We start from the raw sequence: 57071 nt of genomic DNA, 5'->3' as shown, positions 1-57071 counted from the left end.
GTCGCCGAGGAGGTCGATCGACTGCATGATCATGCCCGGCGTGCAGTAGCCGCACTGCAGCGCGTGGTTGTCGTGGAACGCCTGCTGGACCGGGTGGAGCTGGCCGTCGCGCTCGAGGCCCTCGACGGTGAGCACCTCGCTGCCGTTGGCCTGCACGGCCAGCACCGAGCAGGACTTCACCGACAGGCCGTCGAGGTGCACGGTGCAGGCGCCGCAGTTGCTGGTGTCGCAGCCGATCACCGTGCCGGTCTTGCCGAGGCGTTCCCTCAGGTACTGCACGAGCAGCATGCGGGGCTCGACGTCGTCCTCGTAGACGAGGCCGTCGACGGTGGTCCGGATGCGTGCCATGGGTTCACTCCTCACACGCCCGGTCCCGCGTTTCCGCGGACCTGAAGAGGCGAGCACGTCGTCGTGGTGGTGGGGCCGTCGCGACGGTCGGGAGGGACCCGTCCGAGCCACGGCGTCGCCACGCCCGTCAGGGTGGCGGCGGCCACATCACACCCCCGAGATCGTTCGCGCGCAACGCCCGGCCAGGGGGCGTCCGGAACGGCGTCCGCCCTGGTCAGAGGTGGTGCTGATCAACACTTCCGAAGATGCGGAGGCATTCTGCGGATGCTTCCGCAGCTGCGTCGTCCAGCGGGGCCGAGACCGGTGGTGACGGGCCGTGGTCGACCCGATTCGGGCGAGCCGGACAGCGGAACACCCTCTCCGTTCGGAGGGGTCGACCTCAACCCGTCCTCACACGGCGCTCGCGGAGGTGCTCAGCCGTCGGGTCCTTTCCCGGACAGGTCCGGCCGCAGCGGCTCGACGGTGCGGTGGCGCCAGGCTCCCCACCACAGCCCGGCGCCGTAGGCGAGGTCGTCCGCGCGGTGGGCCGCCACGTGCAGGACGGCGTCGACCGGGCCGGCGCCACGGTCCCGGAACCGCAGCCAGTCGGCCAGACCCTCGACGACGGCGGCGGCCAGCAGCGCGCGCCGCACCCGCCTGCTCACCACCGCACCGAGCACGGCCGCGGGCCACCAGTGCCGGGTCAGCGCGCCCGCCGCCTGCCACGCCGCGCCGCCGAGTCCCCACGGGGCGAGCACGAGGGCGAGGGGGATCGGGCCGGTCGTGACGTCAGCGATGCGGCACCGCTGACGCTGGACGTCAGCAGCTCCACATCCTCGATCCGCCCGACCGATCCACGGCTCGCCCGGCTTGCGCAGCCCCCGCGCCAGCCTCGCCGTCGCCACCACCGTCACCGCGCCCGCGGCCGCCACCGACCAGCGCCGTTGCACCCCGAGCAGCGTCATCGCCGCCGCCGTCCACGGCGCCAGCGCCACCGGCGGCACCCGCCGGGGATGGTGCCGGGCCAACGGCGCCGCCCCGGTCCCGTAGAACGCCTTGCGCCCCAGCCACGCCCGCACGCTCGCGCGATGCTCGTGCGCCACCCGCGCGGCCGGCTCGTAGCGCAGCCGCCAGCCCGACGCGGCGATCCGCCACACCAGGTCGACGTCCTCGGCCACCGGCATGTCCTCGCGGAAGCCCTCGCCGAACGCGGAGCGCCGCACCAGCAGCGCCGCGCTCGGCACGTACGCCACCCGCGACCGCGCCGTCACCGGGGCCGGCCGCTCCCCCAGGTCCAGCGAGGAACGGCGGCGCTCGTAGCGGGTCACCGGATTCTCCTGATCGCCCGGGGAAGCCCAGGCCACGATCCGCGGCGCCACCGCGCCCACCGCCGCGTCGCCCAGGTGCCCGAGCAGCGTCGTCAACCAGCCCGGCTCGGGGACGACGTCCGAGTCCAGGAACGCCACGATGCCCGTCGTCGAGGCCCGCGCCCCGGTGTTGCGCGCCGCCGACGGACCCCGCGACGACGGGTGCCGCACGACCCGCCCGCCGTGCGCCGCGACGACCCGCTCGGTCGCATCGGGGTCTGCCGACCCGTCGTCGACGACGACGATCCCGCCCAGCCCCGGAGCGGTGGCCCGCACGGCGGCGAGGAGGCGCTCGAGCTCGACGGTCCGGTCGCGCACCGGCACGACGACGGTGACCTCGTCCGGCCCGGGGACCGACGGCGCGCGGGCCGGGTCGGGATGGGCGACGCCCGCATCGGAGAGCAGGCGCGCCAGCGCGGCGGTGGTGGCGTCGGCGACGACGAGCTCGGGACCGGCGAGCCGTGACCGCGCGGCCGCCGACAGCCGCAGCACGCGCGGTGGCGAGCCGCCGATCCACGTCGCGCCGCCGTCGACCCGCCAGGTGCGGGGGTCGGACCGGACGGTCCAGCCGTCGGGGAGTCGGGGCGGACGCGGCTCAGACACCCAGCCGGCCCTGCTCGTCGACGCGCCAGTCGGCGATCGCGTCGAGCAGCGCCGCGACCATCACCGACGTCGTCTCCGCGCCCTCCGCCGCGCCCGCCCCCGCGGGGTCACCGAGCACCCCGTTCGGGCTCACGTCGGCCACCGAACCCGACCGGATCGCCGGCATCAGCTCGGCCAGCGGCGCGGTGTTGCCGGCCTCCGCCAGCTCCGGCCGGACGTCATCGGGAGCCAGCGCGAGCATCAGCGACGTCTCGTGCCGCCCCGCGTGCGCGTCGGCGCCCGGCACCCCGCAGGAGTGCCAGGCCACGTCGCGGGACTCCGCGCGCAGCAACGTCGTCGCCGCCACCAGGGCCGGGAGGTTCCCGCCGTGCCCGTTGACGAAGAGCAGCCGCGGCGCCCACCGGCACGCCGACCGGCCGGTCTCCACCAGCACCGCGGCCAGCGCCTCGGTGCCGATCGACACCGTGCCGGGGAAGCCCTCGTGCTCGCCCGAGGCACCGAACGCGATCGGCGGGGTGACCGGCAGCCCGGTCCGCCCGGCCACCGTCGTCGCCACCGCGCTGTCGGTCCCGAGCGGCAGGTGCGGGCCGTGCTGTTCGAGCGCGCCGACGGGCACCAGCAGCAACGGGGTGTCGGCGCAGTCGGCGGCACGGGCGCGGGAGACCTCCACGGGCGCCCACCCTGTCAGGTCATCGACCCGCGACGACCTCGCCGGTCTCGAGCAGCGACTTGAGGTTGGACAGGATCCCGGGCCAGCCACCCGACACCCCGGCCAGCATCTCGCTGCCGGGCACGAAGCCGTCGTGCGTGACCGTCAGCTTGACGGCGCCATCGGCGACGGGCTCGATCTCGAACGCGACCCGCGAGATCGGCTCCTGCTGCAGCTGCGCCAGCTTCTCGTCCGACCAGCCGAACATCTCCTGCATCTCCGGCCGGTAGTTGTGCCAGGTGTAGGCGAGCCGGCGCGGCGGGTCGGACTCGAGGACGTGCTGGCCCCAGTCCTGGGCGGGCTCCCCGCCCATGCTCCACCGCACCGACGCCCCCTCCGCCCAGTCCGAGTCCGGCCCGCCGCCGTCGAAGTAGCGCCGGACGAACGCCGGCGTCGTCAGCGCCTCCCACAGCTTCTCGGGGGTCGTGCGGATGTAGCTGACATAGACGAAGGCGGTCGCCCCCGGGTGCGTCACAGCGGTCGTCGTCTCGCTCACGGGGCCCTCCAGGGCTCGTCGCAGGTCGGTGAGGGCGTCCACACGCCCCCGGTGGTACTTGCGGATCCAGCGGTCGGCGATGTCCCCGAGCGCCGCCGGGTTGAGGTGGTGGTGGCGCTCCCGCCCCCGGCGGACCGCCGTCACCAGCCCCGCCTCCCCCAGCACCGCGAGGTGCTTGGTCACCGCCTGCCGCGACATCGCGAGCCCGTCGGCCAGCTCCGAGAGGGTTCGGCCGTCGTGCTCATACAGCGCATCCAGCAGATGACGCCGGGTCGGGTCGGCGAGCGCCCGGAACACCCCGTCGTCGTCCATGACGAGCAACCTATCGGTTGCCTGTCGGAACAGGCAACCCCGAAGTTGCCTATCCCAGTTCGACCGCCGCGTCGTGCCCCTCCCGGACGGCGGCGTCGAGCAGCCGCGGGGCGAGGGCGTCCCCGATCCGGACCACGGCGGGTCCAGCCGGCACGACGAGGCCGCGCGCGCGCCGTGGCACGGCGGCGACGACGGCGTCGACCTCCCGCTGCTCCTCGACGCCGGACACGTGGTCGAGCAGCCGGACCATGCGGCCCTCGATCCCCAGCACCACCCGCCCGGTCTCCTGGACGATGCCCAGCGCGGCCGCCCGGCGCGCCCACCGCGGGCCCTCGAGGGTCGGCCCGAGATCGCCGGCCGCGACGAGCGCGGAGGTCACCGTGGTCACCGCGGCGCCGCGGCGCGCGAGCAGTTCGGCGGTCGACGGTGCCGCGTGTCCGCCGGCCTCGTCGACGACGAGGACGCGTCCGGTCGGGGTGGCGCGGCCGCGCAGGACGTGCTCGACGTCGAGCACACCGTCGGCCCCCCACGACGGGGCCGCGGCCTCCGACCCCGTGGCGTCGACGACGACGTCGGGCGCCCGGTCGGCGATCAGCGCCACGTCCACCCTCGTCCCCACCGAGACCCACACCGCGCCGAGGTCGGTGATCAGGTCCTCGACGGCGTGCCCGAGCTCCGACCGCCCGGGCGCGCTCGCGGCCCAGACGACCTGCCCGCCGAGGACGTCGCCCGCCTCGACGAGCTCCACCTCGTGACCCCGCCCGGCCGCGGTGACGGCGGCGGCCAGACCCGCCGGGCCGCCGCCCGCGACCAGCACCCGCCGCCGGGCCCGCGGCGGCGGGAGCGGCTGCGCCTCCCGCCCCGCCCGCGGATTCACGACGCACCCCAACCGCCGCCCCAGCCCCACGGCGCCGATGCACTCCTGGTTGCAGCCGACACAGCGCCGCACCCGCGCGCCCGTGACCGCCCGGCGCGCGAACGACGGGTCCGCGATCTGCCCGCGCGTCACCCCCACCAGGTCGCACGACCCGCCGGCCAGCGTCGCGGCCACGTGCTCCGGCGTCGTGAACCGTCCGACCCCGATCACCGGCACCGACACCGCCGCCCGCACCGCGGTGGGCACGGCCGCCGCGTACCCGGCGGGCACACCCATCGGGGGCTCGATCAGCGGGAGCGTCGCGGTGGCCACCCCGACCGCGGTGTTCACGTAGTCCACGGCGCCCTCGACCCGGAGCGCGACCCGGGCCGCGTCGGCCGCCCCCAGCCCGCCGGCGAGGCCCTCGTCGCCCTGCAGCCGCACGCCGAGCACCTGATCGGGGCCGAGGACTGCACGGACCGCCGCGAGGATCTCGACGAGCAGCCGCGCGGGGTCCTCGCCGTAGTCGTCGTCGCGGTGGTTGGTGACCGGGGAGAGGAACTGGCGCACCACCGACGCCTGCGAGCACTGGATCTCGACCCCGTCGTAGCCACCCGCGACGCAGTGCTCGGCGGTCCGAGCGAACCCGGCGACGAGGTCGTCGAGATCGCGCGGGGTCAGGGCGCGGGGGACCTCGCGGAACATCGGGTCGGGCAGCGGGGACGGCGCCGTGACGGCCACTCCCGAGTACCGCGACGAGGACTGCCCGCCGTTGTGCCCGACCTGCGCGAGCACCGCCGCGTCGTGGGCGTGGACGGCGTCGGTGATCCGGCGCAGGCCGGGGACGATCGCCGGGTCGGTGCCGCGGACGAGCTTCTCGTAGGGCCGGTCGTGCTCGCCCGCGGAGTGCTCCTCGGTGATCACCAGCGCGGCGCCCCCCTCGGCGCGCGCGGCGTAGTAGGCGGCGTGCTGGGCGGTCGGCATCTCTCCTACGGCGGCGTTGGTCAGGTGGGCCGGGAAGACGATCCGGTTGCGCAGCCGCAGCGGGCCGACGGTGATCGGGTCGCCGGGGCGGGGCGGGGTCATGGCGTGCCCAGCAGCGCCGCGGCCCGGCGGGCGTCGAGCACCGCGTCGTGCACGGTGCGGGGCGCGAGGAGGTCGCCGGCGAGCACGGTCCGGCCCGCGACGAGCAGGCCGTCCCTCGGCTCCGCACCCTCCGGCACCGGACGGGGGCGACGGCGAGCGGCGTCGACGACCGCCGCGCAGGGCAGCGTCGAGGGCGCCCCGGTGTCCGCGTCGCGCAGGTGCAGCTCGGCACGCTCCCAGCGGACCGGCACCGTCCGGACCACCCGGGTCACCCCGGCAGCCGCGAGCCGGGTGTGCGCGGGCACGAGGTCCCCGGGGGGTCCGAGCTCGTGCCCGACGACGGGGTCCGGGGTCACCAGCGCGACCTCCCGGCCGTCCGCCGCGAGCAGCTCGGCCACCCCCACCCCGGTGGCCTCACCGACCGGGTCGAGCACGACGACGGGTCCGGGCGGCGGCTCGGTTCCGGGAGGCACTGTCCCGCCGAGCACGGCGGCGGCGCTCCAGGTCGGGGCGCCGGGCACCGGGGGCTCGCGGTCGAGGCCGCCGGTCGCCCACAGGGTCGGGACGCGGTCGTCGTCGAACCCGGCCTCGTCGCCCAGGCACACGCCGACGCCGAGTCGCTCCAGCTCGGCCCGCCACCAGTCGACCAGCGCGGCGTACCGGCCCCGCCCGGGCAGCCGAGCCACGACGCGCAGCGCGCCGCCGAGTGAGTCGTCGCGCTCGTGCAGCGTCACGCGGTACCCGGCGGCCGCGAGCACCCGCGCCCCCTCCAGCCCGGCCGGGCCGCCGCCGACCACCCGCACCGCGGAACCGTCACCCGGAGGCACCGTCGGGACCCCGTACGCCTCCTCGACCGGCGAGACGCTGCACGACACGATGGCGTTGCGGCCGTCGCGCACGCGGCAGCGCTCGTTGGTCAGCACGCACGGCCGGGGAGCGCTCCCGACCCGGATCCGACCGACGAGGTCCGGGTCCGCGATCAGCGCGCGGGTCATCTCGACGAGATCCGCCGTGCCGTCGACCAGCGCTGCCTCGGCCTCGCCCGGATCGACGACGCTGCCGGCGAGGACCACCGCCGTCCCGTCCGGCGCGGCCCGGCGCAGCGCCGCCGCGAGCGGCAGCCCGTGCCCGGGCGGGGTGTGGGCGTCCGGGCGGGTGGCCCCGACCGCGAGGCCGCTCCCCCGCACCCCGACGACGTAGTCCAGGCCGGCGGGCACCCGGACGTCGTCCGGGGTCAGGCCCGCCCACGGCGCGAGCTCGTCGACCGCGAGCCGCAGGCCGATGACGGCGTCGTCACCGACGGCCGCGCGCACCGCGGCGACCGTCTCGCGCAGCAGGAGATCCCGCTCGGCGCCCCAGCGGTCGGTCCGGTGGTTGGTCAGCGGCGAGAGGAACTGCCGCAGCAGGGCGTACTGCCCGGCCTGGATCTCGACGCCGTCGAGCCCGGCGTCGCGGGCCAGTGCGGCCGCCGTCACGAACCCGTCGATCACCGCCGCGATCGCGGCCTCGTCCATCGCGGCCGGCACCTGTCGCGACACCGGATCGGCCGCCGCCGACGGCCCCCACAGCGGACGACGGTGGTACGCCGAGCTCCCCTGGGTGCCCGCGTGCCCGAGGCCCGCGAGCACGACGGTCCCGGACGCCACACAGGCCTCGGCGATCGCCGCCCACCCCGGCCCGGCCTCGGCCGCGAGAGGGGCACGCTCGTAGGGACGGTCGGAGTCGTGCACCGAGGCGACCTCGGTGACGATCACGCCGACACCGCCCGCGGCCCGCCGCGCGTAGTACGAGACGTGGTCCGCGGAGAGGGCGCCGGGCCGCCGCGGGTCCGCGAGGTTCGTCGCGTGCGGACCGAACAGCACCGGGGACGGGACCGTCCGCGCGGCGAGGCGTCCGGGCGCGGTGAGAACCGGACGGCGGGGCACCGCGGGACGCTAACCCCCGCCAGGTCGCTACGCCGCCTGCGCCGCCGTCAGCACCTCGCCGAGCGCGACCGCGGTGAGCGGCCGCGGGTCGTCGAACTCCTCGCGCACCAGCGCGGCCCCTCGCACGTCGTGCCAGCGGGTGTAGTGGTTGGTGACGACGACGGTGGCCAGCCCGGCCGCCCGTGCGGCCGCCAGCCCCGGCGCGGCGTCCTCGACGGCCACCGCGTCCTCCGCCGCCACGCCGAGCCGCTCCAGCGCGAGCAGGTAGGCCTCCGGATCCGGCTTGAGCGCCCGGACGTCGTCGCCGAACACCGTCACCCGCGCCGTCCCCGGCCCGAGCAGCCGCTCGACCAGCGGCTCCGCCCACGCCCGCGTCCCGGTCGTCGCCACCGCCACCGGCACGCGGTGCGCGACCAGGTCGGCGACGAGCGAGCGGACACCCGGGCGGGCCGTGATGGCGCCGCGGCGGACCTCCTCGGCGAAGATCCGTGTCTTGGTCCGGTGCACGGTCTCGGCGAGCTCCTCGAGCGCGGTCTCGTCCGCGGCGAGGTCGTCGGTCTCGTCGCGCCGGGCGAGGTCGGCGACGATGCGGCGCCGCCCGCCGGTGACCGCGAGGAGACAGCCGTAGTGCTCGATGTCCCAGAAGAGATCGATCCCGTGCGCGGCGAAGGCCCGGTTGAACGCGACCCGGTGCCCGTCGCGCTCGGTGTCGGCGAGCGTGCCGTCGAGGTCGAACACGACGGCCGCCGGCAGCGGGCTCACGGCCGGCCCCGATCGAGATCCATCAGGTGGTAGAGCAGCAGCAACTGGGCGATCGCGAGTGGTTCGCTGCGCCCGTCGCCGACCCGGCCGAGGCAGTCCGGGGTGTCGGTGTCCGGGGCGTCGAGGGAGGCCCAGATCGCCTTCTCGACCGCGATGCTCTCCTCGCGCGGGACGTAGCCGTGCACGTGCAGCGACTCGACCGGGCGCCCGTCGGGATCACGCTCGAGTTTGAGGTGCATCGCGCGGGTCAGGCCGGGCTGCAGAACCCCGGTGAGGTCCGGGTGGTCGATCGTCGGGCGCAGCATCACGGTGGCCGACAGCGGCGTGTCGGCCGGGTCGTCCCGGGTCTCGATCGGGGCGAAGCGCACGACGAGGTCCGCGGTGGCGCGCTGCGGGCGGATGAAGGCCGCCGACTCCGCCTCGCGACGGTCGAGCTCGGCCAGCACCGCCTCCGTCGAGTACCCCCGCTTGCCGGTGTCCCGGGCGATCTTCCACCCGCGCCGGATCTCCTCGGGCGGGTCGAGGAAGACGGTCACGTCGAAGCAGGCCCGCGACAGGCGGCTGTGGAGCGGGAACAGCCCCTCGACGATGACGATCGGGGCGGGCTCGACCAGTTCCGGGCGCACCAGTTCGCCGGTCGCGTGGTCGTAGACCGGCTTGAGGATCGGCGAGCCCGTGGCCAGCAGCTGCAGGTGCTGCTCCATGATCTCGAGGTAGTTGCAGTCCGGGTGGAGCGCCGTGAACGGCAGGTCCCGGCGCTCCGCCCGGTCGTAGCGGTGGTAGTCGTCGGTGCACAGCGACACGCACCGCTGGGGCCCGAGAGCGTCCACGAGCCCCCGGGTGAGCGTGGTCTTCCCCGCGGCGCTGTCGCCCGCGATCGCGATCATCACCGGCCGGCGCCGGGGTTCGTCGGGTCCGGCTCGGCGGATGCGCAGGTTCTTGTCGGGCACGGCGACACCTCCTCGATGCCGACGACGCTAGGCAGCGGTGAGCCACGCCACTCCCCCCGCAGCGGGGGGACGAGGGGGGAGATCGAGGTGGTGCGAGTGGTCCACCGGAGGCCGTCCGAGCACCTATCGTGAGGGGATGGCCTCCGTCACACCCTCGACGGCAGGTCCGCTGCGGGTCGTCGTGGTCGACGACCACGAGATGGTCGTGGCCGGCCTGAAGGCGATGCTCGCGCCGTTCACCGGGCGGATCCGGGTGGTCGGTTCCGCACACGGCGTGGCGGACGCCCTCGACCTCGTCGGGTCGCTGCGCCCGGACCTCGTGCTCGCCGACGTCCGGATGCAGGGCGAGAGCGGGCTCGACCTGTGCCGCCGCCTGGCCGAACGGATGCCCGAGGCCCGCGTCGTGCTGCTCTCGGTCTACGACGACGAGCAGTACCTCTTCCAGGCGCTGCGCGCGGGCGCCGCGGGCTACCTGCTCAAGCGCATCCGCGGCGAGGAGCTGGTCGGCCAGCTCGAGCTCGCCGCGACCGGCACCACGGTGATCGACGCGACGATGGCCGGCCGGGTCGTCGAGTCCGCCGCCCGCCTGGAGCGCGACGAGTTCTGGCCGGGCGCGCACCTCGGGCTCACCCACCGCGAGAGCGAGGTACTGGCGCTGCTCGTCTCGGGGTGCAGCAACCGCGCGATCGCGTCCCGCCTGGTGATCGGCGACGAGACGGTGAAGAGCCACGTGCGCTCGGTGCTGCGCAAGCTGCAGGTCCCGGACCGCACGGCTGCCGTGGCGGCGGCGCTGCGGGAAGGGGTGTTCCGGTGACGGGCCCGCGCGGGCTGGGGCTCGACGACCCGGAACGCGAGAACGCCGTCCTGCTGGACATCATCGAGGCGACGGCGAGCGGCCCGGACGTGGAGACGCGGGCCGCGGCGGTGGCCCGCGTGATCACCGAGGCGACCGCCACCGACGTCTGCTTCGTCCACGTCCTCGACGACTCCGAGCGCGCCCTCACGCTGCTCGGGGCCACCCCGCCGTTCGACACCCAGGTCGGCGCGGTCCACCTGCCGCTCGGTGAGGGGGTCAGCGGCTGGGTCGCGAGCCACCGCGAGCCGGTGGTGATCGTCGAGGACAAGGAGTCCGACCCGCGCTACCTCCCCATCCCGGCGCTGCGCGGGCAGGACTACACCTCGATGGTGTCGGTGCCGATGATCAGCGAGCCGAGCGGCCTGGCCGGCGTCCTCAACGTGCACACCCTCGCCCGGCGCCCGTTCGACGACCGCGACGTGCGCCTGCTGCTGGCGATCGGCCGGCTGCTCGCCGGCACGCTGCACCAGGCCCGCATGCACCGGCGGCTCGCGGCCCGGGAGCGCGCGCACGAGCGGTTCGCCGAGCAGACGGTGGCCGCGCAGGAGGCGGAGCGCCGCCGGCTCGCCCGCGACATCCACGACGGGATCTCCCAGCGGCTGGTGTCGCTCTGGTTCCACCTCGACGCCGCGCTGACCCACCTCGACCGCGGCGACCCGGGCCCGGCCCGCGCCGACCTCGAGGTCGCGGGCGGCCTCGTCGACACCACGCTGGAGGAGGCCCGCGCGGCCATCGGGGCGCTGCGGCCCCCGGTGCTCGACGACCTCGGGCTCGCCGGCGCGCTCGCCGCGCTCGCCCGCGGGGTCCCCGGCGTCGACACCTCGCTCGACCTCGCCGAGCGCCGGCTCCCCGACCACCTGGAGATCGCGCTCTACCGCATCGCCCAGGAGGCGCTGCAGAACGTGCTCAAGCACGCCGGCGCCCGGCGGGTGACGCTGCGCCTGGCGATCGGCACCGCGGACGTGCGGCTCGCGATCGGCGACGACGGGGTGGGTTTCTCCCCCGCCGACCTGCGACCTCCCGACGGCACCGCGCCGCCCGACGACACCGGCGGATTCGGGCTGGCCTCGGTGCGCGAACGGGCCGAACTGATCGGCGGCACCGTCCGCCTCACCTCCCGCCCCGGGGAGGGGACCACGCTCGCCGTCACCGCCCCGCTGCCGCGCCACCAGGACGACAATCAACCGAACGGCGAAGTGTCGGCCCGGAACACTTGATTGTCCTTCGCGGTCCCGGCCCCGCACGCTCGTCGCCATGGCCGATCGATGGAGTGCGGGCGTCATCCCCTACGCGGAGATGGGGTACTGGCAGCCCGACTACGTACCGAAGGACACCGACCTGCTCTGCGCGTTCCGCGTGACGCCGCAGGAGGGGGTGCCGCCGGAGGAGGCGGGCGCCGCCGTGGCCGGGGAGTCGAGCACCGCGACCTGGACCGTGGTGTGGACCGACCGCCTCACCACCCACGAGCACTACCAGGCGAAGTGCTACCGCGTGGACGCCGTCCCGGGGGCAGAGGGCCAGTGGATCGCCTACATCGCCTACGACCTCGACCTGTTCGAGGAGGGGTCGATCGCGAACCTCACCAGCTCGATCATCGGCAACGTCTTCGGCTTCAAGCCGCTCAAGGCGCTGCGCCTCGAGGACATGCGGATCCCGGCGCACTACGTGAAGACCTTCCCCGGCCCGCCGCACGGCATCGTCACCGAGCGGGAGTACCTCAACAAGTTCGGGCGCCCGCTGCTCGGGGCGACGACCAAGCCCAAGCTCGGCCTGTCGTCGCGCAACTACGGCCGCGTGGTCTACGAGGCGCTGCGGGGCGGCCTGGACTTCACCAAGGACGACGAGAACATCAACTCGCAGCCGTTCATGCGCTGGCGCGACCGCTACCTGTCCTGCATGGAGGCGGTGAACAAGGCGCAGGCCGAGACCGGCGAGGTCAAGGGCCACTACCTCAACATCACCGCCGCGGACATGGAGGACATGTACGAGCGGGCCGAGTTCGCCAAGGACCTCGGCAGCGTGATCGTCATGCTCGACCTGACCGTGGGCTACACGGCCATCCAGTCGATGTCGAAGTGGGCGCGGCGCAACGGCGTGATCCTGCACCTGCACCGCGCCGGGCACGCCACCTACACCCGGCAGAAGACCCACGGCGTGAGCTTCCGGGTCATCTCCAAGTGGATGCGTCTGGCCGGCGTCGACCACATCCACGCGGGCACCGTCGTCGGCAAGCTCGAGGGCGACCCGGCCTCGGTGCACGGCTTCTACGACGTGCTGCGCAAGAACAGCTACACGGCCGACCCGGGCAAGGGCCTCTACTTCGACCAGGAATGGGCCTCGATGCCCGCGACGATGCCGGTCGCGTCCGGCGGCATCCACGCCGGTCAGATGCACCAGTTGCTGCACCACCTCGGCGAGGACACCATCCTGCAGTTCGGCGGCGGGACCATCGGCCACCCGATGGGGATCGCGCAGGGCGCCGAGGCCAACCGCGTCGCCGTCGAAGCGATGATCAAGGCGCGGAACGAGGGCGCGGACTACCTCGCGCAGGGCCCGGAGATCCTCCGCAAGGCGGCCAGGCACTCGAAGCCGCTAGAGATGGCCCTCTCGACCTGGGGCGACGTCACCTTCGACTACGCCTCCACCGACACCGTCGACGCCGTTCCCACCCCGGCCTGAGGAGGACACCGTGAGGATCACCCAGGGCACCTTCTCGTTCCTGCCCGACCTGACCGACGACGAGATCCGGAGCCAGATCTCGTACGCGCTCGAGCACGGCTGGCCGTGCTCGGTCGAGTTCACCGACGACCCGCACCCCCGGAACACCTACTGGGAGATGTGGGGGCTGCCGATGTTCGACCTCGTCGACCCCGCCGCCGTGATGGACGAGGTCCGCGCGTGCCGGGAGGAGCACCCGCAGCACTACGTGCGGGTCACCGCCTACGACGCGAGCCTGGGCCGCCAGACCGTGGCGCTGTCGTTCCTGGTGAACCGCCCCGACGTCGAGCCCGGGTTCCGGCTGGACCGCGCCGAGGGGGCCGACCGCCGGATCGGCTACACCGTCCATCCGTACGCGACGGAGGCCCCGGCGGGCTCGCGCTACCCGGCGCCGGACCCGCGGGGGAACGGCCATGCCCGGCGCTGAGCAGCGGGGCCGCGTCGGGTTCGCGACGGCGGGCCGCTCGACCGGCGTGCCCGCCGTCGCCGCCGTCGATCCGGTCCCGGAGGACGGCGACGGTCCGGTGCCGGAGCTGGCCCCCGACGCCGTCGTCGACCTCGACGAGGTCCGCCGGGAGGCGCGCGTCGACGACGTGCTCGACGCGCTCGACCGCGAGCTGGTCGGGCTCGCCCCGGTCAAGGAGCGGCTGCGCGAGCTCGCCGCGCTGCTCGTCGTCGACCGGGTCCGGGAGCGGTTCGGGGTGGCGGGCGACCCGCCGACGCTGCACATGTGCTTCACCGGCAACCCGGGCACCGGCAAGACGACCGTGGCGCTGCGCATCGGCGACCTGCTCCACGGCCTCGGCTACCTGCGGCGCGGGCACCTCGTGACGGCCACCCGGGACGACCTGGTCGGCCAGTACGTCGGGCACACCGCCCCGAAGACCAAGGAGATCGTCGGGAAGGCCATCGGCGGCGTGCTCTTCGTCGACGAGGCCTACTACCTGCACCGCCCGGGCAACGAGCGCGACTACGGCGGTGAGGCCATCGAGATCCTGCTGCAGGCGATGGAGTCCCACCGGGACGACCTCGTCGTCGTCCTCGCCGGCTACGCGGACCGGATGGAGTCGTTCTTCACCGCGAACCCGGGGATGCAGAGCCGCGTCGCCCACCACGTCGACTTCCCGGACTTCACCGTCGACGAGCTCACGACGATCGCGGCGTCGATGGCGGGCGAGCGGGGGCTGCGGCTCGACGACGGCGCGGCGGCGGCGCTGCGGGAGTACCTCGCGCTGCGGGTCTCCCAGCCGTGGTTCGCCGGCGCGCGGAGCGTGCGCAACGGGCTGGACCGCGCGAGGATGCGCCAGGCGCGGCGACTCTCGGAGGGCGGCTCCCGGCTGGTCGGCCTGGACGACCTGGTCACCCTGCGCGCGGCGGACCTGCGCGCCAGCCGGGTGTTCACCGGAGGTCTGGCCGCCTCGGGGACCTGAGCCGGGGAGGTGGCCGGTGACGACGACCTCGCGGATGCGCGCGTTCGTCGCGCTCGCCGAGGCCGGGTCGGTGCGCGGCGCGGCCGCCCACCTCGTCGTCACCGAGTCCACCGTCTCGGCGGCCGTCCGGGCGCTCGGCGAGGAGATCGGCGTCCCGCTGCTCGAGCGGGACGGACGAGGGGTACGCCTCACCCCGGCGGGGCGCCGGTACGCCGACTACGCCCGACGGGTGCTCGGCCTGCTCGACGAGGCCACCGCCGCCGCCCGCGGCGAGGCCGACCCGGAGCACGGCCACGTGCGGCTCGGCGCCGTGACCACCGCGGGCGAGCACCTGCTGCCCGACCTGCTCGCCGCCTTCCGCGCCCGCCACCCGGCCGTCGAGCTCGGGGTGGACGTCGCCCCCAGCACGCGGGTGTGGTCGTTGCTGCGCGACCACGAGGTGGACGTCGTCGTCGCCGGGCGTCCGCCCGCCGGCAGCGTCGCCCGGATCCGGGCCACCCGGGCCAACACCCTCGCCGTCGTGGGCGCCCCGGCGACGGCGGACGGGTTCGACCCGGCGGCGGCGACGTGGCTGCTCCGCGAACCGGGGTCCGGGGTACGCAGCACCCTCGCGGGGCTGCTCGACGACCTCGGGGTCGAGCCGCGCAGCCTCACCATGGGCTCGCACGGGGCCACGATCGCGGCCGCGCGCGCCGGGCTCGGCGCGACGCTGGTGTCCCGCGAGGCGGTGCGCGACCTCATCGCGGACGGGACGCTGGTCGAACTGCCGCTGCCGGGGACCCCGCTCGCGCGGCCCTGGCACCTGGTCACCCACCCCGACGCGACGGCGAGCACCGAGCTGCTGGTGCGCGACGTCCACGCCGGCCACGTCCCGGGGTGGGACCGGGCCGAGCAGCCCTGACTCAGGCCGCGACGTTGCGGCCGACCTCGCGGATCAGCGCCGCCTGCGCGGCGCCGACCGCCTCCGGGTCCCCGGCCCACGCGGCCAGCGCGGGCGTGACGAGGGCCCGGCCGAACGAGAACGTCACCGGCCACGGCGTCGGGAGGGCCCGGATCGCCGCGAGGTTGGCCGCGGCGTCGACGGAGGACTGGCCGCCGGAGAGGAAGGCGACGCCGGCGAGATCATCGGGCATCGTCGCGGTCAGCGCGTCGACCGTCGCGCGGGCCACCGCGTCGGGTCCCACCGGAGCGGCTCCCGACCCGGGCGTGACCATGTTCGGCTTGAGGACCATGCCCGCCGGGTCGACCTCGGCCTCGTCGAGGGCCCGGCGCAGCGTGGCGAGCACCCGCCGGGTGACCGCGGCGCAGACCTCGAGCGGGTGCGACCCGGCCGTCAGCACCTCCGGCTCGACCACCGGGACCACCCCGACGTCCTGGCACACGCGGGCGTAGCGGGCGAGGGCGTGCGCGTTGGCCTCGATCGCCCAGGCGCCGGGCGTCCCGTGGCCGATGGTCAGCACGGCGCGCCACTTCGCGAACACGGCCGCGCGGGCGGCGCAGTCCGCGACCCGTTCGGCCAGACCGTCGAGTCCCTCGGTGATCGTCTCGCCCGGAGCGCCCGCCAGCGGGACGGTCCCGGTGTCGACCTTGACGCCCGTGGCCAGACCGAGCGCCGCGAGCGCCGTCGGGAAGTCCCGGCCGTCGGTGACGTGCTGGTGCAGCGTCTCCTCGCAGAGGATGACCCCGCTGATCCCGCGGGCGAGGTCGGCCGTGGTGACGAGCAGCTCGCGGTAGGCGCGGCGGTGCTCCTCGGTGGGCGACACGCCGGCGTCGGAGAGGCGCCGCGACATCGTGGCGATGCTCTCGTCCGCGGCGAGGATCCCCGTGCCGTCACCGACGAGGCCGGCGGCCGTCGTGTGCAGGGCGCTCGCCCGGGTGCCGGGCGCCGTCGTCGTCATCGCAGAACCTCCGTGGCCGGCCCGGCGGAGCCGCCGGGCACGACCACGGACGCTAGGTACCCCGGCCCGTCCCCACCTCCCTCGCGCGGAGGACCGGCCGGGGGACGTAGCCCTGGGGCTCACCCCGGTGCCGCGAGGATCGCCCGCGGCACCGGGGGAGGTCTTCGGTCGACCCGGCTCAGTTCACCCGGACCCCGGCGGGCAGACGACGTCCCTCTCCGGCGAGCGGGTCGGAGTCGCACGCCTTGTCCGGCCGGCGCACCGAGAGCGTCAGCGGCACCGGGCCGTCCTTGCGCTGCGGGGTCGTGCGGTGCGAGTGGTCCAGCGACGGCTTGGGGACGATCGTGTCCATCTCCAGCTTCGCCAGCTCGGTCTCGCCGTTCCCCAGCACGCACTCCGGGTCCGGGCCGTCGAGCGGCAGGCCGGTGAAGAACTTGGCCGCCATGCAGCCGCCCTGGCAGGCGTCGTAGTGCGAGCACTTGGTGCACGCCCCGCCGGACTGCGGGCCGCGCAGCTCGGCGAACAGCTCGCTGTCCTGCCAGACCGTCCGGAACCCACCCTCGGAGCGGACGTTGCCGGCGAGGAACTGGTCGTGGATGGCGAACGGGCAGGCGTACACGTCGCCGACCGGGTCGATCAGGCACACCACGCGCCCGGCCCCGCAGAGGTTGAGGCCCGGGAGCTCCTGGCCGTACGCGGAGAGGTGGAAGAACGAGTCGCCGGTGAGGACGTCCTCGCCGCGCGCGACGAGCCAGTCGTAGAGCTGCTTCTGCTGCGGCTGGGTCGGGTGGAGCTCGTCCCAGGTGTCGGCGCCGCGACCGCTCGGGCGCAGCCGGGTGATCCGCAGCTGGGCGCCGTAGCGGTCGGCGATCGCCTTGAAGTCGTCGAGCTGGTCGACGTTCTGGCGGGTCACCACCACGCTGATCTTGAACTGGCCGAAGCCGGCCTCGTAGAGGTTCTCCATCGCCCGGATCGCGGTGTCGTACGAGCCGGGGCCGCGGACGTGGTCGTTGACCTCCGCCGTCGCGCCGTCGAGGGAGATCTGCACGTCGACGTAGTCGGTCTTCGCGAGCTGTTCGGCGCGGGCCTTGTCGAGCTTGACGCCGTTGGTGGAGAACTTGACGCCGACGTCGTGGGCGATCGCGTAGTCCAGCAGCTCCCAGAAGTCGCTGCGCACCGTCGGCTCGCCGCCGCCGATGTTCACGTAGAAGACCTGCATGCGCTGGAGCTCGTCGATGACGGCCTTGGCCTCGTCCGTCGACAGTTCGTTCGGGTCGCGGCGCCCGGAGCTCGAGAGGCAGTGGACGCAGCTCAGGTTGCAGGCGTAGGTGAGCTCCCAGGTCAGGCAGATCGGGGAGGTCAGGCCGTGGGTGAAGTGCTCGACGAGCTTCATGTGGTGGTGGCTCCCTTTACCGCGGCTGGATCGTGCCCGCCTGCGCGAGGCCGGCGAGGGCGCGCAGGTACTGGTCGCGCTGGTCGTCCGGGACCTCGGCAGCGGTGAGCGCGCCGTGGACGTCGTCGTGGTGTGCGAGGGCCTCGACCACCCGGACCAGCGGCTTCGTCTTGAGGAAGGACAGCCGGCGGGTGTGGAAGTCGTAGACGAGGGCGCCGAACGACTCCGGGCGCAGCGACACCGACTCGGCGAGGCGGTACGGGGCGGCCGGGTCGAAGGCGCCGGTGGGGGCGGCCTCGGCCGTCCCCACCGGAGCCGCGGTCATCAGTAGACGCCGCACATGCCGTCGATCGAGACCTCCTCGACGAGGGTCTCCTCGACGAGCGGGGCCTCCTGGCTCACGTCGGTGGTGGGCTCGGCCATGGCTACCTCCTGCGGGTCAGATCACCTCGGGCGAGCGAGACACTAAGCGGCACTCGGTGCCATTCGCCAGGGTCGGCGTGGGCAGTACGTCCCGCCCGAACGGGCGGGGCGTGATCGCGATCTCGTTTGGTACGCGCGAGGAAGGTGGTCGCTTCGGACGTCCCGGACGGGGGACACTGGTCGGCGTGACATCCGCCACCACGCGCACCGTGCGGGCCCGCCGGCTCGAGGCGGCCGCCCTGGAGCTGTTCACGGTGCGCGGGTTCGACGCGGTCACCGTCGACGACCTCGCGGCCGCCGGCGGCGTCGGACGGCGGACCTTCTTCCGGTACTTCCCGACCAAGCTCGACGTCGTCCTCGGGGAGCTCGACGACGCCCTGGCCGCGCTGGTCACGGCGCTGCGCACGGGGCCGTCCGAGCTCGACCCGGTCACGGCCGCCCGGCAGGCGTTCCTGCAGGTCAACGCGTACGCCGACGATGACGTCCCCGTGCTGCGGCGCCGTCTGGGGCTGATCGAGACGGTGCCCGAGGTGGCCGCGCGGGCCGCCGTCCGGTACGCGGCGTGGGAGCAGGCGATCGCGGTGGACGCGGCCTCTCGGTGGGGGTGTTCGTCCGGCGAGCTGCGGCCGCAGGTGTTCGCCCGGGTGGTCGTGGCGGCGATGCGGGGCGTGTTCACGACGTGGCTGGCGATGCCGGGCGCGGACGGCTCGGCGCTGCGCGCGCTGGCCGCGGAGGCGTTCGACGACCTCGGGCGCGGGTTCGCCGCGCGATGATCCCCCGGTGACCGATCCGGTGACGTTGATCGACGTCGACCCCGCCTCGTCCGTCGCGCCCTACGAGCAGGTACGGGCGTCGGTGACGTCGCTGGTGCGCTCCGGCCGGTTGGCCCCGCACACGCGGCTGCCCGCGGTGCGGCGGCTCGCGGTGGATCTCGGGCTCGCGGCGAACACCGTCGCGCGGGCGTACCGGGAGCTCGAGGCGGCCGGGGTGGTCGAGACCCGCGGGCGGTTGGGGACGTTCGTGGTGGATGCCTCCGGCGGTGGGCGTGACGAGGCCCGGGAGGCGGCGCAGGAGTACGCGGCGCGGATGCGGTCGTTGGGGGTGTCGCCGGAGCGGGCGGTGGATCTGGCGCGGGCGGCGCTGGCGGACGGGTAGCTCCGGCGCCCTCTTGTCAGCGATGGTCCCCTATCGGTGTGCTCAGTAGGACGCTGACATCTGGGCGGCCGCACCATGATCACCGGGCACCTGGTGGGCTGGCGGATCTCGTTCGACCCCGCCAGGTGCCCGTTGAACGCGCGCCAATGGCTGGGCCGGGCGCGCAGGGACCGAGCACCACTCGCCGGCCACCCTCGGCACCCCTCTACGGACGCCCCGCCTCGCCCCGCGTCAGCGATGCGGCATCGCTGACATCGGGCTCGACCGGCCCTTGATCACCGGGCACATAGCGGGCTCGTGGATCTCGCTCCGCCCCGCCAGGTGCCCGGTGATCATCGATGGGCCGCCCGATCCCACAGCGCCAGGACATCCGATGGAACCGATCGGCGCCGGACCGACTCCAAGCGGATGTGGAGACGCCGACGCGACAGACACGGGTGCCGTTCCGGGGCTCGCTCGCGGTCGGACTCGGCCTGCTGACCGCCGACCAGCTCCGGGGGCCCAACTTCGTCCACCTGCACCGGGATGTCTACGTCGGGGCCGACACCGAGATCGACACCCGGGTCCGCGTCCAGGCCCTCCACGCGTGGAGCCGGGAGCGCGGGATCGTCGCCGGGCCACTGGCGGCACTCGCCTACGGCGCGGACTGCCCCTGGGACGACGCCGAGGTCGTCCTGCCGCAGCACTGCCGACTGGCCCCGGACGACATCGCCACGCGGACCGACCACCTCCCGTCGGACGAGGTCGTCGAACGGCATGGCTGCCCGATCACCTCGCCCGCTCGTACCGCCTTCGACCTCGCCCGACGAGTGCCTCTCGTCGAGGCCGTCGCCGCGGTCGACGCCGTCGCCCATCGCTGTCACCTGACCTCGGAACACCTCCGACGGATCGCGGCCGCACACCCGCGGGCGCGGGGAACGGTGCAGGTCCGGCGGGTCCTGGAGCTCACGGATCCGCGGGCGGAGTCGTTGCCCGAAACGCGCCTCCGCCTCGGGCTGCTCGATCGTGGGGTGCCACCGGCGGTGCCGCAGTACCGCGTGGTCCTCCTCGGCGGTAAGCGCGTCCGGCTCGACCTGGCGTGGCCGCACGTGAAGGTCGCACTGGAGTATGACGGCCCCGAGCACCGCACGATCGCCGGCCAGAACCGCGACGCCTTCCGTGACGGCGATCTGGGCGACCTCGGTTGGGACATCACCCGCGTGACCTCGGCGATGCTGCTCGACGCCGCGGCGTTCGACCAGCTGGCGGCCCGGGTGATGCGCAAGCTGGCCTGAGCCCTACCAGGGCACCTCCACCCGGTCCTCCCACAGCCGACCCGTCGGCGGCGGGTCCGACAGCGACCCACCCCGGCACGCCAACCACACCGCGGTGTCCGCCCCCTCCTCGACCGACCGGGGCGCGTCCGGCCCGCCCATGTCGGTGCGGCAGTGGCCCGGGCAGGTGGCGTCGACGAGCACGCCGCGCCGGCCCATCCCGAGCTCGTGGGCGAGGTTGCGCGTCATCGCGTTCAGCCCCGCCTTGGCCACCCGGTACGGCGCGAGCCCGCCCGCCGTCCCGGGCCCGCTCATCCGGCCGAGGCACGCGGTCACGTTGACGACCCGGCCCCACCGGCGCTCGACCATCCCGGGCACGAACGCGGAGATCAGCGCGAACGGCGCGTCCAGGTCGATCGCCCGGACCGAGCGCCAGGAGTCCAATGAGATCTCCAGCGTCTTCGACCGCCGCGCGCTCATCACCGCGGCCGCGTTGACCAGCACGTCCACGTCCCCGACGCCGGCCACGGCGTCCGCGATCCCGTCCACGTCGGCGAGATCCACGGGCAGCGCCGACACGTCACCGTCCAGACCGGAGACGGCGTCCGAGAGCCCCGCCGCATCACGCGCGACCGCCACGACGCGCGCCCCCGACGACGCCAGCCGCGTCGCGATCTCCCGCCCCAGACCTCGGCTCGCGCCGGTCACGACGGCGGTGCGACCGCCCAGATCCGTTCCGTCCACCCCGTCGAGTTGCCCACGACCGACCTCGCGAATCGGGGCTTGTGCCCGATCATTTATCGCCACAAGATGGCAACTGCAGAATTCTCACGGCGCGGCACGAAGGGCAGCACCCGAAACCCTCCGAACGTCGGGGTGATCTCCCCGCTCCGTGAACGGGATCACGCGCGGGCTCTCGCCCGTGACTCCGGCCACCCCTACCGTCCGCGGCGGACGCCAGACCGGCTGCACCTAGGCGGGTCCGCCCGACGACGAGAGGATCGAGATGCAGGTCGACGAGCTGCTCAAGCCGTTCCCGATCAAGGAGTTCCACCCGTTCCCGCGGGCGCTCCTCGGGCCCGGTTCGCACGAGATGATCGGCCCCGAGGCCCTGAAGATGGGCTTCAAGAAGACCTTGATCATGACGTCGGGCCTGCGCGGCACCGACATCGTGCACAAGATCAGCGAGTCCATGAAGTACCACGGCGTCGACACCGTGATCTATGACCAGGTTGAGTCCAACCCCAAGGACTACAACGTCATGGACGCCGTGAAGCTGTACCAGGAGAACGCCTGCGACAGCTTCGTGTCGATCGGCGGCGGCTCCTCCCACGACGCCTGCAAGGGCGCCCGGATCTCGGTCTCGCACGACGGCCGCAACGTCAACGAGTTCGAGGGCTTCAACCAGTCCGAGAACCCGAAGAACCCCCCGCACATCGCGGTCTCCACCACGGCCGGCACCGGCTCGGAGACCTCCTGGGCCTACGTCATCACCGACACGACGACGGACCCGAACAACCCGCACAAGTACGTCGCGTTCGACGACAACTCGGTGACCTCCCTGGCCATCGACGACCCGGTGCTCTACTACGACTGCCCGATCGACTTCACCGCCCAGTGCGGGTTCGACGTCCTCGCGCACGCCTCGGAGCCCTACGTCTCGCGGCTGAACTTCGAGCCGAGCCTCGGCAACGCGCTGCGGGCCATCGAACTGACCGCGGCGAACCTGCGCGAGGCGGTGTGGAACGGCCAGGACCTCCCCGGCCGCGAGGGCATGATGTACGCGCAGTACATCGCCGCCCAGGCGTTCAACTCCGGTGGCCTCGGGATCATCCACTCGATCTCGCACGCGGTGTCGGCCTTCTACGACACCCACCACGGCCTGAACAACGCCGTCGCGCTCCCCCGCGTGTGGGCGTTCAACATGCCGGTCGCCTACAAGCGCTTCGCGAAGATCGCGACGGCCATGGGCGTGGACACCACGCACATGACCGACGTGCAGGCCGCGGAGGCCGCGCTCGCCGCCTCCATCCGGCTGCTCCGCGACGTGGGCATCCCGGAGAAGTTCACCGACGTCACCCAGGACTCGTACTCGAAGAACCGTCTGGGCCAGGGCCCGACGAAGTTCTACGAGAACGAGAAGACCATCACGGGTAACGACGCCGACGTGGACCGCATCACCAACCACGTCCTCGGTGACGCCTGCACGCCGGGCAACCCGAAGGAGTGCACCTTCACCACGGTGCGCCCCGTCGTCGACCACTGCCTCAACGGCGACCTCGACGACCTGCTCAGCTGAGTTCCCTGGCTGATACTGGTACCCGGTGCCCGGCGGAGCCCTCCAGGGCCCGCCGGGCACCGGTGCGTTCCCCGACCGTGCACCGTAGGAAGGACCCCGCGTGACCAGCACGTCCGAGCAGGCCGCCCCCGAGACCACGGCCGCCCAGGCCGGCCCGTTCGACTCGGTCGACGCCGTGGTCGAGGCACTCTCGGCCCAGGGCTACATCGCCGACCGGCGGCTGGCCACCACCGTCTTCCTCCTCACCCGCCTCGAGAAGCCGCTCCTGCTGGAGGGCCCGGCCGGCGTCGGGAAGACCGAACTGGCCAAGATGCTCGCCGTCGCGACCGGCAGGCGGTTCCTGCGGCTGCAGTGCTACGAGGGTCAGGACGAGACCAAGGCCCTCTACGAGTGGGACTACGGCAAGCAGCTGCTCTACACCCAGATCCTCCGGGAGAAGATCGGGCAGGTCGTCGAGGACGCCCCCGACATCCCCAGCGCCGTGGACCGGATCGGCGCGCAGGACTCGGTCTTCTTCTCCGAGCGCTTCCTGGCGCCGCGCCCGCTGCTCCAGGCGATCCGCTCCGAGGAGCCGGTCGTCCTGCTCATCGACGAGGTCGACCGGGCCGACGAGGCGCTCGAGGCGGTCCTGCTCGAGACCCTGGGCGAGTTCCAGATCTCGGTGCCCGAGGTCGGGACCTTCGCCGCGGAGAACGCGCCCTACGTGATCCTCACCAGCAACAACACCCGCGACCTGGCCGCCGCCCTCAAGCGCCGCTGCCTGCACCTGTTCCTCGACTACCCGAGTGCCGAGCGGGAGCTCGAGATCGTCCGCTCGAAGCACACCGGGCTGCCCGAGGCCGCCGCGCGGGAGCTCGTCGAGGTGGTTCGCGGGCTGCGTGAGCTGGAGCTGCGCAAGGCGCCCAGCATCTCCGAGACGATCGACTGGGCCCGCACGCTCGCCGTGCTCGGGGTCGACGAGCTGAACTCCCAGATCCTCGCCGACACGGTCTCCGTCGTCGTGAAGTACGACAAGGACGTCACGAAGGCGCTCGGCGCGCTCCCGAAGCTCGTGGACCCGAACACCGTCGTCGACGACGCGCACGGGCACGGCCACGGACATGGGCACGGCCACGGGCACGACGGCGACCACTCGCACGACGCGCCCGCGAACGGGCAGAGCCGCCCCGCCACCGTCGACGACGAGGACGACGGTCCCGACGGCCGCGCGGTGCGGGCGGCGAAGGACCAGGAGGGTCGCCACGTGGGCCACTACGCGGCGGGCACCGAGGCCAAGGAGGCCGCGCGCCGCGGCGAGGGTCCGGAGTCGAAGCCGCGACCGGTCAGCTCGAGCCAGGGCAGCCGGTCGTTCGGCGGCGGCCTCGGCAAGCGCCGCGCCCTGTAGCTCCGCCGCCCGGCCGCTCTCGAGAGGAGGCCCCGCGATGGAGGCCAGCATCCACCGCTTCGTGCGGCTCCTGCGCATCCGCCAGGTCCGGATCTCCACCTCGGAGGTCCTCGACGCCATGCGGTGTGCGCGGGAGCCGGGCGTGCTCGCCGACCGTGCGACGCTCAAGGCCGCGCTGCAGGTCGCACTGATCAAGGACATCCGCGACGAGGCCACCTTCGAAGAGATCTTCGATGCGTTCTTCGCCCTGGTGCGGATCGGCACGGAGGACACCGGGCACGGCCACGGGCACGGCCACGAGGACCTCTCCGACGACGGGTCGCTGGACAACTTCACCCTCTCCGAGGAGCCGTCGGAGACCCCGGAGCAGGGTCACGACCACGGCAAGCCGGTGGACATCAAGGAGTTCTTCGACCCGGAGGACATGGCGCAGCAGTACAACCTGCACCAGGAGGCCAACAAGATCGACCTCGCGGCGATGACCGACGAGATCGTCTTCTCCAAGGACGGCGCCACCGACCAGACGAACACCGGCGAGAAGGTCCAGATCGAGACCGACCACCTGCACGGTGGCGGCATCCCGGGTGAGATCGCGACGTCGTCGGGAACCAAGGTCGACGCCGACCTCAACGTGGCCCAGCAGGAGGCGCTGCTGGGCTGGCTGCAGGGCGTCGAGGACGGCATCGACGACGAGGGCGACGAGACCGACGCGATGGCCCTGCGCCGCCGCCTCGCCGGGATGCTCGAGAACCTCCCCGAGGCGATCAAGGCGCACCTCGAGCGGCTGCTGGAGATCGAGCAGCGGGTCATGGACGGCGGGTGCGCCGACGAGGACGCGCACAAGGCGGAGGTCGACCGCGCCGAGGAGCACGAGCGCCAGCAGCTCGAGGACTCGCTGCGGCGGCTGGCGAAGACGCTGCACGGGGCGCTGACCCACCGCCGGCGCCAGTCCCCGCGGGGCCGTATCGACGCCGGCCGGACCATGCGCCGGAACATGCGCTTCGACGGCATCCCGTTCACCCCGGTGACGGTCAGCCGGACCGAGGACAAGCCGCGCCTGGTGATCCTCGCCGATGTCTCGCTCTCGGTGCGCGCCACCGCGCGGTTCACCCTGCACCTCGTGCACGGGCTGCAGGACATGTTCGGCCAGGTGCGCTCGTTCGCGTTCGTGGAGGACCTGGTCGAGGTCACCGACCTGTTCGCCGACCACACCGTGGAGGACGCCCTCGGGCTGATCTTCGGCGGCGACATGCTCGACGTGGACGCCAACTCCAACTACGGCGAGGCGTTCGGCACCTTCCTCGAGGACCACGCGTCCGCGGTGAACCGACGCTCCACGGTGATCATCCTCGGCGACGGGCGCGGCAACGGGAACGACCCGAACATCGAGGCGTTCGCCGAGATCTCGCGGCGCGCCCGCGAGACGATCTGGCTGACCCCGGAGCCCCGCTACTCGTGGGGCCTGGGCGCGTGCGACCTGCCGCAGTACGCCGAGTTCGTCGACCGCATCCGCGTGGTCCGCGACCTGACCGGACTCTCGGAGGTCAGCCACGACATGGTCGCCGAGATGATCGGGCGATAGCGGCGGTGACCCTCACCCCGCCCGCGGCAGGCAGTGCCCGCATCGACCCGCTCGCCCCCGGCCATCCCGGCCGGTGGGAGAACGGCTCCGTGGTGGTGTGCCACCTCGACCGCGCCGCCGTCCCGGTCCGGCTCGCCTCGCAGCGCACCCCGGAGCTGCTCACCGAGCACTTCGAGGTCCACCGTCCCGGCGGCCGCCTGCTCGTCCTGCACCGCTTCCGTCCCGACGAGCTCGACGACGACGTCTCGGCGCTGGTCGCGGGCGAGCTCGGCGCGGTGGTGGACTCGGCGCCGGTCTTCGAGCGGGTCGTCACCGGCATCATCCGCTCGACGGTGGGCGACCCGCTGACGGCGTGGTCGACGTTCTACGCCAACTCCCTCGCCGTCCTGCGCCACCCGGAGCGCGCGGCCGCGGACGGGCCGCCGGAGGCCTCGCTCGCCGGCTTCGCGCCGGTGCACGCGCGGGCGCTCGACGAGGTCGTGGGCACGTCGGTCGTCGACCTCGGGACCTGCTTCGGCTTCCTCCCGCTCCTCATGACCGAGCGCGGGCTCGACGTGACCGCGACCGACCACACCTCGGGCACGATGCGGCTCCTGTCGGCGGTGGCCGCCGCCGGGGTGGTCCCGGAGGCGGCGTCGCGGCTGCGCACCCTGGCCTGTGACGCGCGGGCGGTCCCGCTGGTCGACGACGCCGTCGACACGGTCACCGCGATCCACCTGCTGGAGCACCTGCCCACGGGCGAGTCGGCCGCGGTGCTCGCCGAGGCGTGCCGGGTCGCCCGACGGCGGGTGGTGGTGGCGGTGCCGTACGAGGAGGTCCCCGACCCGGTCTACGGCCACCTGTGCCGCTTCGACCCCGACACGCTGACCGCGCTCGGCGAGCGCACCGGCGCCCGGTTCCGCGTGGACGAGGACCACGGCGGCTGGCTCGTCTGCGACTTGTGAACGAATGTGGTTGCTCTGACGACCAGAATCGCACGCCCCAGCGAGTCCACTGAGCGGGGCGGCTGACCGTCGGTCACGTGTGCGATTTTGGTCGTCAGAGCGACCAAAATCGTTCACATGGGGCAGCCCTGACCCCGCGCGGCCTGCTGCGGGTCCATGCGGAACATCGGGCCGGACTCGGACGGCTCGTCGTAGTACCGGTGGAACACCGGCGTGAGTCCCCCGGAGATCGGCGGGACGATCCAGCTCCAGTCGACCGGGCAGGTCCGCCCGGCGCTCTCCTCACGCTCGAGGTGGCGCAGGAAGCGCTGCGACTCGCCGTGGTGGTCGGCCATCGAGACGCCGGCCTGGTCGAACGAGTGCTGGACGGCGAGGGTCAGCTCGACGGCGGCCCGGTCGCGCCACATGGTCCGGTCGGTCGAGGTGTCCAGGCCCATGCGCTCGGCGACCTCGGAGAGCATGTCGTAGCGCTCCGAGTCCGACAGGTTCCGCGCCCCGATCTCGGTGGCCATGTACCAGCCGTTGAACGGGGCCGCGGGGTAGGAGACGCCGCCGATGTCGAGCCGCATGTTGCTGATCACCGGCAGGGCGTGCCAGCGCAGTCCCAGCTCCGCGAACCAGTCGTGGTCGGGGTGGGTGAGCTCCACCTCGAGCGCGGACTCCGGCGGCACCTCGTAGAACTGCGGGCCCTTCTCGGCCCACTCCCCGCCGCCCGAGACCACGAGCGGGAGCACGTCGAAGCGGCCCATCGGCGAGGGCGGGACCCAGCCGAGCGAGCGGGCGTGGTCGGTGAACCCGACGTAGCGCGGGTCGCCGAGCACCCGGCCGCCGGTGCGGTACCCGGCGTAGCGGATGAGCTGCTCGTTCCAGACCCGCGGACCCGGGGCGGTCGGGGTGTCCGGGGCGAACACCGTGATCGTCGAACGGATCCGGCCGCGCCGGGTCGCGTCGTCGAGGTGCCCGACGCACTCGGCCGCGACCTCGTCGGGCGCGACGACGTGGCGGCGGTCGCGCAGGTGCAGGCTGCGCCAGTACAGCCGGCCGATGCAGCGCGCGGAGCTCCGCCAGGCGACGCGGGCCCCGAAAGCCAGCTCCGCGGAGGTGTGGACGTACGTGCCGGTCCGCTCGATCTCGTCGCGGACCTCCTCGAGGCGCTCCTCGAGCGGGGCGGTCCGGCCGGCGGAGCCCTTGACGGCGGTGGCGCCGGGCTCGTCGGCCTCGGCGTAGAAGAGCCGGAGGAACTCCTCGGCCTCCTCGGGATCGACCGGTGCCACCGAGGTCGACGACGACGCGGGCGCACCCCACGACGTCGGGTCGGCGCCGTCCGTGGCGGCGGGGGCGCCGTCAGGCACGGCGTCCGGGTCGGGAGCGGCGTCGGCGGGGTCCGGGCCGGCCGTGGGGTCCGTGGCCCCGTCCGGAGGGGAGGCCGTCCGGGCGGCGGGCACCCGGGGGGCCACCGCCGTCGCGGCCGGGTCGGTGGGCCGCGACGCCACGGTCGGCGCCGGGTCCTCGGACGGGCCGGACGCGGGCTGGTCGGACGGCTTCCGGAAGGGCCGCGGCCGCGGAGTGGGCCGGGGACGCGCAGCCTCTTCGGACGCCGAGGGCTCGGCTGCGGACGGCTCGGGGGCGGACGACTCGGAGGCGGGAGACGGCGTCCCGGACGCCGTCGGCGCCGGACCGCTCGCATCCTGCGCCATCAGCGGTGCCGTCGGCTCTCCGGCGTGACCGGGGTCGGGGACGACCGCCGACCGGTCCGGGGTCGGGATACCGCCGGCCGGCGTGCTCGGGTCCTCGGCGTCCGCCGAGGAACCGTTCACGGCCATCGTGGCCATGCCGCGCGCCATGCCACCTCCGTGTCCGAGGTCCTGCCGTTTCGTCATGCCGATCGCCCGCGACGCCGGCGATGTCCCTGTCCATCACCGTCGTCCCCGGACGACCCGAGCCGGACCCCCGCGCGCCCGCCGTCCATCATCACGGCCGGACAACGGAAAAGGATCTGGCCGTTCGGACTCAAATCATCCGGTGAGCAGCCCGTAGGTCATCGACCATCCGGACCAGTTGGTGCCCTCCGAACGCGCAACGATCCCACGTCGGGAGCCCGGTTCGAGTGGCCCCGCCCGGCCCGGCGGGACCGGTTCCGGACGCGGCTCGCACCGACGGATCCCGAAGAGGTCACGGGGCACCACTGTAGGGGTCGCCCGTCGCTCGCCGGTGTGTGGCACCTCATCACCGTTCGTCACTCGTCCGGGCCGTCCGTGTCCGGACCCCGATGACCCGCCGCCGCACCGTCTGGCAGTCTGGGCCGACGACCGGCAGTAGTCGTTGCGTGAACCGTGCGTGACGAGACGACGGTGGGAGGACCACGCGTGAGCCGAGCCGGACGAGGCCGTCCCGGTGGGAACGGCGGTCGCGGGCGCGCGGGCGAGATGCGCGAGCGCGCGGACGAGATGGCCGCACTGCTCGACGAGGCCGCCCCACGCGCCGCCCGCACCCGTCGTCGTCGGGCCACGGCCGTGCCCGCGGCGGTGGCGGCGTTCGGCGCCCTGAGCGTCGGCGGGGTCGGGCTGGCGCTCGGCCTCACGCCGACCGGCGCGGAGGGCGTCCTGCCCGCGAGCCCCTCCCCCGCACTGGCCGACCCGGCCTCGACGCAGCCCACGACGTCGGACGGCGCCTCGGGCGACGGTTCGACGCAGGACGGTCGGCTGGCCGACCCGGCGGTCGCGGGCGCCGACCTCATCCGCGCCGACGACCACGGCGCCCCGGTCGACCACGGCACCTCCGACGACCACGGCGCCCTGGGGCCGGCCCCCGCCGCCCCGTCGAGCGGAGCGCCCTCCTCGACGAGCGCCCCGCGACCGACGACGAGCCGGCCGACGCCCACCTCCACGCGCCAGCACCCGACGTCGTCGCGCCCGACCTCGAGCTCGACACGGTCGGCGACGCCACGCTCCGCCACCACGCGGCCCTCGACGGGCCGGACCACGTCCGCCGCACCCCGCCCGGTGGCCGAGCAGTCCTCGCTGCCGTCGCGGTCGTCCCAGGCCGCCGGCGCCGGGCAGCCGACGTCCGACAGCGGGTCCGCGCCGACGTCGAGCACGAAGGCCTCGCGCACCAAGTCGTCGGGCGCGAAGTCCTCGAGCGCACAGCCGTCGACCACGGGGACGTCGACCGCCCAGCACCAGGACTCCCCCCACGGGTGAGGAGAACGGTCGCCTGGCGACGACGGGTGACGACGACCACCTTCTCGTCGCTTGTTCGAGGTCGGAGGCGACACCGTTCACCGGTCACGGCCGTACGCTGGCCGCAAGACCGGACACGCCGGATGCTCGCGCGGAAACACCGAGTAGCGTGACGCGCTAGTGCCCACCGGTAGGGTGCCCTCGCGGGGGGCCGAGCGAGTCATCGTGAGATGAGGAGTCGACCGGACGTGACCGCAGCGAGGAACAACGGTCCCGACACGGGGCGTCATGGCCCCGGCGGGCCTGCGGGTCCTCCCCGCGACGCGGGCCCCGGCCGGGATGACGGCACGTGGGCCACTCCGGACCGCGAACGCGGCGGCGGCTGGGGCGCAGCCGCCCTGGACCGGGGCACGGTGGCGGGCCACGGCTCGTCCGATCTCGGAGGGTCGGGGTCGTCCGGCACCGGACCGGGCGGTCGGGGAGCCTTCGGGAGCGGGTCGTACGACCCGGATGACGCCGTGTTCGACATCGCCGACGACCGGCGCGACGACGGGACCACGATGAGCCAAGCCCCCGGCCGAGGAGCAGCGGTACCTCCGCCTCCGCCGCGCAGCCAGGCGTATCCGCCGCCCGCTCCCCGCGAGCCCGATCGCGGGTACGAGCCCGGCGGCTACGAGACCGGTGGGTACGAGACCGGCGGCTACGACACCGGCGGCTACTCCTCCGGGACCCACCAGAGCGGCGGGTTCGGCGGTCGCTCCTCCTCCGGCGGGTACGACGGCTACTCGACCGGTGGATACGACGAGCGCGGCGGCTCCGGCTTCGGTGACCCCGGCCTCGGCGGCTCGAGCTACGGCGGGTCTCCCTACGGCGGCTCCTCCTACGGCGAGCCCGGCTTCGGCGGCTCCGGGATCGGCGGCCCCGGCCAGAACGGGTCGTCCTTCGGCGGCCCCGGGTTCGGCGGCTCCGGCTTCGGCGGGTCGAGCTACGGCGAGCCCGGCTTCGGCAGCTCCGGCCCGAGCGGCTCCGGCTTCGGCAGTTCCGGCTTCGGTGGCCCCGACCACGGCGACCCCGGCTACGGCGGCTCCGGCTTCGGGAGCCCCGGCAGCCGTTCCTCCCTCGACGAGCCGGCCCGCACGACGGCGATGGCCGCTCCGGTCGGGCCCACCGGCATGGCCGACGGCGTCGGCCTGCCGACACCGCGCGATGCCGCGCCGGCGCCGCAGCCGGACGCGTCCGACATGGTGTCGATCATCCGGTCCAGCTTCGAGCTGGTCGCCCCGCGCGCCGACGAGCTGACCCAGCTGTTCTACGGCTGGCTCTTCCGGATCGCGCCCGAGACCCGCGACCTCTTCCCCGTGACGATGGAGCTCCAGCGCACCCGGCTGCTCCGCGCGCTGGTCCACGTCGTGCAGATGGTCGACCGCCCCGACGAGCTGACCGTCTTCCTGCGCCAGCTCGGCCGTGACCACCGCAAGTTCGGGGTCATCGGCGAGCACTACGACAAGGTCGGCCAGGCCCTCGTCGGAGCCATCAAGGAGATGGCCGGCCGCGCCTGGACCACGGAGATCGAGAACGCCTGGGTGACCGCCTACGGCATCGTCTCGCAGGCGATGCGCGAGGCGGCGGACGCCGAGCGCGGTCCGGCCGTCTGGATGGCCCGGGTCATGGAGCACCGCCGGGTGGCGCCCGACCTCGCCGTCGTGCGGGTCCAGACGAGCCAGCCGGTGCCGTACCTCGCCGGTCAGTACGTCTCGGTGGAGACGCCGCAGCGTCCGCGGATGTGGCGCTCACTGACCCCGGCGAACGCGCCCGGCCCGGACTGCGTGATGGAGTTCCACGTCCACACCGTCCCCGGGGGCTGGGTCAGCCGGGCGATCGTGTCGCACGCCCACGTCGGTGACGTGTGGCGCATCGGTCCGCCGATGGGCCAGATGACGCTGGACCCGCGCTCGCGGGCCGACCTGCTGATGGTCGCCGGCGGTACCGGGCTCGCCCCGGCCCGGTCGCTCATCGAGCAGCTCATGGTCGACGGCTCGGACCGCAAGGTGGCGCTGTTCGTCGGCGGCCGCACGTGGGACTCGCTCTACGACATCGACACGCTGCGCCGCATGGCCCAGGACAACCCCTGGCTGACGGTGGTCCCGGTCGTCGAGGAGGACGGCAGGCGCTACGGCGCCGAGACCGGCACCCTCGGCGAGGTGGTCGCGCGCTACGGCGCGTGGGCCGACCGGCAGGTCGTCGTCGCGGGCTCACCGCCGATGGTCCGCTCGACGGTCTCGGCGATGCTCGACGCGGGCACGCCCTTCATGCAGATCCACTACGACCCGTACCACACCGACTGACGGGTCCACGACGCACGACGGCCCCCTCGCTCCGACGTGAGCGAGGGGGCCGTCGTCGTTCGGGGCCGGTCGGTCAGGCCTGGGCGCCGGCGGACTGCTTGCCGAGCTCCAGCGAGACCTGCGGGGAGTTCACGAGCGTCTGGTAGACGACGCAGTACCGCTCGGTGAGCTTGTGCAGCGTCGCGAGGGTCTCGTCGTCGGCGTCGGTGTCGAGGTCGAACGAGAGCCGGATGTCCTTGAAGCCGACCGGGGCGTCCTTCGCGACGCCGAGCGTTCCCCGGAAGTCGAGGTCGCCCTCGGCGTGGATGGTCCCGCCGCGGATCTCGACGCCCATCGACGTGGAGACCGCCCGCAGCGTCACCCCGGAGCAGGCGACGAGCGCCTCGAGCAGCATGTCGCCGGAGCAGAGCAGCTCCCCGGTGCCGCCGGTCGCGGGGTGCAGGCCGGCCTCGACCATCGCCTGCGCGGTCGACACGCGGCAGGCGATGCCCGAACCGTCGAGATCACCGTCCGCCTTCAGGACGACGACCGCGGATCCCGGGTCGTCACGGTACTGCTGCTTGAGAGGGCCCTGGGTCTCGGCGAGCGCTGCCTTGTCCATCCCCCGAGTCTGCCTGTTCGGGCGACGTGGCGCCCCCTCGAGCCGGGCGGCGCGGACGGCAGGCGAAGACCGCGATCGCCCCGAGCACCGAGAACGCGGTGGCGACGAGGATCGCGGTGTCGAACCCCTGCAGCAGCCCCGCCGGGCCGGGCGGCAGGCCGGGCCGGGTGGCCACCACAGCCACTACCGTGGTCCCGATGGCCGACCCGACGTAGCGGGCGGTGTTGTTCGCGCCGCTGCCCATCGCCGCGCGCCCGGCGGGCACGCTCGCGACCGCCTCGCGGCCCAGCGCGGAGTTCACCACCCCGCTGGTGATCCCGGCGACGAGCAGCCCGGGGACGTAGCGCCACGGCGAGTCGCCCGGCGTCGCCCCGAGCAGCATCAGCTGACCCACCGCGACGACGACGAGTCCGACCGCCAGCTGGAGGCGCCCGCTCCACGACGTCGGGAGCCGGCGCGCGAGCAGGGAGGTGACCACGCCCGTCGCCGACCAGGCCAGCAGGATCACGGCGCCGATCACCTCGGAGGCCCCCAGGCCGCGGGCCATCACGGTGAGCAGGAACGACGACGTCGCGATGATCCCCGCGCCGGTCGCGAACGCCGCGAGCGTCGCGGCCAGGAAGTGCGGGGACCGGAACAGGTCCGGGTCGATCATGGGGGAGGAGCTGCGGCGCTCGACGGCGAACCACACCCCGAGCAGGACGAGGCCGCCGAGGACCAGGACGATCACGACCGGCCGGGTCGGGCCGCTGCGGGCCTCGACGAGACCGGTGAGCAGGACCCCGACGCCCGCGGCCAGCAGGACGACCCCCGGCACGTCGATCGGGCGCGGGTGCTCCGCGCGGGACTCCGCGAGCAGGAACCGCGCCGCCAGACCGAGCGCGACCGCGAGCACGGCCTCGAGCCAGTACGAGGCCGCCCACCCGGCGAACCGCTCCGCGCCGGTCGCCAGGAGCGGCCCGACCGCGATCCCCGCCCCGAGGGACGCGCCCCAGATGCCGCTCGCCCGCCGCGCCTCCGGCGTCCCCGCGGGGAAGGCGTGGCCGATGAGGCCGAGGCCCGCCGCGATGAGCGCCGCGGCGCCCACCCCCGCCCCGATCCGCCCGGCGACGAGCACCGCCGTCGTCGGGGAGAGCGCGCACACGACCGACGACAGGGCGAGGACGAGGCTGCCGAGCACGAGCGCCCGGCGCCGTCCGAGGTCGTCGGCGACCGCACCGGTGGAGAGCAGCGCGACGCCGAGCCCGATGCTCATCGAGCTGAGGATCCACGCCTGGCCCTCGGGGCCGGAGCCGAGCGCGACGGAGGTCGCGGGCAGCGTCGCGAGCGGGGTGGTGAAGGCGACGAGCGCGAGGAACGTGGCCGCGGAGGCGACGGCGACCGTGGCGCCGGATGTGGACCGCACGGTCCGGAACGCTAGCACGTCCGGTTCGGTCATTGAACCGCTTCGGAGTTACCCTGGTCTCCGTGCCGCTCGGCCAGGGATATCCGCAGCAGGACTGCGCGATGGCGCGCGCGCTCGAGGTGGTCGGTGACCGCTGGACGCTGCTGGTGCTGCGCGACTGCTTCTTCGGCGTCCACCGCTTCGCCGACCTCGTCGCGCACCTCGACGTCCCGCGCGCGGTGCTCTCCGACCGCCTCGCCCGCCTCGTCGACGCCGGGCTCCTGCACCGTGACGGGTCGGGCTACCGGGTCACCGAGGACGCCGCGACGCTCTGGCCCGCGCTGCGGTCGCTGGCCACCTGGGGCGAGTCCCGGCAGCGTTCCGACGGCGGGACGGTGCGCCGCTTCGCCCACGCCGGTTGCCCCGCCGGTGGCGAACCGGACACCGACCCCGACGGCCGGTGCCCCCGCTGCGGCGCGGTGCCCGGCCCGGCCGACCTGGTCGTGCGGCCGGAGGGCGGGCCGGACGTCCCGCGTCGCGACGACGACGTCAGCCGGGCACTGCGCGCGTCGCACCGGATGCAGACGCCGCTGCCCTAGATCCCGCCACTGCCCTAGCTCCACCCGCCGCCGGCGGGCTGGCGCACCGGCGCGTTGAGCCGGTTGAACAGGTTCGACGTGGCGATCCAGAGCAGCAGGGCCGCGATGCCGGGCTCGTCGAAGTGGCGCGTGACCTCGGCCCACAGCCCGTCCGGGACGGCCTCGCCGCGATCGGCGAGACGGGTGACGTGCTCCGCGAGCTCGAGTGCGGCGCGCTCGGCGTCGGTGAACCACGGCGCCTCGCGCCAGGCCCCGACCGTCGCCAGCCGGTCCTCGCTCTCCCCGGCCGCCCGGGCCCCCGTCGTGCCCGCGTGGACACAGGACGAGCACCCGTTGATGAGGCTCACCCGCAGGTGGACCAGCTCGAGCAGGCCCTCCGGGAGCCCGCCGGAGCGGGCGGCCGCGGCCAGTCCGCCGATCGCCTCACCCACGCCGGGCAGGAGGGCGGCCGGGTTGGGCATGCGCTGCTCGACGGTCGTGGTCGTCGTGGTCATGACGTTCTCCTCGGTGTCGGACCGCCGGCTCGGTCACGTTCCGCCGGGCCGGTCGGTCAGAGTGATGACACCGACGCACGGAGGAACGTGACCGATGGAGCAGAACGGGGCCCTGGCCGCCCGATTCACCGAGCACCGCCCGCACCTGCTGGCCGTCGCCCAGCGCCTGCTCGGCCCGACCGGCGAGGCCGACGACGCGGTCCAGGAGGCCTGGCTGCGGCTGCAGCGGGCGTACGCCTCGGGTGACCCGGAGATCGAGAACCTCGGGGGGTGGCTCACCACGGTCGTCGCGCGCCTCTCGCTCAACCTGCTCCGGGCCCGGCGGACCCATCCCGAGGACCCGGCCGACGAGGACCGCGACGCCCCGCCCTCCGACGAGCCCGGCCCCGAGGAGCAGGCGCTGACCGCGGACGCGATGGGTCCGGCGCTGCTCGTCGTGCTCGACACCCTCGCGCCCGCCGAGCGCCTCGCGTTCGTGCTCCACGACGTGTTCGGGCTGCCCTTCGACGAGATAGCCCCCATCGTCGAGCGCTCGGTCCCCGCGACCCGTCAGCTCGCGAGCCGCGCCCGCCGTCGGGTGCGCGGGGGTGGGCCGACGACGGAGGCCGACGTGACCCGTCGTCGTGAGGTCGTCGAGGCGTTCCTCGCCGCGTCGCGCAACGGCGACTTCGGCGCACTGCTCGCCGTCCTCGACCCCGACGTCGTGCTGCGGGCCGACCCGGTGGCGGTGTCGATGGCGGCGACGAACGCCGGACGCGGCGCGCCGGACCTCCAGCCGGAGGCCAGCGGGGCGGACGCGGTCGCGCGTGTCTTCGCCGGACGGGCTCGGGCAGCCCGTCCCGCGCTGCTCGACGGCGAGCCCGGGCTGGCGTTCGCGCTCCGCGGCCGGACCATGTCGCTGTTCCGGATCACGGTGGAGGACGGGCGGATCACGGCGGTCGATCTGGTCGCCGACCCGGAGGCGATCGCCGCGACCGACGTCGTGTTCACCTGACCGCGGCCATCGGCGAGTACCCCAGTTCGGCCTTCACCATGGCGCCGAACGCACTCGCGGTCGCGTACCCGATCTCCGTCGCCACGCGCGACGGCGGGTCGCCGCGGGCCAGCGCCTCGAGGGCGGCGGCGAGCCGGGCCCGGCGTCGCCATCGCGCGACGCCGAGCCCGGTCTCCTCGGCGAAGCGCCGCTCGACCGTCCGCCGGGCGGCCCCGCTGCCCCGACAGAGGAGGTCGACCCCGCCCGCCTCGCCCGGGTCGGTCAGGATCCGCTCCGCGACGCGGCGGGCGGCCGGGTCACGCGGCATCGGCAGCCGCAACGGTTCGACGGGTCCGGCCGCGGCGAGTTCGAGCTCGACGAGTGCTGCGAGCGCGGCGTCGTGGGGCCGGTCGCGGTGGAGCGGGGCGCGGGCGACGGCGGTGAGCAGCAGCTCGCGCAGCAGCCCGGCCACCGCGACGACGCGGGTCGGGCCGAGATCCGACCCGCGCAGGTAGAGGTTACGGAGCCGGGTCGACGAGGTGGTGCGGATGCGGTGCGGCTCGCCCTGTCTCACCACGACCGCGGCACCCGGCGGTACGAACCAGGTCCCCTCCGGCACCTCGACGGTCATCGCCCCGGACGCCGCGAGCAGCACCTGGTGCCAGCCCGGGGGCTGGGGCGGCACGATCGTCCCCGCGGGGTGCGTGACGGCGTAGCTGCGCACGTCCGGCTCGTGTCGCATCCTCGACATCCTGCGGCGCGGCATCGGTGGAGCGCCAGGGCGGGGCCGGTCAGGATTCCGGCATGGACGAGCACCCCCGGGCCGGGAGCGTGGCCCACATCGCCATCAACGCCGACGACCTCGACGCCAGCCGTGCCTTCTACGAGGCGGTCCTGGACTGGCGCTTCGAGCCGTGGGGGCCGCCGGAGTTCTACAAGATCCAGGGTCCCGACGGGTCGTCGCCCGGCCTGCTCGGCGCGCTGCAGCGCCGGCGGACGTTCGACGACGGGACGGCGGCGCCGGTGGAGATCACGGTGGCGGTGGACGACGTCGCCGCGTGCTGTGCGGCCGCGGTGGGCGCCGGTGGTCGGGTGCTGATGGCGGCGACGGTCATCGCCGGGGTCGGCGAGCTGGCCTTCGTCGCCGACCCGGCCGGGACGCCGCTCGGGCTGATGCGCTACGACTCGTCGGCGGAGTGAGGCGTCGCCGTTGTTTGCATGATCATCGGCCGGGAGGTGCGGGGCCGGTGACCCGCTCGCGCAGCCCCGCGGCGAGCCCGGCCACCGTCAGCAGGTCCATCAGCTCCCCGCCCGTGTGCACCAGCCAGACCCGCCGAACACCGGCGATGCGGAAGCGCAGGTGGATGCGCGAGCCGGCGTCGGTCGGGTGCACGAGGATCGCCCAGCTGATCCGCAGGGCACCGCGCTCGGAGCGTTGGACCAGCGTCGTCGACGGGGTGCGCTCGACGATGGTGAAGGTCGCGTCGCGGCCGCCCCAGTCGTCGATGACGTCGCCCGGGGCCAGGTGCTGCAGCGTCGGCTCGATCCGGCGCAGGGCTCGTCGTCGGGTGGGGATCGCGCGCTCGATCGACGCCGGGAGGTACCAGCCGGCGCGGTTCTTCCCGAGCTGCGCGAGCCAGGGCCAGACGGTCTCCGGTGGGGCGGGGAGGTCGAACGCGCGGTCCATGGTCACCTGCGCGTCGGGCACGATCCCGTCGCCGGCGACCCGCGCCGCCACCTCGTCGGGCGTGGGGCTCACCCCGAGCACACGACCCCCCTCACCGCGTCGCGCGAGGGGCACTCCGCGCATGATCACCGCACGCTCCGCCTGCCCTCAGTGCTCCTGATCTCGCTGCGCCTGGTCGGGCGTCGCCCCGCCGCGAACTGTGCGTGCGTTTCCGTGTCTGGACACGGAAACGCACGCACATGAGCTTGCTCAAATCAGCCCCATCTTCGAGGCCGCGTACACCGCCTCGGCCCGCCGGGAGACGTCGAGCTTGCGCATGAGGTTGCCGACGTGGAACTTCACCGTCGTCTCCGAGATGAACAGCTCCCGGCCGATGGTCCGGTTGCTCATTCCCCGCGCGAGCAGGCGCAGCACGTCGAGCTCCCGTCCGGTCAGCGTCTCGCCGTGCGGCTGCTGGCCGTTCAGCGAGCGCACCACCGCGGCGGCGGAGCGCGAGTCGAAGGCGGACTCCCCGCGGGAGACGGCGCGGATCGCGGCGATGAGCTCGGTGGTGTCGACGTCCTTCACGACGTAGCCCCGCGCCCCGGCGTGCACGGCCTCGACGACGAGGCGGTCGTCGAGGAACGTCGTCAGCACCAGCACCCCGACGCCCGGGTGGGCCTGGGTGAGCTGCCGGCACAGCTGCAGGCCCTCGGAGTCGGAGCTCGTGGAGAGCTTGAGGTCGAGCAGGACGATCGAGGGCCGCTCGTGCGCGACGACCGCGAGGGCCTCGGGGGCGCTGGACGCCTCGCCGACGATCGAGAGCTGCGGCTCGCGCTCGAGCACGGAACGCAGGCCCTGCCGCACGATCGCGTGGTCGTCGACGAGCACGATGCGGACCTCGCCGCGACGGACCGCCGCGCGGGCGGGGATGCGGATGTCGGTCATGTCGTGCTCCCAAGATCGTGCGCAGCGGGGTCGTCGGCCGGGCGGTCCCCGGAGGAGGCATCGAGCGCGGCGGTGTCGGCGGTCCGTTGACCATCCTCGCCGTCGGAGGGGGTCGCGGTCCCTCCCGGATCGGAGGGTTCTCCGCGCTGCGCGGGACCGGGGGTGGTGACGGCGGGGGTGGCGCGCTGGGCGCGGGACGCCCCGGCGGACTCGTCGATGGGCAGCGGGACGCCCACCTGGACGCGGATGCCGCCCTGGCGGGCCCGCTGGACCTGCAGCGTCCCGCCGATCTCGCGGGCGCGTTCCGCCATGTTCGCGAGGCCGCGGTGCGAGCCGTCGAGGTCGCGGGCGGCGGCCACCCGCAGCGACCGGCGCACCTGCTCCGGGTCGCCGGTGCCGTCGTCGGCGACCGAGAGCACGAGGCGGTCTTTGCGGAACGCGAGCCGCACCACGGCGACCGAGGCCTGCGCGTGCACGGCCGCGTTGAACAGCGCCTCACCCGCGACGCGGAACAGCGAGCGCTCGGCGGTCGCGGGCAGCGAGACCGGGCGGCCCTCGATGCGGACCTGGACTCCCAGGTCGGAGGGCATGTGGACCGTCGAGAGCTCCTCGAGCATCGCGGGCAGGCTGCGGTGCCCGTGCTCGCCGGAGTGGTTGAGCGCGTAGATCGCCGAGCGCAGCTGTTCCACCGCGCGCCGGGTCAGCTGCTTGGCGGTCTCGAGGCGCTCGCGCTGTCCCTCGTCGCGGATCTCCGAGCGCACCACCTCGATCTGCATGCCCGCGGAGAGGGCGTACTGGGTGACCGAGTCGTGCAGCTCGCGGGCGATCCGGTGGCGCTCGGAGTCGAGGACCTCGCGCTGGCGGGCGACGGTGAGTGCGTCGCGGGTGCGCTGCAGCTGCTCGTTGCGGGCGGCGAGGTCGGCCGCGTGCCGGCTGGCCTCGTCGTAGAGCGAGACGGTGCGCTGGTGCAGGGCGGAGTTCTGCAGCGCCGCCGCGGTCTGGCTGGCGAGCACGCGCAGCACCGACGCGTCGGTGGCGTCGATGCGACGGTCCACCCCGGTCCAGGCGACGATCTCGCCGACGACGGCGCCGTCGAGCCGGACGGGCACGTGCAGGTGGTGCGGGTCGTGCGGGCGGTGGTCGGGCGTGGAGCCGTTCTCCGCGGCCCCGTCGACGACCTCGTGCTCGCCCTGGCGGACCGCCTGCAGGTGGCGCAGGACGAACGGCGGCAGCGCGCCTGGCTCGTCGGCGGGGGCCTCGACGAGGTCGGGCCCGAGGACGAGCGCGCGCGGCGCGGCCTCGGGCAGCGCCCCGTCGGCGAGCGCGAACACCACCCAGTGCGCGGTGAGGTGCTCGGCGGCCGCCTCGGCCACCGAGCGGACCAGGGTTCCCGGGCCCTCGGTGGTGCGCACCAGCGCGCGGCTGATCCGGTCGAGGGCGTGGATCACCCGGCGGAGGCGCTCCGCGGACGCGAGGTACTCGACGTAGAAGGACGGCTTCCCGGACCGGATGCCGGTGAGCAGATCGAGATCCGGCCCCTCGGCACGGGGCTCGGCGGATCCGGGGTCGATACGTGGCTCCACGGAGATCCGGCTACAACGCCTGCCGGAACAGCGCCTCGATGTCGGCGCGGTCGGCGTCGCGCGGGTTGGTCGACAGGCAGGCGTCGGCCATCGTCATCGTCGAGAGGGTCGGGAGGTCCTCGGCGGTCACCCCGATCTCGGAGAGCCCCTTGGGCACGCCGAGCTCGTCGGCCAGGCGGCGCACCTCGCACGCCGCCCACTCGGCGGCGTCCTCGGCGAGCGCCTGCGAGCACGAGCGGCCGACCTCGCCCGGGAACCCGAGGGCCTGGGCGATCGGGACGAAGCGGGCCGGGTCCGGCGCGGCGTTGAACCGCACGACGTGCGGCAGGAGGATCCCGTTGATCACGCCGTGCGGGAGATCGAGGAGCCCGCCGACCTGGTGGCTCATCGCGTGCGCCGCGCCGAGGATGGCGTTGGTGAACGCGAGCCCGGCCTCGAGGGCGGCCTGGGCCATGTGGGTCCGCGACTCCTGCTCGAGCGGGTGGTCCATGGTCCGCTCGAGGTGGCCACCCACCAGCGAGATGGCCTGCAGTGCGTGGTGGTCGGTCAGCGGGTTGTGCGCCCGCGAGACGTAGGCCTCGATGCCGTGGGTCAGCGCGTCCAGCCCGGTCGCGGCATTGAGCCAGTCGGGCATCGTGGTGAGCAGGTGCGGGTCGACCACCGAGACGTCCGGGACGAGGGCCCGGCCCAGGATCGTGATCTTCGTGTTCCGCAGGGTGTCGGTGACGATGCAGAACTGCGAGACGTCCGCGCCGGTGCCCGACGTCGCGGGCACCATCACCATCGGCGGGATCGGCGCGACCATCCGGTCGACGCCCTCGAAGTCGGTGATCACACCGCCGTTGCCGGCGAGCAGGGCGATCCCCTTGGCGGCGTCGATGACCGATCCGCCGCCGACCGCGACCAGGACGTCGCACTGCGCGGCGCGGTAGGCCTCGTGCCCGGCCGCGATCTCGTGGTCCTTGGGGTTCGGCGTGACCCCGCTCCAGACGGTGGCGTCCATGCCCCCGTCGGCGAGGTGGTGGAGCAGCTGGTCGGGCCAGCCGGCGGCGAGCAGCCCCTCGTCGGTCACGAGCATCGGGCGACGCGCCCCGAGGCGGGCCGCGGCGTGGGCCGCCTCGGCCAGCGAGCCGGGCCCGAACACGATCTCGGGGACGTGGAACTTGGCCAGACGGGGACTCTCCGGCTCCGCCTGGACGTGGCCCGACCCCTGCGGGCGGGACGGACGGGCGGGCGAGTGCGGCGTCGAGGGCGCGGCGGACCCGGACGGCGACGGATCGTCCTCCCGGGACTGCCTCCCGCAGACCACCATGGACTGACCCGCTCGCGTCACGGATTCGACGAGGACCACGCTGCCCCCTCCCCACCGTCGGATGCTCGGTGTAGCCCACGTTACAGCCGGATGGACTCCTTCGGCAGCCTCGGCGCCGACCGCGGGACACGTCTCGGCACACTGCAACGGGTCAGCTGCCCCCTACCTGTCGGTAGGGGAACCGCTGCCCGATCAGCGTGGTCCGGATGCCAGCTCCGCGGCCCGGATGCCCGGTTCGACGTTGGAATCCCCGTGGATCGGGCCCTCCCGGCCCGACAACGGCGTCCCGTTCCCGCCCCACTGCCGGGCGATCATCTCGGCGGCGATCGACACCGCGGTCTCCTCGGGGGTCCGGGCCCCGAGGTCGAGACCGATCGGGCTCGACATGCGCTCCAGCTCGGCCTCGGTCACCCCGGCCTCGCGCAGCCGGTCCAACCGGTCGTCGTGGGTCCGCCGCGACCCCATCGCCCCGATGTAGCCGATCTCGGGCAGCCGCAGCGCGACCTCGAGCAGCGGCACGTCGAACTTCGGGTCGTGGGTGAGCACCGCGAGCGCCGTCCGGCCGTCGATGCGCCCGGCCTCGGCCTCGGCGGCGAGGTAGCGGTGCGGCCACTCGACGACGACCTCGTGCGCCTCCGGGAACCGGCTCGACGTCGCGAAGACCGGGCGGGCGTCGCACACCGTCACGCGCATGCCGAGGAAGGTCCCGATGCGGGCGACCGCGGCGGCGAAGTCGATGGCGCCGAAGACGATGAGCCGGGGCGCGGGGGCGAACGACTCGACGAAGATCCCGAGTCCCTCGCCGCGGCGCTCGCCCTCGGTGCCGTAGGTGACCAGCGTGGTCCGCCCAGCGGCGAGGAGGCCGCGGACGTCGTCCCGGACGGCGTCGTCGAGCCGGTCGCTGCCGAGCGAGCCCTCGACCCGGTCGGGCCAGACCACCAGGCGCCGCCCGACGCCGGGCCCGGACACGATCGTCGCGGTCGCGACGGGGCGGTGCCCGCGGATCGCCTCGGCGATCTCGCCGAGCTGCGGGAAGGTCTCGCGGTCGACCTGCTCGACGAACACGTCGAGGATGCCGCCGCAGGTCAGACCGACCGCGAACGCGTCGTCGTCGGAGACGCCGTAGCGCTGCAGCGTCGGGTCCGCGCCCTCGAGGATCTCGTTCCCCAGCTCGTACACCGCGCCCTCGACACAGCCGCCGGAGACGCTCCCGACGGCCTCGCCCTCGGGGCCGACGAGCATCGACGCGCCGGGCTGGCGGGGCGCCGAGCGGAAGGTCCCGACGACGGTCGCGAGGGCGATCGACCGTCCCTCGGCCCACCACTTCTCGAGGCTCGTGAGCACGTCACGCATCGGCCAGCACCTCCGTGAGCTCCTGCAGCGTGGCCAGCGAGTGGCCCGCCAACAACCGGTCAACGTGCGGGAGGGCGGCGGCGATTCCCCCCTGCACCGGCTCGTAGCCGCGCTTGCCCGCGTGCGGATTGACCCACACCACCGCGTGCGCCAGCCGTTCCAGCCGCGCCATCTGTTCGCCGAGCAGCTCGGTCCCGCCCCGCTCCCAGCCGTCGGAGAACACCACGACGACCGCCCGGCGGGCGACACCCCGCTGACCCCAGCGGTCGAGGAAGGCGCTCAGCACCTCCCCGAGCCGCGTGCCCCCGGACCAGTCCGGGATCGCGGCCGCCGCGTCGCGCAGCGCCCGCTCCGGGTCGCGCTGGCGCAGCTCGCGGGTCACGCGGGTGAGCCGGGTGCCGAGGGTGAAGGTCTCGACGGCCTGCGGGGTGCGCCGGGTGAGCACGTGCGCGAAGCGCAGCAGCGCGTCCGCGTAGGGCGCCATCGACCCGGACACGTCCAGGAGCAGCACCACGCGGCGCGGCCGCTCGCGGCGCGCCCGGCGCTCGAGGCCCGGGATCTCGCCGGCGTGGCGCAGCGTCGCGCGCAGGGTCCGGCGGGCGTCGGGCTCGCCGCGCCGCGCGGGCCGGCGGCGCCGCGCCCGCCGTCGTGGGGGATCCGGGCGCAGCAGCGCCAGCATCCGGCGCAGGTGCTCGCGCTCGCCGATGGTCAGCTCGGCGATGTCCCGGTCGCGCAGCACCTCCTCCCCGGAGGCGGCGACCCGCAGCTCGGGAACGTCCTCGTCGTCGTCCTCGCCGGTCCCGGAGCGTTCCGGGCTCGACAGCGCGGCGATGGTCGCCGTCCGCGGCTTGGGCGCCACGGCCCGGCCCATCCGCTGCTCGCGCGGGTCGGACGAGAACCAGGCGTGGAAGGCCTCGTCGTAGCGGGCGATGTCGTCGGGGTCGGCGCACAGCGTGAGCCGCCCGGCCCAGTACGTCGCGACCTCGCTCGCCAGGTCGATCTCCCGCAGGGCCTGCAGGTAGGTCGCGGTGCGGTCCGGCGTGACCGGGACCCCGGCGTTGCGCAGCAGGCGGGTGAAGGCGACGAGGTCGGTGAGGACGGCGTCGTCGTCGGGACGAGTGGCGCCACCGCCCAGCGCCTCGACGACACCGGAGGCCAGCACCGCGCCCGCGTGCGGACGGGGAGCCGGCCCGTCGCTGCTCCCGCCCCGGTCGGCGCTCGTCATTCCCCGTCGCTCCGCTCGCCCCTGGCCGTCATGACGCGAGCAGGGCGTCCAGCGCGTCGCGGGCCCGGTCGGCGTCCTCGCGGTATTTCAGGACGGCGCCCAGCGTCGCGGTGGCCGACTCCAGGTCGAGGTGACGCGCCCCGATGAGCTCCAGCGCCGCCGCCCAGTCCAGCGTCTCGGCGACCCCCGGCGGCTTGAGCAGATCGAGCCCGCGCAGCCGGTGCACCGCCTGGGCGACCTGCTCGGCGAGCTCGGTCGACAGCTGCGGCATGCGTGACTTGAGGATGGCGACCTCCCGGACGAGGTCGGGGTGGTCGAGCCAGAGGTAGAGGCAGCGGCGCTTGAGGGCGTCGTGCACCTCGCGCGTGCGGTTGGAGGTGAGGACGACCAGCGGCGGCGTCTCGGCCTTCACGACGCCGACCTCGGGGATCGTCACCGAGTTCTCCGCCAGCACCTCGAGCAGGAACGCCTCGAACTCGTCGTCGGCGCGGTCCACCTCGTCGACGAGCAGCACGCTCGGCGTCGTCTGCAGCGCCTGGAGCACCGGACGGGCGAGCAGGAAGCGGCGGTCGTAGAGCGACGCCTCGGTCGCGTCGGCATCCAGGGCGGTCCCGGACGCCGACGCGGCCGCCTCCACGGTGCGCAGGTGCAGCAGCTGGCGTGGGAAGTCCCAGTCGTAGAGCGCCTGCGCGGCATCGATCCCCTCGTGGCACTGCAGGCGGATCAACGGCGCGCCGAGCACGTCGGCCAGCGCCTGCGCGAGCGCCGTCTTCCCGGTGCCCGGCTCGCCCTCGCAGAACAGCGGGCGCCCCATCCGCAGCGCGAGGAACGCCGCCGAGGCGAGGCCGGAGTCGGCGAGGTACCCGGTGCGCCCGAGGGCGGCACTGACGTCGTCGGGCCCGGCGAGATCGGAGGCAGCGGTCACCGGGCCATCGTCCCCCAGCCGGTATCACCGGACCACTGCGGGGAGGCGCCGCGCCGCGAAAACGTGTGCCGTGCGTCACATTTCGTGCGGAGAGAACGGTGACGACTGTGACAGTCGCGCCCCGCATCACGACCGTGTGACGGCGGCGGAATGACCCCTGGTCAAGGCAATGAGCAGGAGGGATACCCGGCCGCCCCGGAAGCGGTTGCGGTTTTCGCTGATCGTTTCTGATCCGAGACCGGGTTGAAACGACGCGTGTGCTCCGTACCGTTCGGCGTCGGCCGTCTCAGGGGCGGCCCAGACACACCCCGGGGTCGCCGCGCCCGCCGCCTGTCCAGCGGCCCCCGGAGACCCGACACGAGAGGTGCGGACCGGGCAGGCGTGAGCAGTACGGAACATGGCACGCCCGTCGCGGCGTGCCCGGTGGTGAGACCGCGTGGAACCGGTCGACGACCCGCTGGGGAGTTCCTCCCGGTCCCGTGTCTGCGGGGGCGCGGTGCGAGTGAGAGGTCATGTTTCGTAGTACCGATGAGTCGCTGGCGCGCGTCCTCACCCGCCGGGCGGCCCAGATGACGCTGGTCGGCGCGCTGGCGGCGGCCCCGCTGGCCATGGCCGCCGGCACGGCTTCGGCCACGGACTGGGACGCGGTCGCCAACTGTGAGAGCAGCGGCAACTGGCACACCGACACCGGCAACGGCTTCAAGGGTGGACTGCAGTTCACCAACTCCACCTGGAAGGCGTACGGGGGCACGGGCAGCCCCGAGAACGCCAGCCGTGAGCAGCAGATCCAGGTCGCCGAGAAGGTCAAGGACGGTCAGGGCATGAAGGCCTGGCCGGTCTGCGGCAAGAAGGGCTGACGCCCCTGTGAGCGGATTTGGTCGTTCCGACGACCAAATCCGCTCACATGCCCTACGGGCTGTTCACCCACTCCTCGGACCCGTCCGCGAACTCCTGGCGCTTCCACACCGGCAGCTGCCGCTTCACCTCGTCGACCAGGTCGCTGCACGCGTCGAACGCCTCCCGACGGTGCTCGGCGGCGACCGCGCAGGCCAGCGCGACGTCACCGATCGCGAGCGCCCCGACCCGGTGCGACACCGCCACCGCGGTGACGCCCGCGAAGCGCCCGGCCACCTCGGCCGCCACACGCTCGACCACCATGCCCGCGCTCGGGTGGCCCTCGTAGTCCAGCGCACGCACCGACCGGCCGTGGTCGTGGTCGCGCACCACCCCGGAGAACGTGACGACGGCGCCACTGCGGGGCCCGTCGACGAGCGCGGCGTGCTCCGACACGTCGAGCGGCTCCTCGCCGACGGCGGCACGGACGACGACGGCCGCCGGTGCACTGCTCACTGGTGGTCCCCTCCCTGGATCTGGTCGACCGCGTGGTCGAGGACCGGCTCGAGCACGGCCAGCCCGTCGCGCACCCCGCCCGGCGAGCCGGGCAGGTTCACCACCAGGGTGCGCCCGGCGACCCCGGCCACGCCCCGGGAGAGCATCGAGGTGGGGACCTTCTCCGCGCCGGCCGCACGCACCGCGTCCGCCAGCCCCGGCACCTCGTAGTCGATCACCGCGCGGGTGGCCTCCGGGGTGGCGTCGGTCGGCGAGATACCGGTGCCGCCCGTGGTCAGCACCACCTGCACCCGCTCGGCGACCGCCGCGCGCAGCGCCTGGGCCACCGGCTCGCCGTCCGGCACCACCACCGCGTCGTCGGCGGTGTACCCGTGGGTGCGCAGCCAGTCCACGATCAACGGGCCGCCGCGGTCGTCGTACACACCCGCCGCGGCGCGGTTCGAGGCGGTGACGACGCGGGCCCGGCGCAGCGGTTCGTTCTCGGCCATGGCGCCCATCATCGCCCTTCCGGCCGGGTCCAGACGCCCGAGCGCCCGCCCTCCTTGCGCTCCAGCCGGACGCCGTCCATGGTCGCCGCCGGGTCGAGCGCCTTGACCATGTCGTGCAGCGCGAGCCCGGCGACCGAGACGGCCGTCAGCGCCTCCATCTCCACCCCGGTGCGGTCGGCGCTGCGGGCGGTCGCCTCGATGCGCACCTCGCGCTCCCCCACCGCGAGGTCGACCGTGACCCCGGCGAGCGGGATGGGGTGGCACAGCGGGATCAGATCCGGGGTGCGCTTGGCGCCCATGATGCCCGCGATCCGCGCGGTGGCCAGCGCGTCGCCCTTGGGCACGGTGCCGTCGCGCAGCGCCGCACACACCTCGGCGGTGGTGCGCAGGACGCCGCTCGCGGTGGCCACCCGCCGGGTGACCTCCTTGTCGCCGACGTCGACCATCCTGGCGGCGCCGCTCTCGTCGACGTGGGTGAGCCGGCGACCCGAGGGCGTGGTCATCCGTCCTCCGCCGCCCGCGCCCCGTCGGCCGAGTCCGCGCCGGCGTCGAGCGCCTCCTGCACCGACCCCGGCGTCTCGCCGGCGCGCTCCGCCTCGCTGACCCGGCGAACCGCGGTGGCGACGGCCGGCGACACCGTCGAGTCGAACACGCTCGGCACGATGAACAGCGGGTTCGGCTCGGTGACCACGTCGGCGATCGCCGCCGACGCCGCCAGCAGCATCGCGTCGGTGATCCCGCGGGCCTGCGCGTCGAGCAGGCCGCGGAAGATGCCGGGGAACGCGAGCACGTTGTTGATCTGGTTCGGGTAGTCCGACCGGCCGGTGGCGACGACGGCCGCGTGGTGCGCCGCGATGCCCGGGTCGATCTCCGGGTCGGGGTTGGCCAGCGCGAAGACGATCGCGTCGTCGGACATGCCCTTGACGTCCTCGGCGGTCAGCAGGTTCGGCGCCGAGACCCCGATGAAGACGTCCGCGCCGGGCAGTGCGTCGTGCACGTCGCCGGTGCGGCCGTCCCGGTTGGTCGCCTCGGCGACCCAGCGCAGCGAGTCGTGCAGGCCCGGACGGTCGCGGTGGATGATCCCCTCGACGTCGACCGCGATGATGTCCGCGGGCTCGAGGGGCAGCAGCAGCCGGATGATCGCCGATCCGGCCGCGCCGACCCCGCACACCACGATCCGGCACTCCTGCGAGCGCTTCCCGACCACCCGGAGGGCGTTCCGCAGCGCCCCCAGCACGACGACGGCGGTGCCGTGCTGGTCGTCGTGGAACACCGGCACGTCGAGCGAGTCCCGCAGCCGCGCCTCGATCTCGAAGCAGCGCGGGGCGGCGATGTCCTCGAGATTGATCCCGCCGTAGACCGGGGCGAGGACCTCGACCGTCCGGATGATCTCCTCGGTGTCCTGGGTGTCGAGGCAGACCGGCCACGCGTCCACCCCGGCGAACCGCTTGAACAGCGCCGCCTTGCCCTCCATGACCGGCATCGCGGCGGCCGCCCCGAGGTTGCCCAGGCCCAGCACCGCGGACCCGTCGGTCACGACGGCGACGGTGTTCCGCTTGATCGTCAGGCTCCGCGCGTCGTCCGGGCGGGCCGCGATGGCCTGACAGACCCGGGCGACACCGGGGGTGTAGGCGCGGGAGAGATCCTCGCGGGTGCGCAGCCCGACCTTGGGCGTGACCTCGATCTTCCCGCCGAGGTGCACGAGGAACGTGCGGTCGGAGACGTTGCGGACCCGCACGCCGTCGAGGGCGTCGAGCGCGTCGGTGATCTCCTCGGCGTGCCGCTCGGAGAGGGCGTTGCAGGAGATGTCGACGATGATCGCCTCGGCGCGGGACTCCACCACGTCGAACGCCGTCATCACGCCGCCCACGCGGCCGACGGCCACCGCGAGGTCGCCCGCCGCGGTGGCGCTGGCCGGAGCCTCGACGCGCGCGGTGATGGCGTAGCCCGGACCCGGGACCGCCACGCTGCTCACCTCTCCTGTCGGCTCGTCCGTGCGAGGTCGGCCGGGGTGTCGACGTCGTCACGGGTCGCGACGTCGCCGACCTCCACGGGGTGCACGTCGTCGCGGTCAGCAAGGTATCCCCGCGCACCGACGTCGTCGTGCGCGGCCGCCGCCACCCCGGCCAGGTGCGCGGCGCCGATCAGCACCGGGTGGCCCGGACGGCCGTCGTAGCTGCCGCGGGCGAGACCGTCCCGGGTCGCGGCGGCGGCCACCCGCGCGAGCGCCTCCGGGCCGATGCCCGGGGTGTCGACGAGCAGCACGAGCACCGCGTCGACGTCGGATGCGAGCGCGGCCAGACCGGCGCGCAGTGACGCGCCCATCCCGTCGGCCCAGTCGGGCGCGACGACGGCGACCGCCCCCGGATCCGTGGCGGCGACGACCTCGCGGGCCCGCTCGGCCGCGGCGCCGAGCACGACGACGCGCGGGTCGAGCCCGCCCCCGCGCAGCGCACGCAGCCCGCGGGCGACCAGCGGCTCGCCGTCGAGCGGGACGAGCGCCTTCGGCCCGCCCATGCGGCGGCCGGCCCCCGCGGCGAGCAGGAGGCCGGCGACCCGCACTAGCGGTTGATCTCCGTCACGGGGTGCTCGTAGCCGAGCTCCTCCGCCGACAGCGGGAACTGCGTCTCACCGAACGGCGAGGAGGCGCCCTGGGTCGGCGCCAGCAGCTCGGTCACCGGGTGGTCGACCTCGGGCCACCACGGGTCCGTCCGCGGCACGACGGCCTTCTCACCCTCGCTCTGCGCTGCCACCGGTTCCTCCCACGTCGGGCGTCGTCGGCCTGCTCGGCCGGGGCCCAGTCTGCCGCACCCGCCGCCGGTCCGGCGAACCGCTCGACCGGCCCGGTGATCGGCGCTGCGTCACAGCCGCTCCTCCCCGCTCTCCTCGGCGAAGGGCCCCGCGCGGCCACGACTACGCTGGTAGGGATGGCCGGCCGACCCGGGACCCTGCTCGACCACCTGCGCGCCCAGGACGACGCGACCCTGGGTGCGCTGCTGCGTGCCCGCCCGGACCTGGCCCTGCCCGCCCCGGCCGACACCGGCGTCGTCGCCACCCGCGCCGGCGTGCGCACCTCGGTCGGGCGCGCCCTCGAGGACCTCGACGCGCTGCACCTCGCGGTGGTCGACGCGCTGCTGGTCGCCGGGGCCGACGAGAGCCCCGTCCCGCCGGAGTCGGTGCTGGCGCTGCTGGGTCCCGCCGTCCCCCGGCAGGCCGCGCAGGCCGCGCTCGACCGGCTGCGGGCGCTGGCGCTCGCCTGGGACGTCGGTGCGGCGGGCACGCTCGACGACGGCGAGGCGGAGTCCTCCGACGGCGGAGCGGGCGGCATCCGCGCCGCCCCCGCCCTGCGGGACGCCTCGCGGCGGAACCCCGCCGGGCTCGGCCGGCCCGCCCCCGAGAGCTCCGCGCTGCGCACCGGCGACCCCGCCGCCGTCGTCGCCGCGCTGCCCGACGACCAGCGGGCCGTCATCGACGCCCTCGACCGCGACGGGCCGGTCGGGCGCAGCCGGGCCCGCGACGGCGACGACAACCCGGTCGCGCGGCTGCTCACGTCGGGGATCCTGCGCCGGGTCGACGACGAGACCGTCGAGCTCACCCGGGAGGCCGGCCTGGCGCTGCGCGGCGACCACCCGCTCGGCGAGATCGCCGCGGCCGATCCCATGCCCGCACCGCGCGAGCACGACCCGGACACCGTCGACGCCACCGCCGCCGGCGAGGCGCTGGAGACGCTGCGCCGGGCCGAGGGGGTGATCACCGCGTGGTCGGCCGCCCCGCCCGCGGTGCTGCGCTCCGGCGGGCTCGGCGTGCGCGACCTGCGCCGGCTCGCGAAGGATCTCGAGATCGACGAGACCGGCGCCGGGCTGCTCGTCGAGGTGCTCGCCGCCGCCTCGCTGGTGGCGGTCAGCGAGGACGGCGACCCGGTGTGGTGCCCGACGACGACCGCGGACCGCTGGCTCGCCGCGCCGCCGGAGACCCAGTGGGTCGCCCTGGCCCGCGCGTGGCTGGAGATGCCGCGCCAGCCGTCGTCGATCGGGGCCCGCGACTCGAACGACAAGCTCGTCGGGCCGCTGTCCGACGAGGTGCGGCGGCCGTGGGCGTCCCAGGTCCGCCGCCGGGTGCTCGACCGGCTCGCCGAGTTCGGGGACGGCGCGGGCCCGCGGTCGCTCGACGACCTCGTCGCCTCGCTGGCCTGGCGGGCCCCGCGCCGCGGCGGGCGGGCGCGCGACGACCTCGTCCGCGCCGTGGTGCGGGAGGCGACGGCGCTCGGCGTCGTCGCCCACGACACCCTCGCCTCGGCCGGGCGGGAGCTGCTGCGCACGCCGACGCGACCCGACGACGACCCGGACGCGGCGGCCGCCGCCGCCCTGCGGCCCGCCTTCCCCGCCCCTGTCGGACACGTGCTGCTGCAGGCCGACCTCACCGCCGTCGCGCCGGGCCGGCTGGAGCCCGAACTGGCGTCGGCGATGGACCGGGTCGCCGACGTGGAGTCCGCGGGCGGCGCGACGGTGTACCGGATCAGCGAGGGCTCGATCCGTCGCGCGCTCGACCTGGGCTGGACCGCCGCCGACGTGCACGAACTGTTCTCCACGCGCTCGGCGACCCCGGTGCCCCAGGGGCTGACCTACCTCGTCGACGACGTGGCCCGGCGCCACGGGCGATTGCGCGGCGGGTCGGCGGCGTCGTTCCTGCGCTCCGAGGACGAGGCGCTGCTCGCCGAGGTCGTGTCGCGGCCGGAGGCGGAGGCGCTGGAGCTGCGCCGGATCGCGCCGACCGTGGTCATCTCGACCCGTCCGCTCGCCGACGTGCTCGACGCGCTGCGCGCCGCCGGGCTCTCGCCGGTCGCGGAGGACGCCGAGGGCGGCGTGCTCGACCTGCGCCCCCGCGGCCGGCGCACCGCCCCGCGCCGCCCCGAGCGCGCGGGCAGCGGCGGGTCACCGCGGCTGTCCGACGACCAGGTGGCGGCGCTCGTCGCGCAGCTGCGCGCGGGGGACAAGGCGGCCACGGCGTCGCGCGGGCCCGCGACCGTCCCGGGCTCCACCCGCCAGACCGCCTCGGCCACCGTCGCCGTGCTCGCGGACGCGGCGCGGTCCGGGCGCACCGTGTGGATCGGCTACGTCGACGCGCAGGGGACCGCCTCACAGCGGGTGGTCCGCCCGCTGCGCGTCGGCGGCGGGCTGCTCGAGGGCACCGACGCCGCCGTCGAGGACGACGACGCCGGGCCCGGTCCGTCGGTGAGCTTCGCGCTCCACCGCATCACGTCGGTGAGCGTGCTGGCCTGACCCGCCCCGGATTTCGGGACGAACGACTCGTTCGTGGCGTCTACCGCCACGAACGAGTCGTTCGTCCCGCGGGTCGAGGTGGCGCGTCCGGCGGGGTCCGGGACTCCGGATGAACGATCGCCGCCGCGCGGGGGCCGTTCCTAGACTTCGCGGGTGACCAGCGCCGGACGTCGCCCCGGGTCGGTCGACCGATCGCCGCAGGGTGGCCTCGCCGAGGTGCTCGACCTCATCCTCGACAAGGGCCTGGTGATCGACGTCTTCATCAAGGTCTCGGTGATCGGTATCGAGCTCCTGACGATCGATGCCCGGGTGGTCGTCGCGAGCGTCGACACCTACCTGCGGTTCGCGGCCGCCACCGACCGCCTCGACCTGCACGCCAAGGGCGGCGTGGGGCTCGACGAGCTCCCGGGCCGGCTGACCGAGGACACGATGCACGGCGCTGCCAAGGGCATCACCAAAGGCGTCCTCGACGCGGGCCACGAGATGTGGCGCGAGGTCCGCGAAGAACGTCGCGAGCGCAAGCAGCCCCGCCGCGACCGGTGAGCTCCTTCCCTAGGCCCGCGCGCCGACCGCCCACACCTGCATGGCGTGCTCGACGAGGGCGATGAGGGTCTCCTTCGTCGACTCCCGGTTGCGGGCGTCGACGGTCACGACCGGGACCGCCGGGTCCACGGCCAGCGCCTCGACGACGTCCTGCAGCGAGTGCGCGAGCACCCCGTCGAAGCAGTTGACCCCGAGCACGTAGGGCAGGTTGCGGTCCTCGAAGAAGTCGACCGCGGCGAAGCAGTCGGCGAGCCGGCGGGTGTCCACCAGGACGACCGCGCCGATCGCGCCGCGCACCAGGTCGTCCCACATGAACCAGAACCGGTCCTGGCCGGGCGTCCCGAACAGGTAGAGGATCAGGTCGGCGTCGAGCGTCACGCGCCCGAAGTCCATGGCGACCGTCGTCGTGCGCTTGTTCGGCACCGCCGTGAGGTCGTCGACACCGGAGCTGGCGTCGGTCATCACGGCCTCGGTGGTCAGCGGGTCGATCTCGGAGACCGAACCCACGAAGGTCGTCTTGCCGACCCCGAAACCGCCGGCCACCACGATCTTCGCCGACGTGGTGGTCGGCGCAGGTGCCTCAGAGCCGTCGTAGTCCACTCAACACCCTTTCCATCAACGCCATGTCCGGGGCGTCGCCCGACGACGAGGCGGTCTCGTGCACCACGATCGAACCGTGCGCGGCCATGTCGCCCAGCAGGACGCGGGCGACACCGAGCGGCAGGGACAACAACGCACCGACCTCCGCCACCGACTTCGGCTCGCGGCAGAGGTCGGCGATCATGCGGTGCTCGTACTGGGTGACCTGACCGGGGTCGCGTCCGTGGGCCGTCGTCGACAGCAGCGTCTCGACGGCGAGGTCGTAGGCCGGGCGGGTCCGGCCGCGGGTCCAGGCGTAGGGCCGGACGAAGGACGACTCGGGCGGCTCGTCCCCGCTACGGGGACCGTCCGGGAAGTCGGGCGGTCCGGACTCCTGCTGGTGCATCGGGATGCCGCCCGGTGTGGTCGGCGCGGCGTAGTCGGACGGGCGCGGCGGGCGGCCCTGCGGCCCGTCCACGTCGGGGCGCCAGCCACCGGGCTGCGGCCCCGACGGCGGCCCGAGCGGCACGCCCTGCGGCGGGCTGCGGTGCGCGCCGCCCTCGTCCGTCGGAGGGCGGCCGTCGAGCTGCTGCTCGGCGTCGTGGTCGGCCGTGGAGGAGCTGTCGTCCGAGTCCTTGCGACGGCGCCCGAACAGTCCGCGCCGCTCGCTCGAGCGGCGCGGACTCCCGCCGGTGATCCCGTTGAGGACGTCGGCGAAGGCGTCCTCATCCGGTCCTTGGCTCACCGTCGCTCACCTCTCCCGGCGGCTCATCGGAATCCCGATCCCTGCAGCTCCGCGCGCAGCTCGGGGGTGAGGAGCTGCCCCACCCGGTCGACGAGGAGGGTCATCTCGTAACCGACCAGTCCGATGTCGCAGTTGGGTGCCGCCAGCGTCGCCAGGCAGGAACCGTCGCTGATCGACATGAGGAGCACGATCCCGCGCTCCATCTCGACCACGGTCTGCACGACCTCGCCCGCCTCGAAGCACCGGGCCGCGCCCTGGGTCAGGCTGATCAGCCCGGACGCCACGGCGGCGAGCTGGTCGGCCCGGTCACGGGGGAGCCGGTTCGACGCGGTGAGCAGCAGGCCGTCCGCCGACACCACGACCGCGTGCGCGACGCCCGGGACGCGCTCCGCGAAGTTCGAGACCAGCCAGCCGAACTTGCTGGGCTGCGACTGGGGTGCCGTCACTGCTCCTCCTCGTCGGTGCGGGGGCCGGCACGGTGTGCCGGACCGTTCGTCGGGTCCTCGCCGGCGGGACCGCCGTCGGGGGGCTGGGGCGGGCGGGACGACCGGCCGTCGGCGACCCCGCGCTGGTAGCTGGCCAGCCGGCCCCGGACGGCGTCCGGGTTACGACGCGGCGTCCCGGTGTCCGCGGCGGCGGCCGGGGCCGCCGGTGGCTGGGCGGCGGGGCGGGCGCTGCCGGGCACCAGCTGGGCCCGCGGGCGCCTGCGGGGCAGACCGGACTCGGTCGTGCCCGCGTCCACGGCGGCCAGCGAGGGCGCTCCGGGGTCGAAGCCGGGGTGACCGGCGTCGGCCCACTCCGGGTCGACGCCGCCCGGGTCGTTCGGCTCCGCCTCGCGGAACCAGACCGACGCCACCTCGTCGAAGATCGGCGTGCGCTCCCGGTTGGGGAGCACCGCCGCGGGGCGACGGGGCAGGTTCTCGGGCGAGGTCCGGGTCGGGCCGGGGGCACCGCGACCGGGCCGGGCAGCCGCGCCGTTCTGGCCGTTCTGCCCGTTCTGGCCGTTGGACCCGTGGCCGTTCTGGCCGTTCCCGTTCAGCCCGTTGCCGTGGTGGCCGTTCTGCCCGACCGGCTCGGGAGCGGGGTCGGACACCGGACCCGCGGTGGGCGTGGGAGCGGCCTCCTCGGCGGACGCGAAGAGCGCGTCGCCGGTGGCGGGCGCCTCGGTGGCGTCCGCCCCCTCACCCTCCTGGGCCGGACGCGGACGCAGCCGGGGCGACGAACCGGGCCGCAGCAGCGGTCCGGCCTCGGGCTGGCGGCGCTGGGACAGCGGGCGCAGCGAGAGCCGGGACGGCCGCGGGGCGGGCGTCTCGTCCGGCGTCCCGGCGACCGGACCCCGGGCCGCGACGTCCTCGTGCGCGGCCGGGGCCTGGTCGGCGGTCCCGGGGGCCTCGCCGTACGGCTGGGCCGGAGCCTCACCGTGCGGCGGCGCCGGGGTCTCGGTGTACGGCGAGGGGACCTCGAGCCCGTCGAGGGCCGCCGGTGCCGGCGCCTCGGGGGAGGCGTCCGGCGGCGTCGGGAAGCCACCGGATGCCGGGGTCCCCTGGTCCGCGGACTCCGCGGTCGGCCCGGGCGGGGGCACGACCTCGGCGCCGTTCCACATCGGGTGCTGCGGAGCGGCCGGGGCGCCCGTCGGACGAGCGCCCTGTTCGGTCGGTCCGGAGCCCTGCTCGGCCGGGCTCGGGCCCTGCTCCGTCGGGATCGGGCCCTGCTCGGCCGGGCGCCGGCTCTGGTCGGCCGGGGGCGGACCCTGGTCGGCGGGGGGCTGCCCGGCGGCAGCGGGCTGCTCGCCGGTCCCACCGCCGGGACGGTTCCAGGGGCCGGGTCCCGGACGCGGGCCCGGGTGGGGGCGCGCCGGGTAGCCGCCCGGACGGGCCGGCGTGCCGGGGTGGCTCGGCGGGCCCGGACGGGACGCGGGCGGCGGACCCTGCTCCGGCGACCAGCCGTCGGGCCGCGGTGCCGGGCGGGGCCGGTTCGGGAGCCCGCCGTCGGGAGCGCCCTGCGGGCCGGGCTCCGGCGCGAACATGCCGTGCCGTCCGGCGGGCCCGTCGCCGTCGGTGTCGGTGTCCTCGGACGCCTGGCCGTCGGGCTGCTCGACGATCCTGCCGTCGGGGCCGCGCCAGGCGTGCGCCGCGACCGCACGGGTCGGCACGCCCGGGGCGGGCGCAGCGGCCTCCTCGCCCTGCCACGCCGCGGGGGCGGACTCGTCGGCAACGGCCTCGTCGGGGTCGCCGCCGGTCTGGCTCCAGACGGTCACGCCGCCCGGGTCGTCCCCGGTGTCGTCGCCGACCACCGAGGCGACGCGGTCGTCCTCGTCGTCGTCGCTCTCGTCGTCGGCCCCGTGCTCCGCGAACGTGGGCGCGGGCTCCGGCGGTCCCGACGGCGGCCCGGCCTGCTCCGGCGCGGCGCCGTCCTCGAACGCGGGGGCCGGATCCGGCCGCATCGGACGCCGCGGCAGCGCCGAGGCGAGCGACCCGTTGCGCCGGGCCTGCTCGTCGCCGTCCGGTCCCGGAGCGGACTCCGGTCCCGGGGCCGATGGGGTCCCCTGGTCGCCGTGCTCGCCGTCGGGGTCGACGGCCGGGGCGAAGAACGCGGCCGCGCCCGCGGCACCCGCGACCCCGGCGGCACCCGCCGCGGCCGCACCGCCGCGGGAGGCGGTCCGGCGCGGCAGCTCGCCCGCGCCCTCCTGCGGCTCGCCGGCGCCCTCGCGGGTCTCCTGGCGCGGGATGGGCGTGCCGGCCGTCTCCGGGCGCGGCGAACCGTTCGTCGGGG

General features: G+C 74.8%; 53 protein-coding genes and 2 pseudogenes (2 of these 55 cut by a window edge). 21 read left to right on the top strand and 34 right to left on the bottom strand.

Annotated elements, in window-relative coordinates:
- The 8 genes from LQ327_RS12495 to LQ327_RS12460 form a co-directional block, all read right to left on the bottom strand.
- A protein-coding gene (locus LQ327_RS12495; RefSeq protein ID WP_230733938.1) for a (2Fe-2S)-binding protein crosses the window boundary here: on the bottom strand, positions 1-348 show its 5' portion. 171 nt of this gene lie to the left of the window's left edge; only the first 348 of its 519 coding nucleotides appear in the window; it begins with the start codon at positions 346-348; its stop codon lies off the left edge, out of view.
- A gap of 413 nt (positions 349-761) precedes the next feature.
- Positions 762-2297 carry a mycofactocin biosynthesis glycosyltransferase MftF gene (gene mftF, locus LQ327_RS12490; protein ID WP_230733936.1) on the bottom strand — a complete coding sequence of 512 codons (1536 nt, stop codon included), beginning with the start codon at positions 2295-2297 and terminating at the stop codon, positions 762-764.
- A complete protein-coding gene (gene mftE / locus LQ327_RS12485; protein WP_230733928.1) occupies positions 2290-2967 on the bottom strand; it encodes a mycofactocin biosynthesis peptidyl-dipeptidase MftE in 678 nt (225 codons plus the stop codon). The genes mftF and mftE overlap by 8 nt, the downstream gene beginning before the upstream one ends.
- 19 nt (positions 2968-2986) lie before the next feature.
- Positions 2987-3814, bottom strand: coding sequence for an ArsR/SmtB family transcription factor (locus LQ327_RS12480; protein ID WP_230733920.1), 828 nt, complete (start codon positions 3812-3814; stop codon positions 2987-2989).
- 49 nt (positions 3815-3863) lie between these two features.
- Positions 3864-5756 (bottom strand): oxidoreductase, encoded by a 1893-nt coding sequence (locus LQ327_RS12475; RefSeq protein WP_230733919.1) that lies wholly within the window; start codon positions 5754-5756, stop codon positions 3864-3866.
- Positions 5753-7681, bottom strand: coding sequence for a mycofactocin system FadH/OYE family oxidoreductase 1 (locus LQ327_RS12470; RefSeq protein WP_230733917.1), 1929 nt, complete (start codon positions 7679-7681; stop codon positions 5753-5755). Before LQ327_RS12470 ends, LQ327_RS12475 begins: the two co-directional genes overlap by 4 nt.
- A gap of 27 nt (positions 7682-7708) precedes the next feature.
- Positions 7709-8443, bottom strand: a complete 735-nt coding sequence (locus LQ327_RS12465) for an HAD-IA family hydrolase (RefSeq protein WP_230733915.1) — start codon at positions 8441-8443, stop codon at positions 7709-7711.
- Positions 8440-9393, bottom strand: coding sequence for a phosphoribulokinase (locus LQ327_RS12460; RefSeq protein WP_230733913.1), 954 nt, complete (start codon positions 9391-9393; stop codon positions 8440-8442). The genes LQ327_RS12465 and LQ327_RS12460 overlap by 4 nt, the downstream gene beginning before the upstream one ends.
- Before the next feature lie 136 nt (positions 9394-9529).
- Here LQ327_RS12460 and LQ327_RS12455 point away from each other — a divergent pair, with 136 nt between their 5' ends.
- Genes LQ327_RS12455 through LQ327_RS12430 form a run of 6 tightly spaced genes read left to right on the top strand, consistent with a single transcriptional unit; the run spans position 9530 to position 15298 of the window.
- A complete protein-coding gene (locus tag LQ327_RS12455) occupies positions 9530-10207 on the top strand; it encodes a response regulator (RefSeq protein WP_230733911.1) in 678 nt (225 codons plus the stop codon).
- On the top strand, positions 10204-11466 hold the full coding sequence (locus LQ327_RS12450; protein ID WP_230733909.1) for a GAF domain-containing sensor histidine kinase: 1263 nt from the start codon (positions 10204-10206) through the stop codon (positions 11464-11466). The genes LQ327_RS12455 and LQ327_RS12450 overlap by 4 nt, the downstream gene beginning before the upstream one ends.
- Positions 11467-11503: 37 nt before the next feature.
- The gene (locus LQ327_RS12445; RefSeq protein WP_230733908.1) at positions 11504-12928 is read left to right on the top strand and encodes a form I ribulose bisphosphate carboxylase large subunit; all 1425 of its coding nucleotides are present in this window, start codon (positions 11504-11506) and stop codon (positions 12926-12928) included.
- A gap of 10 nt (positions 12929-12938) precedes the next feature.
- On the top strand, positions 12939-13394 hold the full coding sequence (locus LQ327_RS12440) for a ribulose bisphosphate carboxylase small subunit (protein WP_230733906.1): 456 nt from the start codon (positions 12939-12941) through the stop codon (positions 13392-13394).
- Positions 13381-14397, top strand: coding sequence for an AAA family ATPase (locus tag LQ327_RS12435; protein WP_230733903.1), 1017 nt, complete (start codon positions 13381-13383; stop codon positions 14395-14397). The genes LQ327_RS12440 and LQ327_RS12435 overlap by 14 nt, the downstream gene beginning before the upstream one ends.
- Positions 14398-14413: 16 nt before the next feature.
- Positions 14414-15298, top strand: coding sequence for a LysR family transcriptional regulator (locus LQ327_RS12430; protein ID WP_230733901.1), 885 nt, complete (start codon positions 14414-14416; stop codon positions 15296-15298).
- A gap of 1 nt (position 15299) precedes the next feature.
- Here the strand turns inward: LQ327_RS12430 and LQ327_RS12425 are convergent, their stop codons facing one another.
- From LQ327_RS12425 to mftA, 4 genes are all read right to left on the bottom strand, one after another.
- Positions 15300-16295, bottom strand: a complete 996-nt coding sequence (locus LQ327_RS12425) for a class I fructose-bisphosphate aldolase (protein ID WP_230733899.1) — start codon at positions 16293-16295, stop codon at positions 15300-15302.
- Positions 16296-16473: 178 nt separating this feature from the next.
- The gene (mftC, locus tag LQ327_RS12420) at positions 16474-17688 is read right to left on the bottom strand and encodes a mycofactocin radical SAM maturase (protein ID WP_230733897.1); all 1215 of its coding nucleotides are present in this window, start codon (positions 17686-17688) and stop codon (positions 16474-16476) included.
- Between the two features lie 16 nt (positions 17689-17704).
- Positions 17705-18013 (bottom strand): mycofactocin biosynthesis chaperone MftB, encoded by a 309-nt coding sequence (gene mftB / locus LQ327_RS12415; RefSeq protein WP_230733889.1) that lies wholly within the window; start codon positions 18011-18013, stop codon positions 17705-17707.
- Complete coding sequence (gene mftA, locus LQ327_RS12410) at positions 18013-18111, bottom strand: mycofactocin precursor MftA (protein ID WP_230733883.1); 99 nt, start codon at positions 18109-18111, stop codon at positions 18013-18015. The genes mftB and mftA overlap by 1 nt, the downstream gene beginning before the upstream one ends.
- Positions 18112-18296: 185 nt before the next feature.
- On the opposite strand from mftA, the gene LQ327_RS12405 reads away from it, so the two are divergent.
- The 3 genes from LQ327_RS12405 to LQ327_RS12395 all read left to right on the top strand — a co-directional run bounded on the left by LQ327_RS12405 (position 18297) and on the right by LQ327_RS12395 (position 20540).
- Positions 18297-18884: an acyl-CoA-like ligand-binding transcription factor gene (locus tag LQ327_RS12405; protein ID WP_230733877.1), complete on the top strand. Its 588-nt coding sequence runs from the start codon at positions 18297-18299 to the stop codon at positions 18882-18884.
- 7 nt (positions 18885-18891) lie between these two features.
- Entirely contained in the window at positions 18892-19266 is a 375-nt protein-coding gene (locus tag LQ327_RS12400; protein ID WP_230733875.1) for a GntR family transcriptional regulator, read from the top strand.
- Between the two features lie 437 nt (positions 19267-19703).
- A complete protein-coding gene (locus LQ327_RS12395; protein WP_230733867.1) occupies positions 19704-20540 on the top strand; it encodes a type IV toxin-antitoxin system AbiEi family antitoxin in 837 nt (278 codons plus the stop codon).
- 3 nt (positions 20541-20543) lie between these two features.
- Here LQ327_RS12395 and LQ327_RS12390 read toward each other — a convergent pair whose 3' ends face one another.
- Positions 20544-21263, bottom strand: a complete 720-nt coding sequence (locus tag LQ327_RS12390) for an SDR family NAD(P)-dependent oxidoreductase (protein WP_230733865.1) — start codon at positions 21261-21263, stop codon at positions 20544-20546.
- Between the two features lie 262 nt (positions 21264-21525).
- On the opposite strand from LQ327_RS12390, the gene mdo reads away from it, so the two are divergent.
- The 4 genes from mdo to mftM all read left to right on the top strand — a co-directional run bounded on the left by mdo (position 21526) and on the right by mftM (position 26728).
- The gene (gene mdo, locus LQ327_RS12385; protein WP_230733860.1) at positions 21526-22818 is read left to right on the top strand and encodes an NDMA-dependent methanol dehydrogenase; all 1293 of its coding nucleotides are present in this window, start codon (positions 21526-21528) and stop codon (positions 22816-22818) included.
- 100 nt (positions 22819-22918) lie between these two features.
- Positions 22919-24202, top strand: coding sequence for an AAA family ATPase (locus LQ327_RS12380; protein ID WP_230733855.1), 1284 nt, complete (start codon positions 22919-22921; stop codon positions 24200-24202).
- A 37-nt stretch (positions 24203-24239) separates the two neighbouring features.
- A complete protein-coding gene (locus LQ327_RS12375; RefSeq protein ID WP_230733853.1) occupies positions 24240-25784 on the top strand; it encodes a VWA domain-containing protein in 1545 nt (514 codons plus the stop codon).
- A 5-nt stretch (positions 25785-25789) separates the two neighbouring features.
- Positions 25790-26728, top strand: a complete 939-nt coding sequence (gene mftM, locus LQ327_RS12370) for a mycofactocin oligosaccharide methyltransferase MftM (protein ID WP_230733851.1) — start codon at positions 25790-25792, stop codon at positions 26726-26728.
- 113 nt (positions 26729-26841) lie between these two features.
- Here the strand turns inward: mftM and LQ327_RS12365 are convergent, their stop codons facing one another.
- On the bottom strand, positions 26842-28572 hold the full coding sequence (locus LQ327_RS12365) for a nitric oxide synthase oxygenase (RefSeq protein ID WP_372460657.1): 1731 nt from the start codon (positions 28570-28572) through the stop codon (positions 26842-26844).
- A 522-nt stretch (positions 28573-29094) separates the two neighbouring features.
- Between LQ327_RS12365 and LQ327_RS12360 the strand changes: the two genes are divergently transcribed.
- Complete coding sequence (locus tag LQ327_RS12360) at positions 29095-29928, top strand: hypothetical protein (protein ID WP_230733849.1); 834 nt, start codon at positions 29095-29097, stop codon at positions 29926-29928.
- Between the two features lie 1220 nt (positions 29929-31148).
- Positions 31149-32252, top strand: a complete 1104-nt coding sequence (locus LQ327_RS12355; RefSeq protein ID WP_230735036.1) for a globin domain-containing protein — start codon at positions 31149-31151, stop codon at positions 32250-32252.
- A 73-nt stretch (positions 32253-32325) separates the two neighbouring features.
- On the opposite strand, the gene LQ327_RS12350 is transcribed toward LQ327_RS12355, so the two are convergent.
- Both LQ327_RS12350 and LQ327_RS12345 read right to left on the bottom strand, forming a co-directional pair.
- Positions 32326-32853, bottom strand: coding sequence for an OsmC family protein (locus tag LQ327_RS12350; RefSeq protein ID WP_230733847.1), 528 nt, complete (start codon positions 32851-32853; stop codon positions 32326-32328).
- Complete coding sequence (locus LQ327_RS12345; protein WP_230733846.1) at positions 32798-34258, bottom strand: MFS transporter; 1461 nt, start codon at positions 34256-34258, stop codon at positions 32798-32800. Before LQ327_RS12345 ends, LQ327_RS12350 begins: the two co-directional genes overlap by 56 nt.
- Before the next feature lie 62 nt (positions 34259-34320).
- Between LQ327_RS12345 and LQ327_RS12340 the strand changes: the two genes are divergently transcribed.
- The gene (locus tag LQ327_RS12340) at positions 34321-34836 is read left to right on the top strand and encodes a winged helix-turn-helix transcriptional regulator (protein WP_230733844.1); all 516 of its coding nucleotides are present in this window, start codon (positions 34321-34323) and stop codon (positions 34834-34836) included.
- 14 nt (positions 34837-34850) lie between these two features.
- On the opposite strand, the gene LQ327_RS12335 is transcribed toward LQ327_RS12340, so the two are convergent.
- Positions 34851-35330 carry a carboxymuconolactone decarboxylase family protein gene (locus LQ327_RS12335; RefSeq protein ID WP_230733842.1) on the bottom strand — a complete coding sequence of 160 codons (480 nt, stop codon included), beginning with the start codon at positions 35328-35330 and terminating at the stop codon, positions 34851-34853.
- A gap of 94 nt (positions 35331-35424) precedes the next feature.
- On the opposite strand from LQ327_RS12335, the gene LQ327_RS12330 reads away from it, so the two are divergent.
- Positions 35425-36324 carry a sigma-70 family RNA polymerase sigma factor gene (locus tag LQ327_RS12330; protein WP_230733840.1) on the top strand — a complete coding sequence of 300 codons (900 nt, stop codon included), beginning with the start codon at positions 35425-35427 and terminating at the stop codon, positions 36322-36324.
- Here the strand turns inward: LQ327_RS12330 and LQ327_RS12325 are convergent.
- On the bottom strand, positions 36317-37045 hold the full coding sequence (locus LQ327_RS12325; protein WP_230733838.1) for an AraC family transcriptional regulator: 729 nt from the start codon (positions 37043-37045) through the stop codon (positions 36317-36319). The two genes, LQ327_RS12330 and LQ327_RS12325, sit on opposite strands and share 8 nt — an antisense overlap.
- A 62-nt stretch (positions 37046-37107) precedes the next feature.
- On the opposite strand from LQ327_RS12325, the gene LQ327_RS12320 reads away from it, so the two are divergent.
- Entirely contained in the window at positions 37108-37503 is a 396-nt protein-coding gene (locus tag LQ327_RS12320; RefSeq protein WP_230733836.1) for a VOC family protein, read from the top strand.
- Between the two features lie 22 nt (positions 37504-37525).
- Here LQ327_RS12320 and LQ327_RS12315 read toward each other — a convergent pair whose 3' ends face one another.
- The 7 genes from LQ327_RS12315 to LQ327_RS12285 form a co-directional block, all read right to left on the bottom strand.
- Complete coding sequence (locus tag LQ327_RS12315; protein WP_230733834.1) at positions 37526-38062, bottom strand: SRPBCC family protein; 537 nt, start codon at positions 38060-38062, stop codon at positions 37526-37528.
- A gap of 177 nt (positions 38063-38239) precedes the next feature.
- Positions 38240-38917: a MadR family response regulator transcription factor gene (locus LQ327_RS12310; RefSeq protein ID WP_230733832.1), complete on the bottom strand. Its 678-nt coding sequence runs from the start codon at positions 38915-38917 to the stop codon at positions 38240-38242.
- A complete protein-coding gene (locus LQ327_RS12305; RefSeq protein WP_230733830.1) occupies positions 38914-40500 on the bottom strand; it encodes a MadS family sensor histidine kinase in 1587 nt (528 codons plus the stop codon). Before LQ327_RS12305 ends, LQ327_RS12310 begins: the two co-directional genes overlap by 4 nt.
- Before the next feature lie 10 nt (positions 40501-40510).
- Positions 40511-41833 (bottom strand): iron-containing alcohol dehydrogenase, encoded by a 1323-nt coding sequence (locus tag LQ327_RS12300; RefSeq protein WP_308286297.1) that lies wholly within the window; start codon positions 41831-41833, stop codon positions 40511-40513.
- Between the two features lie 171 nt (positions 41834-42004).
- Positions 42005-43165: an XdhC family protein gene (locus LQ327_RS12295; RefSeq protein ID WP_230733820.1), complete on the bottom strand. Its 1161-nt coding sequence runs from the start codon at positions 43163-43165 to the stop codon at positions 42005-42007.
- Positions 43158-44390 (bottom strand): vWA domain-containing protein, encoded by a 1233-nt coding sequence (locus LQ327_RS12290; RefSeq protein WP_230733818.1) that lies wholly within the window; start codon positions 44388-44390, stop codon positions 43158-43160. The genes LQ327_RS12295 and LQ327_RS12290 overlap by 8 nt, the downstream gene beginning before the upstream one ends.
- A gap of 28 nt (positions 44391-44418) precedes the next feature.
- Positions 44419-45315 (bottom strand): AAA family ATPase, encoded by an 897-nt coding sequence (locus tag LQ327_RS12285; RefSeq protein WP_230733816.1) that lies wholly within the window; start codon positions 45313-45315, stop codon positions 44419-44421.
- Positions 45316-45884: 569 nt separating this feature from the next.
- Between LQ327_RS12285 and LQ327_RS12280 the strand changes: the two are divergent.
- Positions 45885-46169 (top strand): annotated as a pseudogene (locus LQ327_RS12280) (transglycosylase family protein); the annotation flags it as partial.
- A 55-nt stretch (positions 46170-46224) separates the two neighbouring features.
- On the opposite strand, the pseudogene LQ327_RS35225 reads toward LQ327_RS12280, so the two are convergent.
- From LQ327_RS35225 to LQ327_RS12250, 5 genes and pseudogenes are all read right to left on the bottom strand, one after another.
- Positions 46225-47153 (bottom strand): annotated as a pseudogene (locus LQ327_RS35225) (molybdenum cofactor biosynthesis protein MoaE).
- Positions 47154-47161: 8 nt separating this feature from the next.
- The gene (gene moaC, locus LQ327_RS12265; RefSeq protein ID WP_230733806.1) at positions 47162-47656 is read right to left on the bottom strand and encodes a cyclic pyranopterin monophosphate synthase MoaC; all 495 of its coding nucleotides are present in this window, start codon (positions 47654-47656) and stop codon (positions 47162-47164) included.
- Entirely contained in the window at positions 47653-49119 is a 1467-nt protein-coding gene (locus tag LQ327_RS12260) for an NAD-dependent malic enzyme (protein WP_230733797.1), read from the bottom strand. The genes moaC and LQ327_RS12260 overlap by 4 nt, the downstream gene beginning before the upstream one ends.
- Before the next feature lie 5 nt (positions 49120-49124).
- Complete coding sequence (locus LQ327_RS12255) at positions 49125-49715, bottom strand: nucleotidyltransferase family protein (protein ID WP_230733795.1); 591 nt, start codon at positions 49713-49715, stop codon at positions 49125-49127.
- Positions 49715-49906, bottom strand: a complete 192-nt coding sequence (locus LQ327_RS12250) for a hypothetical protein (RefSeq protein ID WP_230733793.1) — start codon at positions 49904-49906, stop codon at positions 49715-49717. The genes LQ327_RS12255 and LQ327_RS12250 overlap by 1 nt, the downstream gene beginning before the upstream one ends.
- 174 nt (positions 49907-50080) lie before the next feature.
- On the opposite strand from LQ327_RS12250, the gene LQ327_RS12245 reads away from it, so the two are divergent.
- Together LQ327_RS12245 and gvpJ are read left to right on the top strand one after the other, a co-directional pair.
- Positions 50081-52432: a helicase-associated domain-containing protein gene (locus LQ327_RS12245; protein WP_230733791.1), complete on the top strand. Its 2352-nt coding sequence runs from the start codon at positions 50081-50083 to the stop codon at positions 52430-52432.
- Between the two features lie 153 nt (positions 52433-52585).
- Complete coding sequence (gene gvpJ, locus LQ327_RS12240) at positions 52586-52975, top strand: gas vesicle protein GvpJ (RefSeq protein ID WP_230733789.1); 390 nt, start codon at positions 52586-52588, stop codon at positions 52973-52975.
- A gap of 9 nt (positions 52976-52984) precedes the next feature.
- Here the strand turns inward: gvpJ and LQ327_RS12235 are convergent, their stop codons facing one another.
- The 4 genes in view from LQ327_RS12235 to LQ327_RS12220 are tightly spaced (at most 23 nt apart) and all read right to left on the bottom strand, a layout consistent with a single transcriptional unit that may run on beyond the window.
- A complete protein-coding gene (locus LQ327_RS12235) occupies positions 52985-53575 on the bottom strand; it encodes a GTP-binding protein (protein WP_230733787.1) in 591 nt (196 codons plus the stop codon).
- On the bottom strand, positions 53556-54299 hold the full coding sequence (locus LQ327_RS12230) for a DUF742 domain-containing protein (RefSeq protein WP_230733785.1): 744 nt from the start codon (positions 54297-54299) through the stop codon (positions 53556-53558). The genes LQ327_RS12235 and LQ327_RS12230 overlap by 20 nt, the downstream gene beginning before the upstream one ends.
- A gap of 23 nt (positions 54300-54322) precedes the next feature.
- Positions 54323-54745 (bottom strand): roadblock/LC7 domain-containing protein, encoded by a 423-nt coding sequence (locus LQ327_RS12225; protein WP_230733783.1) that lies wholly within the window; start codon positions 54743-54745, stop codon positions 54323-54325.
- On the bottom strand, positions 54742-57071 hold the 3' portion of the coding sequence (locus tag LQ327_RS12220) for a sensor histidine kinase (protein ID WP_230733775.1). Its footprint extends 2083 nt past the window's final position; 2330 of the gene's 4413 nt are visible here — the last part of the coding sequence; its start codon lies off the right edge, out of view — the gene reads right to left on this strand; it ends in the stop codon at positions 54742-54744. The genes LQ327_RS12225 and LQ327_RS12220 overlap by 4 nt, the downstream gene beginning before the upstream one ends.

Origin of the sequence: Actinomycetospora endophytica (genome assembly GCF_021026375.1) — a bacterium.
GTDB lineage: Bacteria > Actinomycetota > Actinomycetes > Mycobacteriales > Pseudonocardiaceae > Actinomycetospora > Actinomycetospora endophytica.
This window is presented reverse-complemented; position numbering and strand designations above follow the sequence as displayed.

Bases quoted from the DNA above. Each gene is read 5' to 3' on its own strand.
- mftB (WP_230733889.1), bottom strand. From the start codon at position 18,013: ATGACCGCGGCTCCGGTGGGGACGGCCGAGGCCGCCCCCACCGGCGCC.
- LQ327_RS12355 (WP_230735036.1), top strand. From the start codon at position 31,149: ATGGTGTCGATCATCCGGTCCAGCTTCGAGCTGGTCGCCCCGCGCGCC.
- LQ327_RS12365 (WP_372460657.1), bottom strand. From the start codon at position 28,572: ATGGCGCGCGGCATGGCCACGATGGCCGTGAACGGTTCCTCGGCGGAC.
- LQ327_RS12425 (WP_230733899.1), bottom strand. From the start codon at position 16,295: ATGACGACGACGGCGCCCGGCACCCGGGCGAGCGCCCTGCACACGACG.
- LQ327_RS12245 (WP_230733791.1), top strand. From the start codon at position 50,081: ATGGCCGGCCGACCCGGGACCCTGCTCGACCACCTGCGCGCCCAGGAC.
- LQ327_RS12375 (WP_230733853.1), top strand. From the start codon at position 24,240: ATGGAGGCCAGCATCCACCGCTTCGTGCGGCTCCTGCGCATCCGCCAG.
- mftC (WP_230733897.1), bottom strand. From the start codon at position 17,688: ATGAAGCTCGTCGAGCACTTCACCCACGGCCTGACCTCCCCGATCTGC.
- LQ327_RS12445 (WP_230733908.1), top strand. From the start codon at position 11,504: ATGGCCGATCGATGGAGTGCGGGCGTCATCCCCTACGCGGAGATGGGG.
- LQ327_RS12295 (WP_230733820.1), bottom strand. From the start codon at position 43,165: ATGCGTGACGTGCTCACGAGCCTCGAGAAGTGGTGGGCCGAGGGACGG.
- LQ327_RS12320 (WP_230733836.1), top strand. From the start codon at position 37,108: ATGGACGAGCACCCCCGGGCCGGGAGCGTGGCCCACATCGCCATCAAC.
- LQ327_RS12455 (WP_230733911.1), top strand. From the start codon at position 9,530: ATGGCCTCCGTCACACCCTCGACGGCAGGTCCGCTGCGGGTCGTCGTG.
- LQ327_RS12310 (WP_230733832.1), bottom strand. From the start codon at position 38,917: ATGACCGACATCCGCATCCCCGCCCGCGCGGCGGTCCGTCGCGGCGAG.
- LQ327_RS12330 (WP_230733840.1), top strand. From the start codon at position 35,425: ATGGAGCAGAACGGGGCCCTGGCCGCCCGATTCACCGAGCACCGCCCG.
- LQ327_RS12290 (WP_230733818.1), bottom strand. From the start codon at position 44,390: ATGACGAGCGCCGACCGGGGCGGGAGCAGCGACGGGCCGGCTCCCCGT.
- LQ327_RS12335 (WP_230733842.1), bottom strand. From the start codon at position 35,330: ATGACCACGACGACCACGACCGTCGAGCAGCGCATGCCCAACCCGGCC.
- moaC (WP_230733806.1), bottom strand. From the start codon at position 47,656: ATGACCACGCCCTCGGGTCGCCGGCTCACCCACGTCGACGAGAGCGGC.
- LQ327_RS12475 (WP_230733919.1), bottom strand. From the start codon at position 5,756: ATGACCCCGCCCCGCCCCGGCGACCCGATCACCGTCGGCCCGCTGCGG.
- LQ327_RS12435 (WP_230733903.1), top strand. From the start codon at position 13,381: ATGCCCGGCGCTGAGCAGCGGGGCCGCGTCGGGTTCGCGACGGCGGGC.
- LQ327_RS12350 (WP_230733847.1), bottom strand. From the start codon at position 32,853: ATGGACAAGGCAGCGCTCGCCGAGACCCAGGGCCCTCTCAAGCAGCAG.
- mftA (WP_230733883.1), bottom strand. From the start codon at position 18,111: ATGGCCGAGCCCACCACCGACGTGAGCCAGGAGGCCCCGCTCGTCGAG.
- mdo (WP_230733860.1), top strand. From the start codon at position 21,526: ATGCAGGTCGACGAGCTGCTCAAGCCGTTCCCGATCAAGGAGTTCCAC.
- LQ327_RS12325 (WP_230733838.1), bottom strand. From the start codon at position 37,045: ATGCGACACGAGCCGGACGTGCGCAGCTACGCCGTCACGCACCCCGCG.
- LQ327_RS12480 (WP_230733920.1), bottom strand. From the start codon at position 3,814: ATGGACGACGACGGGGTGTTCCGGGCGCTCGCCGACCCGACCCGGCGT.